Origin of the sequence: Streptomyces sp. 7N604 (assembly GCF_052245475.1) — a bacterium.
Lineage (GTDB): Bacteria > Actinomycetota > Actinomycetes > Streptomycetales > Streptomycetaceae > Streptomyces.
The window spans coordinates 56,622-112,595 of the sequence record NZ_JBQQBX010000028.1 but is presented as its reverse complement, the minus strand read 5'-3'; the positions used below and the strand labels follow the sequence as shown (position 1 = coordinate 112,595).

The window sequence follows — 55,974 nt, the reverse complement described above, 5'->3', positions numbered from 1 at the left end:
CAGCGAGGCCAGCACGATCAGCGGAAGGTAGACCGCCGCGACGTACGAGGGGTGGGTGCTGCCCGCCGTGGCGATCACCAGCAGGCCGACGAGCTGGACCACCGCGACCCCGAGGTTGCCGCCCCCGGCATTGAGCCCCAGTGCCCAGCCCTGATGCCGTTGCGGGAAGAAGCCGGCGATGTTCGTCATCGACGAGGCGAAGGTGCCGCCGCCGACTCCGGCCGTGGCACCGATGGCCATGAACACCCACAGCGGGGTGCCCGGTCGCTGGACGAAGTACAGGGCCAGCAGCGTGGGAACGAGCAGGATGACGGAGCTGAACACGGTCCAGTTGCGGCCGCCGAAGCGGGTGACCGCATAGCTGTAGGGCAGCCGCAGTGCCGCACCCACCAGGGTCGGAGTGACGACCAGCAGGAACTTCTCGCCGGGGCCGAAGCCGAGGCCGATCTCCGGGGACAGGTACAGCACCAGGACCGACCAGATGCTCCAGACCGAGAACCCGATGTGCTCCGAGAAGACCGACAGGACCAGATTGCGCCGCGCGATGTGCTTGCCACCGCGCTCCCAGAACGTCTCGTCCTCCGGGTCCCAGTCCTGGATCCGCCGGCCGGAGTTGCTCCGTACGGTCGTCAAGTCTCTCCTCGGCTTTCACCATGGGGTGAGGGTCGCGGCCGGCGGTCCGCCAGCGGACCGGCGGCGCCGGTGCAGCCGGACGGGTCGCCCAGGACGGCCAGTTCCTCCGTGCCAAGGCGGTCCTTCAGCTCCGGGGCCGCCTCGACGGGGGTGCCGGCCCGTACGGGTGAGAGCAGGCCGGCGTCAGTCCGGGCGACCGGCTCCTCCGGCTGCCCGGTCACACGATCACCGTCGTCAGATCGGTTTCGGCCGCGGACGGCCCCGCCTCCGACGGCACGTTGGCGACGGGTGGCAGAGCCAGGACGGCACGGGCGATCGCGTCGGAATCGCCGAGGATGACCGAGTCCGCTCCCGGGCGGATGCTTGCCGCGGTCACCCAGTGAGCGGACTCGGGTGGGGACGCCGTAGGCGAACCGGCGGGGATGGACACGTCCCCGCCGGTCGAGGACCTGGGAGGGCCGCTCGGTGACGTCGAGCCCACCGGTCTCGTAGGCGGTGCCGCACGAACCGGTAATGCGGTACGGGCGGCACTGGTCCGTGTCCAGCAGGTGACGCAGCAACGGGTCGGCGGTGCGGCGCAGGTCGGGCTCGGGCAGCCGCGCCTCGATCAGGGCGGTCGCCCGTACCGGGGGGCCGGGCACGACCAGGGACTCGGCGACGAAGCCCGGGGCGAAGGTGTCGAACCGCACCTGGGTCTGCGGCCCGATGATCCCCAGGATTCCGGCCTCGATGAGCGCGACCGTCTCTTCGGCGCGCGAGACGGGCGGGCCGGTGGAGAGGAAGGCGTTGAGCGGGGTGTACCAGCCCTCCAGATCGTCCCGGTGCGAATTGCCCTCCAGCCCGGCGTGGTCCACGGCGAGCCGGACCTCGTTGCGCAGATCGCGCAGCACGTCCACGGCCGCCTTGAGGGGCCCGCTGACATTGCCCGCCCTCGCCTCGCGGATGTCGCGGGCCAGGTGCTCCAGCAGCCAGGAACGAAAGTCCTCCCGGCTGGTGAACTCGCGCCCTGCGTAGGGCCGGGCGAGCCGCTCCCAGTCCCACCGGTCCGCGGCCTGGATGCCGTACCTGTCCAGCAGCCGGGCGTGGTCCGGCTCCCGCTCATTGGACAGGTACTCCTCGACGAAGGCTTCCCGCTCGGCGCCGCGGCCCCGGGAATCCAGCAGCGTGCCGTAGTAGACGCTCTCCACTTCGCGAGCGATGAGCGGCCACAGATCCGTGCCGAAGTGGACCCGCTCGCCTTCCTCGGCACGACGGCGCAGCCGGGCGATGGTCCCCGGAGTGAGCAGCCGGGGGACGTACCTGCCGGAGGGGCCCTTCTCGTTCTCGCCACGGGCGTGGTACGGGACGCCGCGGCGCGAGAACGCGTACAGCCGCGGCTCCTGCCCCGAGGGCCGGTAGACGAGCCGGTCCTGGTCGCGGACGAAGGATCCGCCGCGTCCCACGCTGAACAGTGCCAGGTAATCGACGAAGTTCAGGCCCAGGCCGCGCAGCAGCACGGGCTCGCCGGGCCGGATCCCGCTCAGGTCCACGTCCGCGGGGTTGGCCGGGGTGATGTAGGTGAGGTAGTGGATGCGGGCCAGGCTCGCCGTCCGCGCCTCCTGAGGCGTCAGCCGGGCGGGTACGTGTCCTTGGGCCAGCACGATGGCGTCCAGCTGGTTGAGCCGGGTGCCGTCCTCGAGCCGGATGCCCTGCGGGCCGCCGGGGACTCCGTGCGTGTCGGCCATGGCGACGGCTCGCGACCGGTGCTCATGGATGGTGACATGCTCGGGGGCGCCCGCGACGACCCACTGGAAGCAGTCCTTCAGATAGCGGCCGTACAGGGCCCGGGTGGGGTAGGAGTCGGGCCCCAGGTTCTCGGCCTCGGCCAGGGTCGCGTCGTCGTAGTCGCCCTGCCCGCCCAGCAGGCCGAGGCCCTTGGCCCATTCGTACAGGCTCGTTCCTGGCTCGACGGGACCCTCGATCCGCACGCTGCTGTCGGTGTAGATGGTGATCTGCGATGCCACGGTGTTCATCAGGAGGTGGCGGGACTGCTCGGTGCGCCAGACACTTCCGGCTCCGGGGGCGAACGGGTCGACGACATGCACGGTCACGGTGGAACGCGACGGCGTTCTCCGCTCGTTGGCACACAGCCGTTCCAGCACCGAAAGGCCGCGGGGGCCGGCGCCGACGATGCAGACCTCGGCGTGACTGCTCATCACCGGCCCCGGTTTCCCGCCCCCAGCAGCCGGGCCAGCTCCAGCCGCTTGATCTTCGTCGTCGCGGTCTGCGGCAGGTCGTCCAGCTTCCACTGGACGGGCTCGGCCATCGCGGGCAGACCCGCCGCCGCGGACCTCCAGGCCGTCAGGTCCAGGGGCTTGTCGTCCCGGGTGCAGACCACCGGGAGGGGCGTGCCGTTCTCGTCCGGGATGATGATGACCTCGACGAGTTCCGGCAGGCGGGCGAACAGCGTGTCCTCGATCTCCAGGGTGCTGTCGATCCCGGGGATCTCGTCGACCTCGCGGTCCAGCAGGTGCAGACAGCCCCATTTCGTGCGGTAGCCCAGGTCGCCCATGCGCCACCAGCCGTCGTTGACCTGCTTCTCCCAGCGCGCGTGCTCGCCGAGATACGTGACGATCCGTCCGTCGCTGCGGACCTCGATGTATCCCGGTGACGACTTGGTGGGCGGATTGCCGTCGCGGCTCACCACACGTACGCCCGTCATGCCGGGGAAGGGAGAGCCGACACACCGGCCGTCCGCCTCCGTGCCCCGCTTCTTGCTGTACGCGCGCCCGGCGATCGGGCCCACCTCGCTCTGCCCGTACAGCTGGAAGAACAGCGGGAACTTCCGCTTGGTCGCGCCCAGCATGCGGTGCACGGTCCGCGGGTGGAGGGCGTCGAAGGTGCTGCTGAAGAACTTCACGTTCGCCAGCGGCCTGCGCGGGTCGTCCGCCAGGACCTCCCAGTGCATGAACGTGTTGGGGTGGGCTTCGATGAAGCCGGGGGAGACGTGCGTGAAGACATCGCCGACGCTGCCCGGGTCGTCGTCCCGGAGGACGATGAGCGGGTGCCCCTGGAGCACCGAGATCGGCATGATGGTGAACATCCGCGAGTGCACGAACGAGATGTGCATCGCCACCGGCTCGCTGCGCCTGACCTTCAGGGCCATCACGGTTCCCTGCGGGCGGTAGCGCGCCTCGAAGGTACGCCCGGTGTGCACGGCCAGCTTCGGTGTGCCGGTGGTCCCGGAGGTGTGCGTGATCAGCGTCGGGTGATCCGGGGACATGACGATGGGGTCGACACGCCTGACGCCCGCGAGCGATGCGAGCTCGGTGGCGTCCTGGAAGCTGCCCGAGGTGAGCAGTACGCGCTCCGAGAGGCCGAAGACCTCGGGCGGCAGCTCCTGTTCGAGCTTGTCCTGATCGGTCAGCAGGTAGGGCTGGTCCACCCGGCGCAGCAACTCGGCGACGGTGGCGCCGTCCAGTTTCGGCGACAGCAGTACGGGGACGGCGCCGATCCGGGCCACGGAGCAGGCGAGGAGCGAGATGTCGAAACCGTTGGTCTTGAAGACGACGACGCGCTGCCCCGGACGGACCTTGGCGGCCCACAGGCGGGAGGCGAAGTCGTCGACCAGGTCGGCCACTTCCGTCAGCGTGACGCGGCGTCCGAGCTTCGGCGCGATGTCGAGTTCGTGATCGAGGATCACGGGACTCGCGGGGTGCCTGGCCGCCGCCCGGTCGAAGAGCGTTCCCAGCTGAATGCCCTTGTTTGCTATGCGCTGCAGAAGCATGTGCTGCCCTCTCATTCCATGGCTACGGGAATTCAGCCGTGCGGGGGGGAACTCAGCCGTGCCGGGGGAATTTCAGCCGTTGCGTCACTGGTTTTCGACGATCTTCTTGATGCGCCGCAGCGTCTCTTCCATGTCGTCCTGGAGCTTGACCCGCCAGTCGGCGACGAACCTTTCACGCCCCGCTTCGTCCAGCGATGCGACAATCCTGAGCACACCGTCGGTGGCCGCGGTCATCTTGAAATGGTGGGTCACGAGACTGCCGCCCGGCGCCGGCTCCATGTCGTAGCCCCAGTTGCTGTCCTGCCAGTCCCGGGTGTGGGTGAGGAGCCTCCAGCGGAAGGTGCGGCCGGGGTCCGCGGCGACCACCTTGGCCTCGGTGTACCAGCCGCCACGCGGCACCGGAGCCCACTCGACGACGTCGTCTTCGCGGTAGTTGTGGCCGCGGAAGATCGCGCCCACCTGGGCCGGGGTACCTGACACCCATTGGCCCTCGATGATTTCCCTGCTCCATTCCGGCGTGCGGGGCATATCGCTGACCAAGGCATAGACCTGGTCCGGTGCAGCGGAAATCTTCAATTCGGCTCGGAGATCGAACAGCGGAGTTTGATCGATGATTGATTCTGCCACGGCCAAGATATTGCCAGGGGCCCGCCGGAGCCGGTCAACGGAACGCTCTGTTGTCTGTCAGGTCGTGCGAAGTACGAGTTTCCCGTGCACCTTTCCCTCTTCCAGGCGGCGGTGCGCTTCGGCGGCGGAACTCAGCGGCAGTGTTTCGACGGCACGCGGGCGGAGCCGCCCGTCGGCGAGCAGGCGGTTGATGGTGGCCGCCGCCGTGGCGAGTTCGTCGGCGGTGGCGTTCGAGATGGCGAAGCCGAGGACCGAGCGGTCCTTGAGGTACAGCGGCCCGACCGGCAGGACCGGCCTGGTCCGCATCCCGGCGAGCAGGACGATCCGGCCCCGGGCCGCGAGCAGGTCGACCGCGGTGCCCAGGTCGTTCTCCCCGGAGGTGTCGACGTAGACATCGACCCCTCGCGGGCATGCATCACGGATGCGCTGAGACACGTCGGGCTCGCGGTAGTCGAAGACTTCCGCCGCCCCCAGCGTTCGGCAGGAGGCCGCATCACGCGCGCCGGCGAGGGCGATCACACGGGCGCCGGCCTGAACCGCCATCACGACGAGCGCGCTGCCGACGTTGCCGGCGGCACCCGCGACGACCACGGTCTCGCCCGGCCGAAGCCGCCCGTGCGTGAAAAGGCCGAGGTACGCGGTCGCGGCCGGGTGCGCCACCGCGACCGCGTCATGGGGATCCACCCCTCCGGGCAGACGGTACAACCGGTCGGCCGGCACGACCGCCTGCCCCGCCGCGGCACCCTGACGGCCGTCATGGCCGAGGCTGTTGCACCACACGGGATCGCCGGCAGCGAAGCCGTGGGCGCCCGGCCCTGAGGCGGCGACGGTGCCTACCAGATCCCGGCCGATCACGAACGGGAACGTGAGCGGGGTGCGCCAGGCGCCCGACCGCACAAAGGTGTCCACATGGTTGACGGAGGCGGCAGTGACGTCCACCAGCACGTCGGTCGGTCCGGGCCGCGGGGCCGCCAGCTCGCCGTAGCGGATGACCTCCGGTGAGCCGAGCTGTTCGATGTAAGCAGCAGGCACCATGGTCACGGATTCTGGCAGCGCCGCCCGGCCTCATCCGCCGGCGGCCCGAACTCCGGGCCGGATGTGTCAAGTCCCCTTCCGGGTACGGGTGGTGGGCCGCGGGCGCGTGGCGCAGTCATCCTAGGATGCCGGCCATGGAGTTGGTCATTGTTGATGTCCCGCCGGACCACGCCGGTCGTGCCGCCGACATCGGGAAGCTCATCCGTACACTGCGGCCCGCGCTCACCGCGGAGGGCTTCGCACAGTTCGCGGCGGAGGCGCACGGGCAGGGCCTGGTGTTCACCGCCGCCTACGACGAGGACAGCCGGTGCGTGGGGGTGGCCGCGCACCGCGTGCTGGCGACGAGCCGGGGCCGGTTGCTGTTCGTCGACGATCTGGTCACCGCTCCTGAGGTGCGCTCAGCGGGGGTCGGTGCGCGGCTCATGGAGGAGCTGGAGGAACGGGCCCGCCGCGCCGGCTGCGTACGCATCGAACTCGACTCCGGGGTGACCAACCACGGGGCCCACCGCTTCTACCACGCCCGGCGCATGTCGATCGCCGCACTGCACTTCGCCCGGGAACTCGCCGCCGAGTAGCCGGCGGGACATGACACATAACAGCCGGGGCGGGTGACCCCCGCGGCGCCGAGGCGCAAGGCTGGCCGGACCAGCCGAGCGAGGGAGAATCATGGCGCAGCGAACGACGCACTCGAACAACCTCGACGTCGGGTTTTCTGAGACGGCCAAACACGAGGACACCACGGAACAGCCCATGGAGTTCGAACTCCTGGGCCTGCGTTGGGATCTGCACCCCGGCGTTTTCGCGCCCTTCCACTCGCCGTCCACCGAGGCGTATTCCAGCTGGCTTCCCTACCCCGAGGGCAGCTCTCTGCTGGAAATGGGCTGCGGCGCCGGCGTGACCGCGGTTTACGGCGCACTGAACGGCTGCCGGAGGGTCACCGCGCTCGACATCAGCACGGCGGCCGTGGAGAACACCCGGCGCAACGCCGCCCGTCACGGCGTCGCCAACCGCGTACGCGCCATGGAGAGCGACATGTTCTCGGCACTGAGCCCGGAGGACCGCTTCGACGTGATCTTCTGGAATTCCAACGCGGTCGAGGCGCCGGAGGACTTCACCTACACCCGCGACATCGAGTGGTCCATTCTCGACCGCGGCTATGCCTCCCACCGCACCTATTTCCGTGAAGGGCCGGGGCGCCTGACCGAGGGCGGCCGGCTGTTCCTCGGTTTCAACAGCCGCGGAAACCGCGCGCTCATTGATGGTTTCGCCGAGGAAGAGGGCCTGCGCATCAAGGAAATCAACAGCGCTTCCCGCACCTTCGAGGACCGCACCGTCGAGTTCCGGCTCCTCGAGCTCGTCAAAGCCGGAACCGCGAACACGGTGAGCACGGCCCCGGGCAGCTGACGTGCGCCTGGCCGTGTCGGGCTCGATAGCCACTGACCATGTGATGGCCTTCCCCGGAAAGTTCACCGATCAGCTGATCGCCGGCGAACTCGGCCATGTCTCGCTGTCCTTCCTCGTCGACGACCTGGACGTGCGGCGGGGCGGAGCCGGCGCGAACATCGCCTTTGGCCTGGGACAGCTCGGGCTGGCCCCGGTGCTGGTCGGTGCGGCGGGCCGTGACTTCGCCGAGTACGAGCTGTGGCTGAAGAAGCACGGGGTGAACACCGATCACGTGCACATCAGCCGGCACCGGCCCACCGCGCGGCTCATGTGCCTGACCGACAAGGAGAAGGGCCGGATCGCCACGTTCTACGCGGGTGCGATGCCGGAGGCCCGGGACATCGGCATCGAGCGGGTGGCCGAGCACTGCGGCGGGCTGGATCTGGTGCTCATTGCTCCGGGCGACCCCGAAGCGATGCTGCGGCACACCGCCGCATGCCGTGACCTGGGCATCGCGTTCGCGGCCGATCCGTACGGGCAGCCCGCCCGGCTGGACGGCACACAGGTCCGGGATCTGGTGGCGGGCGCCCGCTGGCTGTTCACCGACGAGTACGAGGCCGCGCTGCTGCTGGAACACACCGGCTGGCGGCACGCCGACGTGCTCGGCCGCGTGGGTGCCTGGATCACCCTCGGACCCGCGGGCGTCCGCATCGACCGGTCAGGCCGGCGCCCCTGCCATGTCCGGGCGGCGACGCCGCACCGGACGGCGGACCGCACCGCAGCGGACGCCACCGGAGCGGGCGACGCCTTCCGTGCGGGCTTCCTGGCCGGGGTCGGTCGGCAGCTGCCCCCGGAGGCGGCGGCTCAGCTCGGCTGCGCGCTGGCCGCCGCCGCGACGGGGGCCGCGGGACCGCAGGGCTACCGGGTCGCCACCGACGCCCTGGTCGCCGGTATTCGGGCCGCCTATGGCTCCGAGGCGGCGCACCGCATCGCCGGCCTCGCCCTTGCCGCGATCTGACGGAAAACGTGCCTCTCCACGTCAGGTGAGGTTGAGGCGGGCGAGTTCCCGGCGCGATCCGATGCCGAGCTTGGGGTAGGCCTTGTACAGGTGGTGCTCGACCGTCCGCGGGCTGAGGAACAGCTGAGCGGCGATCTCGCGGCTGCTGCTGCCCTCGGCCGCCAGCCGCACCACCTGCAGCTCCTGCGGGGTCAGACGGTCGATCAGGTTCGCCGCGGTCGCCTGCCCCATCGTCGCGCCGGATTCGCCGGTCGCCCGCAGTTCGGCCCGGGTCCGCTCGGCCCACGGCTTGGCCCGCAGCCGTTCGAAGACCTCCAGCGCCGACCGCAACGGCATCCTGGCGTCGCTCCGGCGGCGGCCCCGGCGCAGCCACTCGCCGTAGAGCAGTTCCGTACGGGCCCGCTCGAACGGCCTGCCGCCTGACTGGTGCAGCCGGAGCGCCTGCGCGTAGTGCTCCTCCTCACCGCTCAGCAGCGCCCGGCACCGCGCGGCGACCGCCCGGGCCCACGGCTGCTCCCCCGCGTGCGCCCACGCTTCCAGCCGGTGCAGCGGCCGCTCGGCGCGTCCCGGCTGTCCCAGCCGGACCGCGGCCTCGATCTGGTCGCCGACAGCGGCCATGAGCATCGCCGCATGACCTTCGGTGCCGGGCCGGGCGGCCTCCAGCCGGCGCAACGCCGCTTCGTGGCCTCCGAGTCCCAGCTCGAGCAGGCCCAGTGCGCAGTCGCTCGCCGCCCTGCCCGCAGCCGGCGCTTCCTCTGCCAGGCGGCGGCACCGGTCCTCGTCGCCCTCGATCGCGGCGATCCGTGCCGTTACGCCACCCAGCCAGGCGAGGCGCCGGCGCATGCCGGTGTCCCGGGCAATGTCCATCGCCTCGGCGACCGCGGCCTCGGCGTCCCGGTGCAGCCCGGCCCGCTCCTGAGTCTGCGCCAGGGCCTGCAGCACCTGCGGCAGCGCGCCGATCAGCCCCTGCTTGCGGCAGCGCTCCGCTTCACTGGCTGCCAGCTCCAGAGTCGCGGTGTCATCTCCGAGGATCAGGCCGCTGTAGATGGCCCGCATCCGCGCGCCACTTTCCTCAGCGATCGTGGTGCCGCCGCGCGCCTGCGCGAGAAACTCCGCCAGGCGCGGCAGGCCACGGGCGTAGTCGTCGTCGACCAGGTGCGCCAGGCCCTCCGCCATCACGTCGGGGTGCCCCATGGTCTCCAGCCGCTGGGCGGCGGCGCGCACCAGGGCCGGGTCGCCGGAGAGCCATGCGTAGGTCACGCTGGTGCGGAGCATGGCCGCGGCCTGCTCGGGGCCGGTCCGGGCAGCGCGGTCGATCAGCAGGCGGGCGGCCTGACCCTGCTCGCCCAGCTCGAACACCACGGCCGCCCGGACCGGGGCGAGTTCGGCCTGCGTCTTGGGTTCGTCGACAAGGCACTCGGCCTGTTCCACCAGATCCGCGGCCTGGGCGGTCTGACCCGCTGCAAGGGCCACCGCGCCCGCCTCACCCAGCCAGCGCGCCTGGTCCTGCCGGGCGGGGGCGAGCCGAGCGGCGTGCTGATACAGGTGTGCCGCGGCGGCGTACGCGGTGCGGCCCCTGGCCCGCTCGGCCGCCGCCACCAGTTCGGCCGCGACGCATTCGTCCGGTTCCGTCGTCGCCGCAGGGAGGTGCCGTGCCCGGCAGTCGGGGTCGTCGGCCGCCTCGGCCAGCGCCCGGTGGACGGCTACCCGCCGGGCCAGGACCGCCCCCTGGTAGGCGGCGGTCCCGATCAGCGGATGCCGGAAGGTCACGGTGCTCTCCGTCACCTGGATCAGCCCGGCCCGTTCGGCGTCCTCGAGATCATCCAGGCCGACGCCTAACGACTGTGCCGCCCCCAGCAGCAGCGGAAGGTTGCCCCGCCCTTCGGCCGCCGCGATCAGCATCGTCAGTCGCGTCCGCTCGGGAAGCCGGCCGATCTGGGCACGGAACGACGACAGCACCCTGTCGGCCACCGGCAGCGGCATGGACCCGCTGGGATGATCCCGCTGCGCGGCCGCGAACTCGATCAACGCAAGTGGATTCCCGGCGGATTCGGCGATGACCTGATCGCGCAGGACCGGTGCCAGTCCGCTGCCCGCGAGCAGGCGCGTGGCGTCCCCGCGATCCAGCCGGGACGGCCGGAGTTCGGTGAGTCCGGGAGCGGGGAACCCCTCCTCCCGCGTCGCGAACAGCATCGCCACACGCTCCGCGGCGAGCCGCCGGGCCGCGAACAGCAGCGCCTCCGCGCTGGCCTGGTCGAGCCACTGGGCATCGTCGATCAGGCACAGCACCGGGCCTTCCTCGGCCAGGTCCGCGAGCAGGGTGAGCACGGCCAGGCCGGTGAGGAACCGGTCCTGTCCTCGCGTCAGGCCCGAACCCAGCACGGCCCGCAAGGCGTCGGCCTGCGGAACGGGCAGTGCGCCCAGGCGGTGCTGCACCGGCCACAGCAACTGGACCAGGCCGCCGAACGCGAGGTCCGCCTCCGGCTCGATGCCCGTCACCCGCATCACGCGCAGACCCGGCCCGGACGCCGAACGCTCCACCCAGTCCAGCAGGGCCGTCTTGCCGATCCCCGCCTCACCGCGCAGCACCAAGGCGCCGCTGCGGCCGCCTCGCGCCGCGGTGACCAGCCCTTCGAGCTGTGCCTGCTCGGTGGACCTGCCAAACAGCACGAGCCACGACCTTCCGCTTCTCAGTGGCCGCCCCAGTAAGCACGCGGCCAGAAACTACGTACCCCTGAGCAGAAACCTTACCGATTCGACCGGTGCCGCTCCGCTCCTAGCGTCATGACCAGTCAATTCACCCACGGAGGGCACCATGGAAAACCTCTTCGAGCCGCTGACCCTCGGCAGACTGAAGCTGCCCAACCGCATCGTCATGTCCCCGATGACCCGGTCCCGGGCCCCGGAAGGGGTGCAGGGCGATCTGGCGCCCGAGTACTACGCGCAGCGCGCCGCCGCCGGCCTGATCATCACGGAAGGCACCCAGCCCAGCGTGATCGGCCAGGGCTACATCGACACCCCCGGCCTCCACGCGCCCGCGCACGTCGCCGCCTGGCGCCGTGTGACCGATGCCGTCCACGACGACGGCGGCCGGATCTTCGTCCAGCTGATGCACTCCGGCCGGATCGGTCACCCCAGCCTCTATCCGGACGCCGCGCTGCCGGTGGCTCCTTCGGCGATCGCCTCGGGCGAGCAGATCTTCACCCCCGACGGGATGCTGGACCACCCCACCCCCCGCGCCCTGACACTCGAGGACATCGCGCAGACCGTCGAGGACTTCGTCGCCTCCGCGAAGAGCGCGATGGAGGCCGGATTCGACGGGGTCGAACTGCACGGCGCCAACGGCTACCTCATCCACCAGTTCCTCTCCGACAACACCAACCAGCGCTCCGACGCCTACGGCGGCTCCATCGAGAACCGGATCCGGTTCGCCGTCGAGGTCGCCAGGGCCGTCACGGACGCGATCGGCCCGGAGCGGGTCGGCATCCGCATCTCGCCCGCCCACACGGCCAACGGGATCAGCGAGAGCGACTCCAAGGAGCTCTACATCGCCCTGATCCGTGCGCTGGCGCCCTACGGTCTGGCCTACGTGCACGTGATGGAGTTCGGCAGCCGGGAGATCACCAAGCTGGTCCGGGCGGAGTGGCCGGGCACGCTGATCCTGAACCCGCACGCGACCCCGGAGGAGACCTCGGTGACCCCCGAGTCCGCCTCCGCGGTGCTGGACGAGGGACTCGCCGACGCGGTCAGCTTCGCTTCGCTCTGGCTCGCCAACCCCGACCTGCCCGCGCGCATCAAGGCCGGCGGCCCGTACAACGCGCCCGACCCGGCCACCTTCTACGGCGGCGACCACCGCGGCTACACCGACTACCCGACCCTGGACGGCTGATCAGAGCGGACCTGAAGGTGCAGAGCGCGGGGCGGGCCGAGAGCGGCCCGCCCCGCATCGCCTTCCGCAGCTCGCCTTCCGCAGCGGTCACAACTCCACGCGTACGCCGTACTCGCTGACCCAGGCGTTGAACTCGACCAGCCGCTCCATGACGGCTCGTACGCCCCACAGGCCGGCCCGCACGCGGTAGGACTCCAACGGCTTGTCCAGCAGCTTCTGGATGGCCTCCCTGGGCACGATCTGCTGCACTGGCGCGCCGTCGGCCAGCAGGTCCTGCACCTTCTCCCGCAGGGCCCGTACGTAGACCTCGTCCTGTGTGGACGGATAGGACGCCTTCTTGCGCTGCAGCACCGACTCCGGGAGCAGGTCCGCCGTAGCGGCGCGCAGCAGGCTCTTCTCGCGGCCGTCGAAACTCTTCATCGCCCACGGGGTGTTGAAGACGTACTCCACCAGCCGGTGGTCGGTGAACGGCACGCGCACCTCGAGTCCGGCCGCCATGCTGAGCCGGTCCTTGCGGTCCAGCAGGAAGTTCTCCCAGCGGCTGATGTTGAGGTAACTGATCTCGCGCATCCGCGCCTCGTGGCCGGTTTCGCCCTCCAGGCGCGGGACTTCACCCAGCGCGTCGACGTACCGCTTCTCGATGTACTCGGTGAGCCCCAGCCGGTCCCAGAGACCGATCTCCTTGAGCGTGTCCATCCCGCCGAGCTTCGACCACGGGTGGTGCCAAGGGAAGGTGTCGCCCGCCACGGCCTCCGGGTCGTGGAACCAGGTGTAGCCGGCGAAGATCTCGTCCGAGGCCTCGCCCGAGAGCGCGACCGTCACCCGCTCCTTCAGCGCCTTGCACAGCAGATACAGCGAGTGCTCCATATCGCCGGTCGAGACCGGCAGGTCCTGGGCCCGCAGGACGTGGTCGCGCACCGCGGATTCGAGGATGTCCCCGTTCCGCAACTCGACGATGACGTGGTTCACATGGTCCGCGCCGATGTGATCGGCCACCTCGATCGCGAACGGAATGTCCGGGTCGCCCCACAGGGTGTCCGCCTGGAAGCGCTCCTTGTGGCCCTTGAAGTCGATGGAGAAGGCGTCGATGGGGTTCTGCACGCCGTGCTTCCGGAGGATCTTCGCGGCGAGCGCGGTGACCACGCTGGAGTCCAGACCGCCGGAGAGCAGCGTGCCGACCTTGACGTCGGCGAACAGCTGGCGCTCCACGATGTCATCGAGCAGCTCACGGATGCGGGAGACCGTGGTGTCGAGGTCATCGGTGTGCGGACGCGCCTCGAGTTTCCAGTACTCACGAACGCTGTGGCCCTGCCGGTTGAAGCGGACGACGGTGGCCGGAACGACCTCGTGCATCCCGCGGAAGACGGCATGGCCCGGGGTTTTGAGGATCGCGAAGATCTCCGCCAGCCCCTCGGCGTCCACCACGGCCTCGGCCTCGGGGTGGGCGAGGATGGCCTTGGGCTCGGAGCCGAAGAGCACGCCGTCGGGAGTGGGGTAGTAGAAGAGCGGCTTCACGCCCATGCGGTCACGGACCAGGAGCAGTTCCTCCGTGCGCGGGTCCCAGATCGCGAACGCGTACATACCGTTGAGCCGCTCCGCGAACTCCTCGCCCCACTCCAGGTAGGCGTGCAGGACGACCTCGGTGTCGCTGGTCGTGCGGAACTCATGGCCCAGACCGGTGAGTTCCTCCTTCAGCTCCCGGTAGTTGTACACCTCACCGGTGTACGTGATGACCGGAAGGCCCTCCTCCCGCTCCGTGACGGGCATCGGCTGCTTGCCGCCCTCGAGGTCGATGACCGCCAGCCGGCGGTGGCCGAGCACGGCGCGGGGCGACGTCCAGATTCCCCGGGCGTCCGGACCACGGCATGCCATCGTCTCGGTCATGGCCGGCACCGGTTCCGCCTGCTGAGTCAGGTCGCGCGAGTAGCTCACCCAGCCGGTAAGTCCGCACATTTCGCTCGTTCCTCTCGTCGAGGTTCTGCATGACTGCATGACTGAAGGACAGGGGCGGTGAAAGGGGACCCGAGCCCGCTACAGGCCAGATGCTTTCCGGGCCGCGGGCCGGGGAGCAAAGCCCCGGTCCGTACCTCGTCAGGTCTGTCGGCTTCGGTACCGGACGGCGCGGTGGGACCGGAAACTACGTATCCCGGAGCAGAAGCCTTACCGATTCGGCCTGTGCCGCTGCGCCCTTAGCGTCATGGCCAGTTGTCAACTGGCCGAAGGCCCCTGCGGCGAGCCCGGCCCGGCTGCCTTGGAGTACCGATGCATGACACGTCTGCCGGTCCAGGCCCCTCGTATCCCGCCGAAGAGGCCCGGGCCGCGCGCAGCCCGGGCCGGGTTCACGCCCTCTGGCTCGCCCTCCTGGCCGGGCCCCTCTCCTTCGGTATCGCGGGCCCCGCCCTCATCCTCGACGACATGGCGCTGGACCTCGGTGTCTCGGTCGGTTCTGCGACCTGGACGGTGACGGCGTTCGGCTGGGGCATCGCCGTCGGTACGCCGCTGATGGCCGGGCTGCTCAGCCACCGGGGTGCACGCGTCGCGCTGACGGCCTGCGGTCTGCTCGTGCCGGCCGGGGCGGTCCTCGTCGTCACCATTCCCGCACTGCCGTCGCTCGTTCTGGGCAGTGCTCTGCAGGCGCTTGGCACCGCCGGCCTGACCGCGACGGCCATGAGCCTCACGGATTCGGCCCGCAGGATGGGGCTCGTCACCGCCTCGCTCGCCGTGGTCGGCTCGACCGCCCCACTGGTCGGATCACTCGTGACCGACCTTCTCTCCTGGCGATTCGCTCTCGCCCTCCCCGTCCTGAGCGTGCTCGCCGTGCCGGCCGTCCTCCGCCGCGCTCCGCTTGGCGCGATATCCCGGAACCGGTTCGACCCGGTCGGGGCGGCACTCGTGACGGTGCTGGTCACCGCGCTGGTCTTCACCCCCCACCGGCCGGCGGCCGCAGGCGCCTGCTCGATCGTGGCCGCTCTGCTCCTCGGTCTGCACCTGCGCGTCCGGCAGGACGGTTTCGTGCCCGCCGTACTGGTTCGCACGCCCCAGTTCCTGCTCTCCGCGGGGCTCGCCTTCTCCCTGGCGGTGGTCAACTTCGGGCTGATCTACGCGATCCCCGAACAGCTGGCGCGGCACACGGGATGGACACCCAGCGAGATCGGGGTCGCCATGGTGTGGCCGCTGCTGCTCGGAGGCACGCTGTCGTGGTTCGTCGTAGCCGCCTCCGCCCGGACGGACCGCCGTCTGATCACTTCCGTACTCATCGCCATGGGCATCGTGGCTCCCGTGACAGCGGGCTTCAGCGTCTGGTCACTCGTCCTTCTGATCGCCCAGGCCGTCGCCTCGATCGCGGCGGCCTCGGGCCAGGGCGTGTTCGCGGTCCATGCCACCTCGGCCGTCCCCGACGACCACCGTCCGACGGCGATAGGCATGTTCAACCTGTCCTATCTGCTCGGTGTGGCCTTCGGCCCGGCCATCGTGTCGCTGCTGGCGGCCTGACCGGCCCGGCTACGCGGGCGTTAAGTGCGACGGGCGGCGGCCCGGACTGCGGTCGACGGAAGTGTGAGGGCCCGGCTCCTGCCACCCGCGAACGGCTGTCAGTCGCTGCCATCTCGAGAAGTTTCCTCACCGGGTGGCCGTACGGCGGTTCGTCCCGCCCATAATACGGGGTGGCTGGCGCCCGACGTGGTGCGTCGTCCGGCTTTCAACGGCCTGGACCAGCTCTGCGCGACGCCTGCCGCGGGAGGTGCGGACGGTCCCGGCCCACGTGGACCCGCCCGCCAATCTCCCGGCGGAATTAACCAGTTGTTCGCGCGCACGACAGTGACGGCCTGGCTAATGCCGACGTTGTTCACATGGCCTTTGCAACCGGGAGCTTCTGTGATTGACCCGCACGCCGCCCGCGCCACCGCCCTTCCCTGCTTCGTCGCCCTCTCGGTGCTCACCCTCACTGCCTGCGGGACAGCCACCCCCGTCGTCAGCAGCGAGGACGTGAAGACGGCCTCCTCCGCGGAGGACGCGGGTGGCATGGACGCCCTGGTAGCGGCGGCGCAGAAGGAGGGCACGCTCAACGCGATCGCCCTCCCCCGCGACTGGGCGAACTACGGCGCCCTGATCGACGGCTTCACCAACAAGTACGGGATCGAGGTGAAGGTCGCGCAGCCGGACGGCACGAGTCAGGACGAGCTCGAGGCGGTGAAGCTCTACAAGGGTCAGGAGGACGCCCCCGACGTGCTCGACGTCGGCCGCTCCTTCGCCCAGTCCGCGGCCGAGCAGGATCTGCTCGCCCCCTACAAGGTCGCCGGCTACAGCAAGATCCCGCAGGTCCAGAAGGACCCGCTGGCGCGCTGGTACAACAACTACGGCGGTTACATTTCGATCGGCTGTGACGCGGCGCAGGTCGACGTGTGCCCCCAGACCTTCGCCGACCTTCTCAAGCCCGAGTACAGCGGCAAGGTCGCGCTCAACGGCGACCCCACCGAGGCGGGGTCCGCTTTCGCCGGGGTATACGCGGCCGCGCTCGCGAACGAGGGGTCCCTTGACGACATCGAGCCGGGCCTGGACTTCTTCGCCGAACTCAAGAAGGCCGGAAACTTCAACCCCGTGCAGTCGACGCCGGCCACCGTCGAGACGGGCGAGACGCCCATCACCGTCGACTGGGACTACCTCAACACCAGCTACGCCGACGAGTTCCGCGACAAGAACATGGACTGGCAGGTCAACGTCCCCACCGACGGCCTCTACGCGGAGTACTACTCACTGGCGATCAACAAGGACGCCCCGCATCCGGCGGCCGCGCGCCTCTGGCAGGAGTACATCTTCAGCGAGGAGGGCCAGAACCTCCGGCTGGAGGGCTACGCCCGCCCGGTCCTGATGGACGCCATGAAGGAGGACGGGACGCTGCACGAGATCGCGGCCGCCTGGCTGCCGGCCGTCCAGGGCGCGCCGAGATTCCCGACCGAGGAGCAGACCACCAAGGCCAAGGAGGTCGTGGCCGCGGGCTGGGAGAAGGCCGTGGGCGACGACTGACCGGCGGGGCGGCGCCGGGGCGGGGGCCGGCCCGCACGGGCGGTGCCGGCGGCCGGGACAGGACGGTGCCGGGGGCGGTCAGGACGACGGCTGCACCCCGTAGACCGGCTGCGGGGTCTCCGACCGGGCGAGCAGCTCGTACGCGGCCTCTCCCGCCTCCGCGGGGGTCCAGCGGGCGGCCTTGTCCGCGGTGGGGCCGGGGCGCCAGCCCTCCATGACCGTGATGCGGCCCGCCTCCGCCTCGAAGACGCGGCCCGTCACCCCCTCCGAGGCACCGGATCCGAGCCAGACGACCAGCGGCGACACGTTCTCCGGCGCCATGGCGTCGAATCCGCCGTCCCCCGGTGCGGCCATCGTCTCCGCGAACGTCCGCTCGGTCATACGGGTGCGGGCGGCCGGGGCGATCGCGTTGACCTGGACGCCGTACCGCCCCAGCTCCGCGGCCGCGACGAGCGTCAGCCCGACGATCCCGGCCTTGGCTGCCGAGTAGTTGCCCTGGCCGACGCTGCCGAGAAGCCCCGCGCCCGAGCTGGTGTTGACGACCCGGGCCCGCGGCGTACGGCCTGCCTTCGCCTCGGCGCGCCAGTGCGCGGCGGCGTACTTCAGCGGCAGGAAGTGGCCCTTCAGATGCACGCGCATCACGGCGTCCCACTCGTCCTCGCCGAGGTTGACCAGCATCCGGTCCCTGAGGAACCCGGCGTTGTTGACCAGCGTGTCGAGCCGCCCGAAGGCGTCGAGCGCGGTGGCGACGAGCGAGGCGGCGCCGTCGGCGGTGGCGATGTCCCCGCCGTGCGCGACCGCTTCGCCGCCCAGCGCGGCGATGTCGCCGACGACCCCCTGCGCCGGCCCGCCCGAGGCTCCCGAGCCGTCGAGGCCGACCCCCAGGTCGTTGACCACGACCTTCGCTCCCTCGGCGGCGAAGGCGAGCGCGTGGGCGCGCCCGAGACCGCGGCCCGCGCCCGTCACGGCGACGACGCGCCCGCTGCAGATTCCGGTGCGGATTCCGGCCATGTCACTGCTCCCTGTTGACGGTTGCGGCGTCGAGGAAGGCGGGGCGTTCCCCTCCCCCGTGGACGAGAAGGCTCGCGCCGGTGATGTAGGCGGCGCGGTCGGAGGCGAGGAAGACGGCGGCGTCACCGATCTCGGCGGGTTCCGCGAGCCGCCCCAGCGGCACCGTCCGGGCGACGGCCGCGACGCCGTCCTCGTCCCCGTAGTGCAGAGGGGAGGACTCCGTGCGCACCATGCCGAGCACCAGGGTGTTGACCCGTACCGCCGGGGCCCACTCCACGGCCATGGAACGGGCGAGGTGTTCGAGTCCGGCCTTGGCCGCGCCGTAGGCGGCCGTCCCGGGCGAGGGGCGGGACCCGCTGACGCTGCCGACCATGGTGATGGAGCCGGGTGCCCGCTGCCGCCGCATCACGTCGTACGCGGCGAGGGAGGCGGTCAGCGGTGCGGTCAGGTTGAGTTCGAGCACGCGCGCGTGGCGGGCGGCACCGGCGTCGCCGAGCGGCCGGTACGGCGTGCCGCCCGCGTTGTTGACCAGCGCGTCGAGGCGGCCGTGGTCGGCCGCCACGCGCGCGAAGAAGTCCCGTACGGCCTCGCCGTCCCGCAGGTCCACGGACGCGAACTCCGCCGTGCGGCCGGCTTCTTCGACGGCCGTTTCCGGTGGCCTGCGCGCGCAGACGACGACCTCCGCCCCGGCTCTCAGGAAGGCCCGGGCGATCCCGGCGCCCACTCCCCTCGTCCCGCCGGTGACGACGGCGACCCGCCCTTCCAGATCCAGCGTGATGCCCAACGCGCACCTCCCGCGGCCCGCGAACCGCTGCTACCGTCCACCTAACAAATGTTTGGTGGAAAGGTAGCTGATCCGCTCATGGGTGTCTCCACCGCGAGCCCGGAGAAGGGCATCGCCGTCGTCACCGTCGACTTCCCACCCGTCAACGCCCTGCCCGTGCAGGGCTGGTACGACCTGGCGGCTGCCGTGACCGCCTCGGGCCGCGACCACGGGGTGTGCTGCGTGGTGCTCGCCGCGGGCGGCCGCGGCTTCAACGCGGGCGTGGACATCAAGGAGATCCAGCGCGACCGGGGCCATGACGCGCTGATCGGCGCCAACCGCGGGTGTGACGCGGCGTTCTCCGCCGTCTATGACTGCGAGGTGCCGGTCGTCGCGGCCGTGCACGGCCACTGCCTGGGCGGCGGCATCGGCCTCGCCGGAAACGCGGACGCGATCGTGGCGAGTGACGACGCGGTCTTCGGCCTCCCCGAGCTGGACCGCGGCGCACTCGGCGCGGCCACCCACCTCTCGCGGCTGGTCCCGCAGCACCTGATGCGCGCGCTGTACTACACCTCGCGCACCGCGACCGCCGGGGAGCTGCACCGGCACGGCTCGGTGTGGCGGGTCGTGCCGCGCGGCGAACTGCTCGGCGCGGCGCTGGAACTGGCCCGGGAGATCGCCGCCAAGGACGGCTCGCTGCTGCGTCTCGCGAAGGCGGCCATCAACGGCATCGACCCGGTCGACGTCCGCCGCAGCTACCGCTTCGAGCAGGGCTTCACCTTCGAGGCGAACCTCAGCGGAGTGGCGGACCGGGTCCGGAACACCTTCGGCAGCGAGGGGAAGGCGTCTTGAGGGACAAGAGGATGACCGCCGGGGAGGCCGTGGGGCGCCTCGAGAGCGGCATGACCATCGGCATCGGCGGCTGGGGCTCGCGGCGCAAACCGATGGCCCTCGTACGGGCGCTGCTGCGCTCGGACGTCACCGACCTGACCGTGATCTCCTACGGGGGCCCGGACGTCGGACTGCTGGCCGCCGCGGGGCGGATCCGCAGGCTGGTGGCGGCCTTCGCCACCCTCGACTCGATCCCCCTCGAACCGCACTTCCGCGCCGCCCGGCAGCGCGGCGCCTTCGAGCTGACGGAGCTGGACGAGGCGATGGTCATGTGGGGGCTGACCGCGGCCGCGCACCGGGTGCCCTTCATGCCGGTGCGGGCGGGCCTCGGCTCGGACGTGATGCGGGTCAACCCGGAGCTGCGGACGGTCACTTCGCCGTACGAGGACGGCGAGGAGTTCGTTGCCGTGCCCGCTCTGCGGATGGACGCCGCGCTCGTCCACCTGGGCCGGGCCGACGCATACGGCAACGGCCAGTACCTGGGTCCCGACCCGTACTTCGACGACCTCTTCTGCGAGGCCGCGGACAGCGCGTACGTCTCCTGCGAACGCGTCGTCGACAGCGCCGAGCTCACCAAGGCGGGCGGGCCTCAGACCCTGCTCGTCCAGCGCCACGCGGTCACCGGCGTGATCGAGGCTCCGAACGGCGCGCACTTCACCTCCTGCGCCCCCGACTACGACCGCGACGAGCCCTTCCAGAAGGCGTACGCGACGGCTGCCGCCGACTCGACCGCCTGGGCCGCGTTCACCGGCCGCTTTCTGTCCGGCGGCACCGAGAGCGCCTACCAGTCCGCCGTCGCGGCATGGCACGAGGAGCAGCGATGACCCACGACAGTGGCAGCACGACGACGGCCGCTGCGGCAACGAGGGCCGAGTACTGCGTGGTCGCCTGCGCCGAGGCCTGGCGCGGGGACGGTGAGATCCTGGCGAGCCCCATGGGCACGGTGCCCGCCATCGGCGCACGGCTGGCCAGACTCACCTTCGCGCCCGAACTGCTGCTCACCGACGGCGAGGCGATGCTCATGGGCGATGTCCCCGCGATGGGCGGCACGTCCCAGGTCACCGAGGGCTGGCTGCCCTACCGCCGGCATCTGGCGATGGTCACCGGCGGCAGGCGGCACGTGATGATGGGGGCGAGCCAGATCGACCGCCACGGCAACCAGAACATCTCCTGCATCGGCGACTGGTCACGGCCGGCCCGGCAGCTGCTGGGCGTGCGCGGCGCTCCCGTCAACACCCTCAACAACCCGACCAGTTACTGGGTGCCGCGGCACTCGCCCCGGGTCTTCGTCGCGCGGGTCGACATGGTGTGCGGGGTCGGCTACGACCGCGCGGCCGCAGCCGGGCCGTCCGCGACCCGATTCCACGACATCCGGCGGGTCGTCACCGACCTCGCGGTCCTCGACTTCGGGACGCCGGACCGCGGCATGCGCCTCCGGTCCGTACACCCCGGCGTGACGGTGGATCAGGTCCGCGAGGCGACGGGCTTTCCACTCGCGGCGCCGGACGGTGGCGTGCCGGAGACGCGGGAGCCCACGGGCGAGGAGCTGCGGCTGATCCGCGAGGTCATTGACCCCCAGGGGTGGCGCGACCGCGAGGTGCGGGCGTGACCGGCCGGACCACGGACCGCACCGCCGACCGCACCATGGACCACACCGCGCACCACACCGCGGACCGCACCCTGGAGACGGCGTTCACCGAGCTGGCCGGGGTCAGGCACCCCATCGTGCAGACCGGCATGGGATGGGTGGCGGGTCCCCGGCTGGTGTCGGCGACCGCGAACGCGGGTGCCCTGGGCATCCTCGCCTCGGCCACCATGACGCTGGACGGGCTCCGGTCGGCGGTCCGCGAGGTCAAATCCCGTACGGACGCTCCGTTCGGCGTCAATCTGCGGGCGGACGCGGGCGACGCCGCCGACCGCGTCCGCGTCATCACCGAGGAGGGCGTACGGGTCGCTTCGTTCGCCCTCGCGCCCTCCCGCGAGCTGATAGCCCGCCTCAAGGACGCGGGCGTGGTCGTGATCCCCTCCGTCGGCGCCCGCCGCCACGCCGAGAAGGTGGCCTCCTGGGGTGCGGACGCGGTGCTGGTGCAGGGCGGCGAGGGCGGCGGCCACACCGGCGAGGTGGCCACGAGCGTCCTGCTCCCGCAGGTGGTCGACGCCGTGGACATCCCGGTCGTCGCGGCGGGCGGCTTCTTCGACGGCCGCGGTCTGGTCGCCGCGCTCGCCTACGGTGCCGCGGGCGTGGCCATGGGCACCCGCTTCCTGCTGACCTCCGACAGCACCGTCCCGGACGCCGTCAAAGCCGCCTACCTCGCCGCCACCGTCAAGGACGTGACCGTCACCACCAAGGTCGACGGCCTCCCCCACCGGATGCTGCGCAGCGACCTGGTCGACTCCCTCGAGACGTCCGGCCGTTCGGCTGCCCTTCTCCGAGCCCTGCGGCACGCATCCGCGTTCAGGAAGGTCTCCGGGCTGAGCTGGGCCCGTATGGTCCGTGACGGCCTGGCCCTCCGACGCGGCAAGAACCTCACCTGGAGCCAGGTGCTGCTCGCGGCCAATACCCCGATGCTGCTCAAGGCCTCGATGGTGGACGGCCGTACGGACCTCGGGGTGATGGCCGCGGGACAGGTCGCCGGGCTGATCGGCGACCTGCCGTCCTGCGCGGAGCTGGTGGACCGCGTGATGGCCGAGGCGTGCGAGAGGCTCGGCGAGCTCGCCGGCCTCGGAGCTCCTCGATGATCGTCACGTCCGCCTGACCACCGCCCGATCAGAGCCGCTCGATGATCGTCACGTTCGCCTGGCCACCGCCTTCGCACATCGTCTGCAGGCCGTAACGGCCGCCGGTGCGCTCCAGTTCGTGCAGCAGCGTGGTCATCAGCTTGGCGCCGGTGGCGCCCAGCGGGTGGCCGAGGGCGATGGCGCCGCCGTTGACGTTGACCCGGTCCGGGTCGGCGCCGGTCTCCTTCAGCCAGGCCAGCACCACGGAGGCGAAGGCCTCGTTGATCTCCACCAGGTCGATGTCGTCCAGCGTAAGACCGGTCTTCTTGAAAGCGAACGCCGTGGCCGGGATCGGCGCCGTGAGCATCCGGATCGGGTCCTCGCCGCGTACGGAGAGGTGGTGGAAGCGGGCCCGGGGGGTGAGGCCGTGCTCCCGTACGGCCCGCTCGCTCGCGATCAGCACCGCTGCCGCACCGTCCGAGACCTGCGAGGAGACCGCCGCCGTCAGCCGCCCGCCCTCGACGACCGGCTTCAGCCCTGCCATCTTCTCGAGCGACGTGTCGCGACGCGGGCCCTCGTCCGCCGTCACGCCCGCGTACGGCACGAGCTCGCGGTCGAACCGGCCCTCGTCGATGGCCCGCACCGCCCGCTGGTGGGAGCGCAGCGCGTACTTCTCCATGTCCCGGCGCGAGACGCCCCACTTCTCGGCGATCAGCTCGGCGCCGTAGAACTGGTTGACCGGACGGTCGCCGTAGCGGGCCCGCCAGCCCTCGGACCCGGCGAAGGGACCCTCGGTCAGGCCCAGCGGCTCGGCGGCCTGGCGCGAGGCGAAGGCGATGGGCACCTGCGACATGTTCTGCACCCCGCCCGCGACCACCAGGTCCTGGGTGCCCGACAGGACTCCCTGGGCGGCGAAGTGCACGGCCTGCTGCGAGGAGCCGCACTGCCGGTCGACCGTCACGCCCGGCACCTCCTCGGGGAGCCCGGCGGCCAGCCAGCAGGTGCGCGCGATGTCGCCGGCCTGCGGCCCGACCGTGTCCAGGCAGCCGAACACGACGTCCTCGACGGCGGCCGGGTCGGCGCCGGACCGCTCCATCAGTGACCTGAGCACGTGGGCGCCCAGGTCGGCCGGGTGGACGGCGGCGAGCCCGCCCTTCCGGCGGCCGACCGGAGTCCGTACCGCTTCGACGATGTATGCCTCGGCCATGGCTGCTGCTCCTCCGCCGGTCGTCTGATGAAGGTGTCATTCCCGTACGGCGATGCCGTCCAGCACCATCGACAGGTACTGGCGGGCGATCTCCTCGGGGCTGTGCTGCCCGTCCGGCCGGTACCAGGAGACGGCGACCCAGACGGTGTCGCGCACGAAGCGGTAGGTGAGCCGGACGTCCAGGTCGGCGCGGAACGCCTTGGTGGCGACTCCGCGCTCCAGGGTGCCGAGCCACGCCTTCTCGAACTTCCGCTGGGACTCGGCGAGATAGTGGAAGCGGGGCTGGGCGGACAGGTGCCTGGACTCCTTCTGGTAGATCGCGACTGCGGCGCGGTGGCGGTCGATCTCCCGGAAGGACTCGGTGACGAGGGCCTCAAGGGTCTCCCGGGGGCCGAGGTCCGCGGCGAGTACGGCGTCGTACCCGGCCCAGAGCTCGTCCAGGAAGGTGGAGAGGATCTCCTCGAGGATCGACTCCTTCGAATCGAAGTGGTAGTAGAGGCTGCCCGCGAGCATCCCCGCCTGGTCCGCGATCTTGCGGACGGTGGTCGCGTTGTAGCCCTGGGCTGCGAACACCTCGGCCGCGGTGGCCAGGAGTTCCCTGCGCCGATCGGGCGGCGGGGCGCCCTCGGCGGTCTTCTTGCTGTTCTTCGGCACGTGGCTCACAAGGCCATTGTCGTTACGCATGCTGGCTGCTGACGGACACGGTCTCGCCGGTCATGTAGGACGCGTAGTCGCTGGCGAGGAAGACGATGACGTTGGCGACCTCCCAGGGCTCGGCCCAGCGGCCGAACGCCTCGCGCCCGGTGAGCTCCTCCAGCAGCTCCGGGGTGGTCACCTTCGCCAGGTGCGGGTGCATGGCGAGGCTCGGGGACACGGCGTTGACCCGTACCCCGTAGGCCGCGGCCTCGGCGGCGGCGCACCGGGTCAGGGCCATGACTCCGGCCTTGGCGGCGGCGTAGTGGGCCTGGCCGCGCTGGGCGCGCCAGCCGACGACGGAGGCGTTGTTGACGACGACGCCACCGGAATCGGCGGCCCGCATGCGGCGCAGGGCGGCCCGGGTGCAGCGGAAGGTGCCGTTCAGCGTGACGTCGAGGACCTTGTGCCACTGCTCGTCGGTCATCTCGGTGAGATCCGCCGTGCCGCCGAGACCGGCGTTGTTGACCACGACATCGAGGCGGCCGTGGCGCTCCTCGGCGAGCTCGAACAGGGCTCCGACCTGCTGCTCGTCGGTCACGTCGCAGGGCAGCCCGGCGACGCGGCCGGCTCCGAACTCCTCGGCCAGCGCCTCGGCCGTCTCCTTGACGCGGCGCGCGTGGGCGTCGCCGATGACGATGCGGGCGCCCTCCTCCAGGAAGCGGCGGGCTGTCGCCCCGCCGATTCCCGCGCCCGCGGCCGCGGTGATCACCGCCGCACGGCCGGTGAGCAGCCCGTGTCCCGGGACGTACCGCGCCTGTGCCTTGTTGTCGGTCACGACAGCACGCTAACCTACCAAACACTTGTTAGGGAAGCGTGGTGAGGGGCCCGATGGATCTCGACTTCTCCGCCGCGGAGCGGGCCTTCCGGGAAGAGGCCCGCGCCTGGCTCGCCGAGCATGTGCCGGACGACCCTCTGCCCTCCCTGGAGACCGGGGAGGGGTTCGCCGCGCACCGGGCATGGGAGCGCACGCTCTTCGCGGACCGCTGGTCGGTGGTCTCCTGGCCCGAGCGGTACGGCGGCCGGAGCGCCTCGCTCGTCGAGTGGCTGATCTTCGAGGAGGAGTACTACGCGGCGGGAGCGCCGGGCCGGGTCGGCCAGAACGGCATCAGCCTGCTCGCGCCCACCCTCTTGGAGCACGGCACCGAGGAGCAGCGCGCCCGCATCCTGCCGCCGATGGCGAGCGGCGAGGTGATCTGGGCGCAGGCCTGGTCGGAGCCGGAGGCGGGCTCCGACCTCGCCTCGCTCCGCTCCAAGGCGGTGCGGACGGACGGCGGCTGGCGCTTGAGCGGCCAGAAGACCTGGTCGTCGCGCGCGGCCTTCGCGGACCGGGCCTTCGGGCTGTTCGGCAGCGATTCCGACGCGGACCGGCCGCACCGCGGGCTGACGTATCTGATGTTCCCGCTGGACGCGCCGGGTGTGACGGTGCGTCCCATCGGCCGCCTGGACGGTAAGCCCGCCTTCGCCGAGCTGTTCTTCGACGGCGTCTTCGTGCCCGACGCGGACGTCATCGGCGAGCCTGGGCAGGGGTGGCGCGTCGCCATGAGCACGGCGGGGAACGAGCGCGGGCTGACCCTGCGCAGCCCCGGCCGGTTCACGGCGGCCGCGGAACGGCTCGTCGGGCTGTGGCGGGAGCGCGCGGATCCGGCGGACACGGCGCTGCGCGACCGCGTCGCGGAGGCGGTGATCGCCGCCCGCGCGTACCAGCTCTTCGCGTACGCGGGCGCCTCACGCATCGCCTCCGGAGGGTTGATCGGCGCCGAGTCGAGCCTGAACAAGGTCTTCTGGTCCGAGCTGGACGTCGCCCTGCACGAGACCGCCCTCGACCTGCTCGGGGCGTACGGCGAGCTGGCGGGCGAGGCGGAGGAGGCGCCCGCGCAGGGCAGTTGGGCCGAGGGCTACGTCTTTTCGCTCGCCGGGCCGATCTACGCGGGCACGAACGAGATCCAGCGCGACATCATCGCCGAGCGGCTGCTCGGCCTGCCGAAGGGGCGACGGTGAGGTCGTGGTTCATGAGGTCTGTGAGCTTTGTGAGGTTGTGAGCTCGTGAGGTTCCTTCTTGACGAGGGCCAGCGCGACTTCGACCGCGCGCTGGACCGGATGCTGGGCGCGGCGGACGCGCCGGGCGCGGCGCGGGCGTGGGCGACAGGGGATCCTGCGGCGGGGCGGGCGTTGTGGCGGAGGCTCGCGGAGGCCGGGGTCTTCGCGCTGGCCGTGCCCCAGGCGTACGACGGGGTGGGTCCGCTGCCGGTGGAACTGGCGGTCGCCTTCGTGCAGTTGGGGCGGCATGCAGTGCCGGGTCCGGCGGTCGAGACGGTGGCTGCGGCTGTGCTCCTGGGGCGGCTGGCGGAGGCGGGCGGGGCGGCAGGCGGTGCGGCGGGGCCGGCAGACGCGGTGGGGGTCGCGAAGGACTGGCTGCCGCGGATCGCCTCGGGAGACGCGGTGGCGACGCTGTCCGTGCCGGGCGGGTCAGAGGGCTCGGGCGGGGCTGGGAGCTCGGGCGGGTCCGGGGGATCGGGCGGGTCCGGGGGATCGGGCGGGTCCGGGTGCCCTAGTGGCTTCGATGACTTCGGAGGCTTCGGGAGCGGGCCGTACGCACTGGACGCCGACAGCGCCGACGCCGCATTCGCCGCGACCGGCGAGGAGTTGCGGCTGTCGGCCGGACACGGCTCCGTCCAGCCGTCGTTCGATCCGGTGCGGCGACTGGCCCGGCTGCGGGACGGCGGCGCATTGCTGGCGACCGGGCCCGCGGTGCGGGAGGCGGCCGCGCGGGCCGCCGAGTGGGCCGCCTTCGCCACGGCGGCGCAGGCGCTGGGCACCGGGCGTGCGCTGGTCGAGCGGACGGTGGCGTACGCGAAGCAGCGCACACAGTTCGGCACCGCCATCGGGTCATTCCAGGCGGTCAAGCACCAGCTGGCCGACGCGCTGATGGGGCTGGAGTTCGCTCGGCCGCTGCTGTACGGAGCGGCGGTGGCGCTGGCCGCGAGCGCGGGTGGAGAAGGCACGGGCGGTGTGGGCCGGGGCGGTGTGGGCGCGGGCGGTGTGGGCGCGGAGGTCGCCGCGGCGAAGGCGGCCGCGGGCGAGGCCGCGTACGCCGCCGCCAGGACCGCGCTCCAGCTGCACGGCGCGATCGGATACACCGCGGACTACGACCTCTCGCTCTGGATCCGCAAGGCACGCGCCCTGCGCGCCGCCTGGGGAACGCCGTCGGAGTGCCGCACTCGCGTGCTGGCCGGGTAATCGACCGGATCGAGCGATCTTTGACCGAGGAGAGCACCTGGCCCCGCGGGACCGGTTCGACGCACGACGGCGGGACCGGCGGTCCGCGGACCGGTCGGACGGCTGACTCCGCGCCGGAGGCCGCCCGCCGCCACCGCGCTGCCCGCACCACCCGGAGCTGCCGGACGGGGAGTCCATACCGGTGGACGACGCCAACGCAGCCTGGCCTGCCGCGTGAACGGCATCTCCAGCGCTACTGTTCGTATCGAAACAGCGGCTCGGAAGACGAGGTGCGGTCCGTGTCCCCTGCACTGTCGCAAGGCCTGGCGGAGCAAGCCCGCGCGCTCGCCGAGGGCGAGGTGTCCTCACGCGCGCTGGTCGAGCGGTCCCTCGCTGCCATCGAGGCCGCTCAGCCCCTGCTCAACCCCTTCCGCAGGATCCGCGCCGAGGCCGCGCTCGCGGAAGCCGACGCAGCGGACCGGAAGTTGGCCGCGGGCGAGCGAGCACCGCTGCTCGGCGTACCCGTCGCGGTCAAGGACGACATGGACGTGGCGGGCGAGCCGACGGCGTTCGGGTGCCCCGGCGAGTTCCCGGTCAAGGAAGCGGACTGCGAGGCCGTACGGCGCCTCCGCAACGCCGGGGCCGTCGTCGTCGGGAAGACCAACACACCCGAGCTCGGCCAGTGGCCTTTCACCGAGGGACAGGCCTTCGGCGACACCCGTAACCCGTGGAACACGGACCACACGCCCGGCGGCTCCTCGGGCGGAGCCGCGGCCGCCGTGGCCGCCGGGCTCGTGCCCGCCGCGCTGGGTTCCGACGGCGCGGGCTCCGTCCGGATTCCCGCCGCATGGACGCACCTGGTCGGCATCAAGCCGCAGCGCGGCCGGATCTCGACGTGGCCCGACGAGGAGGCGTTCAACGGGATCACGGGGATCGGCCCCCTGGCCCGTACGGTCGCGGATGCCGCGCTGCTGCTCGACGCGGCGAGCGGCAGCCACCCCGGCGACCTGCACAGGCCGCCGCCGCAAGCGATGCTCCCCGCCGCCGCCCGCGAGCCGGGCAGACTGCGTATCGCGCTGTCGCTGCGCCCCGCCTTCACGGGCACACCGAAGTCGCTCCACCCGGCGGTCCGCTCGGCCGTCACCGGGGTCGCCGAGCGGCTGGCCGCCCTCGGCCACGAGGTGGTGGAGGCGGACCCGAAGTACGGTCCGGTGGGCCTGACCTTCGTGCCGCGCGCGACGGCCGGGGTCCGCGACTGGTGCGCCCGTGTGCCGGACCGGACACTGCTGGACCCGCGGACCAGGAGCGCCGCGCGGCTCGGACGGCTGCTGTGCGGCGGCCCGCTCCGCCTCGCCCGGTCCGCCGAGGCGCGGCTCCACGCGCGCGTGGGCGAGATCTTCCGCCGCGTCGACGTCGTCCTCACCCCGACCACGGCCACCCCTCCACCACGGATCGGCGCGATGATCGCGCTGTCCGGCTGGCGCACCGACCGGGCGATGATCGCCGCCTGCCCGTACGCCTGGCCGTGGAACGTCCTCGGCTGGCCGGGCATCAGCGTGCCCGCGGGCTTCGCGGACGGCGGCCTCCCGCTCGGCGCACAGCTGCTGGGCCCCGCGAACAGCGAGCCGCTGCTGATCTCCCTGGCCGCGCAGCTGGAATCGGACCAGCGGTGGTACGAGCGGTGGCCGAGCCTCGAGGGCCTGAGCCTGGAGGACGGGGAGACGGACAAGGACGCGGCGATCGCCTGAGCGCATGGCGCCGGGCGATGCCCGGGCGCACGGCCCGCCCCCACCGCCCGCCGCCCGTCCGGGCCGGGCCGGGCCGCGCCGCGCCGGACGGATGGACGTGCGGGCGGGCGGGCAGGCGGGCAGGCGGGAATCTTCCTGACGGCAGGGCGTTGTCTCCAGGCGTGAGCACCGAATTGTCGACGACCCGATTCTCCGTCCTGGACCGCTCCCGCACCCGGCAGGGCGAGGAGCCTCCGGAGGCGCTGCGCGAAACCGTGCGGTTCGCGCAGCAGGCCGAGGCCCTGGGCTACCACCGGTTCTGGGTGTCGGAGCACCACGGCGTCCCCGGAGTGGCCGGTTCCGCACCGACCGTGCTCGCCGCGGCCATCGCCGCCGCGACCTCCCGTATCCGCGTCGGCACGGGCGGCGTCATGCTGCCCAACCACCAGCCCCTCGTCGTCGCCGAGCAGTTCGGGGTGCTCGAGTCCCTCTTCCCCGGCCGCATCGACATGGGCCTGGGCCGTTCCGTCGGATTCACCGACGGGATACGGCGAGCGCTCGGCCGGGAGCAGGACGCCGCCGAGGACTTCGGGGCGCAGCTCGAGGAGCTGCTCGGCTACTTCACCGACGAGCGGACCACCGGGCCGCGGGTGCACGCACGGCCGGCGGAAGGTCTCCGCATTCCCGCGTTCGTGCTGGCCACGGGGGCGGGGGCGGAGCACGCAGCCGCGTTCGGGCTGCCGCTCGTGATCGCGGCGGCACGCGGCGAGGAGCGGATGCTGCGCGCGATCGACCGCTATCGCGAGCTGTTCCGGCCCACGGAATGGGGGCAGGAGCCGTACGTCGTCGTCTCGGGCACGGTCGCGGTGGCCGGGAGCACCGAGGAGGCCCGGCGGCTGCTGCTGCCTGAGGCCTGGTCGGCCGCCTGGTCCCGCACCCACGGCGAGTTCCCGCCGCTGATGCCTCCCGAGGAGATCGCTCCCCTCGAGATGACCGAGCGCGAGCGTTCGCTCTTCGAGGAGTCCCAGCGCGGGCACATCTCCGGCACCGAGCCGCAGGTGTCCGAGGCCCTGGAGAAGCTCATCGCGCGCACGGCGGCCGACGAGGTGCTGGTGACCACGAGCACGTACGACCGCGAGCTGCAGCTGGAGTCGTACCACCGGCTGGCGCGGGTGACCGGGGTGCTGGGGACGAGCACCCCGGGGACCCAGGGGACGAACACCTAGGGCCAGCCTGTTCGCCCCCTGGCGGTGAGATGCCGTCGCGCCGCGGACGCGCGATGGTCAGCGCCCGGACGTGCGGACCGCGCGGAGCCATTCCCGGTTCATGGCCGCGATGCTCGGCAGCGGGATGCCCTTCGGGCACGCGGTGGCGCACTCGCCCGTGTTCGTGCAGCCGCCGAAGCCCTCGGCGTCCATCGTCGCGACCATCTCCAGCACCCGGCTCTCCCGCTCGGGTCCGCCCTGCGGCAGGGAGTTCAGATGCACCACCTTCGCCGAGGTGAACAGCATCGCCGAGCCGTTGGGGCAGGCTGCGACGCACGCCCCGCACCCGATGCACTCGGCGTGCTCGAAAGCCGTGTCCGCGTCGTCCTTCGGTACCGCCGTGGCGTGGGCCTCGGGCGCGCTGCCCGTCGGCGCGGTGATGTAGCCGCCGGAGCCGATGACCCGGTCGAAGGCGGACCGGTCGACGACAAGGTCCTTCACGACAGGGAACGCGGCCGCCCGCCACGGCTCGATGTCGATCGTGTCGCCGTCGGCGAAGTGCCGCATGTGCAGCTGGCAGGTGGTGGTCCGCTCAGGCCCGTGGGCGCGGCCGTTGATGACCATGCCGCAGGCGCCGCAGATGCCCTCGCGGCAGTCGTGGTCGAAGGCCACGGGCTCCTCGCCGCGCAGGATCAGCTCCTCGTTCAGCGTGTCGAGCATCTCGAGGAAGGACATGTCCGGGGAGATGCCCTCGACCTCGTACGGGGTCATGGCACCCGGATCGTCCGGGCCGGACTGGCGCCAGATGCGCAGGGTGAGCCTCATGCGTAGCTCCGCTGGGTGGGGTGGACGTACTCGAAGACCAGGTCTTCCTTGTGCAGCACGGGGGCCACGCCCGTGCCGGTGAACTCCCAGGCCGCGGCGTACGAGAACGCCTCGTCTTCGCGCGCCGCCTCACCGCCCGCGGTCCGGCTCTCCTCGCGGAAGTGCCCGCCGCAGGACTCGGTGCGGTGCAGGGCGTCGAGGCACATCAGCTCGGCCAGCTCCAGGTAGTCGGCGACGCGGTTCGCCTTCTCCAGCGACTGGTTGAGCTGCTCACCGGTGCCGGGCACCCTGACGCAGCGCCAGAACTCCTCGCGCAGCGCGGGGATGCGGTCGAGCGCCTTCCGCAGGCCCGTCTCCGTACGGGCCATGCCGCATTCGTCCCAGAGCAGTTCGCCGAGCTCGCGGTGGAACGACTCGGGCGTACGGTCGCCGTTCACCGACAGCAGGAGATGAAGCCGGTCCTCGGTCTCGGCGACCGCCTCGGCGGCGGCCGGATGGTCCCGCGGCACCGGCTCGTGCGTCGCGTGCCGCGCCAGGTAGTCGTTGAGCACCGGCGGCAGCACGAAGTAGCCGTCGGCCAGGCCCTGCATGAGCGCGCTGGCACCCAGCCGGTTGGCGCCGTGGTCGGAGAAGTTGGCCTCCCCGATCGCGAACAGGCCGGGGATGGTGGTCTGCAGGTCGTAGTCCACCCACAGACCGCCCATGGTGTAGTGGATCGCGGGGTAGATGCGCATCGGCACCTGGTACGGGTCCTCCGCGGTGATCCGCTCGTACATCTCGAAGAGGTTGCCGTACTTCTCCTCGACCGCCTTCCTGCCCATACGGGCGATGGCGTCGGCGAAGTCGAGGTAGACGCCCTGGCCCCCGGGCCCGACGCCACGCCCCTCGTCGCAGACCTTCTTCGCCGCGCGGGAGGCAATGTCGCGGGGCACGAGGTTGCCGAAGGACGGGTAGACGCGCTCCAGGTAGTAGTCGCGCTCGTCCTCGGGGATCTCGTTCGGCGGGCGCCGGTCGCCACGGGCCTTCGGCACCCAGATGCGGCCGTCGTTGCGCAGCGACTCGCTCATCAGCGTCAGCTTGGACTGGTGGTCGCCGGAGCGCGGGATGCAGGTGGGGTGGATCTGGGTGAAGCAGGGGTTGGCGAAGTACGCGCCGCGCCGGTGCGCCCGCCAGATCGCCGTCGCGTTGGAGTTCTTGGCGTTGGTCGACAGATGGAAGACGTTGCCGTAACCGCCGGTCGCGAGCACGACGGCGTCGGCGACATACGTCGAGACCTCGCCCGTGATCAGGTCGCGGGCGACGATGCCGCGCGCCCGCCCGTCGATGACGATCAGGTCGAGCATCTCGGTGCGCGGGTGCATCTCGACGTTGCCCGCGGCGATCTGCCGGGACAGCGCCTGGTACGCGCCGAGCAGCAGCTGCTGCCCGGTCTGCCCGCGGGCGTAGAAGGTGCGGGAGACCTGGACGCCGCCGAAGGAGCGGGTGTCGAGCAGGCCGCCGTACTCGCGGGCGAAGGGCACGCCCTGGGCCACGCACTGGTCGATGATCTCCACCGAGACCTGGGCGAGGCGGTGCACATTGGACTCGCGGGCGCGGAAGTCACCGCCCTTGACGGTGTCGTAGAAGAGCCGCCGGACCGAGTCGCCGTCATTGCGGTAGTTCTTGGCGGCGTTGATGCCGCCCTGCGCGGCGATGGAGTGGGCGCGGCGCGGCGAGTCCTGGTAGCAGAACTGCACGACGCGGTAGCCCTGTTCGGCGAGCGTGGCACCGGCGGCACCGCCCGCCAGGCCGGTTCCGACGACGATGACGGTGTACTTGCGGCGGTTGGCCGGATTGACCAGGCTCGCTTCGAACCGGCGCTGGTCCCAGCGCTGTTCGATGGGTCCGCCCGGGGCCTTGGTGTCGGCGATCGGATCGCCGGTGGTGTACGAGGAGTATGACGTCATGTCAGCTCACCAACCCGGTCATCACCGCGACCGGCACGCTCAGGAAACCGATGGTCAGGATCAGGGCCAGCGCAGCGGCCGCCGCCTTCAGGACGCGGTCGCGGCGCGCGCTGTTCGCGCCGAGGGTCTGCGCGGCGCTCCAGAAGCCGTGGTGGATGTGCAGGCACAGCGCGAGCATCGCCACGATGTAGATCCCGCCGCCGTACCAGGTCGAGAAGGACGCGACGAGGTTCTCGTACGGGTGGTGGGCCTCGGCCCGCGGGTTCACGGTCAGGGTCGTCAGGTCCAGGATGTGCCAGACGACGAACAGGCCGAGGATGACACCGCCCCAGCGCATGGTCCGGGTCGCGTAGCTCGCACGCCGCCGCTTGTGCGCGTAGCTCCTCGGGCGGGCGGCGATGTCGCGGCGGCTGAGCTGGTACGCGGCCACACCGTGCAGCACGACGGACGCCGCGAGTACGGACCTGACGATCCAGAGGAACCAGCTCTGGTGGAGGGCGGGCGCGCCGATGGTGCGCAGCCAGGCCGAGTAGCCGTTGAACTCCTCGGCCCCGAAGAAGATCTTGAGGTTGCCGAGCATGTGGACGACCAGGTAGAGCAGCATGACCACGCCCGTGGTGGCCATGACCGCCTTCTTCCCGACGGTCGACTGCCACAGCAGGCGGAGGATGGACGGCCGGGCCGTCCGGGTCGCGAGTGCCATGGCTCTCGAAGGTAGGCGCCTCCCCGTCGACAGGTCCAAGACATGGTTCGGCTCGATTCGATAGGGATTGCCTATCCATCGCCTATGCTCGGCCGCGTGCAGTTCCAGCAGCTTCTCTACTTCGTCACCGTGGCCGAGACCCGGCACTTCACCCGCGCCGCCGAGCGGGTGCACGTCGCCCAGCCGTCGCTGTCACAGCAGATCAGAGCGCTGGAGCGGGAGCTGGGAGCGGAGCTGTTCAGCCGCGCCCGGGGCAATATCACGCTCACCGACGCGGGTGAGGCGCTGCTGCCCCTCGCTCGCAGAATCCTGGCCGACGCCGAGACCGCCCGCTACGAAGTGCAGGAGCTGGTCCAGCTGCGGAGCGGCCGGGTGCGCCTGGGCGCGACCCCGAGCCTGTGCACCGGCCTCCTGCCCGACATGCTGCGCGCCTTTCACGACCTGCACCCGGGGATCCGGCTGCTGCTGGAGGAGAGCGGCTCGCACGATCTCGTACGCGACCTGGCCCGCGGCGGGCTCGACCTGGCCCTGGTGGTGCTGCCGCTGCCCAGCCCCTCCCCCGCCCTGACCACGACGGAGCTGCTGCGCGAGGACCTGGTCGTGGTCTCCTCCACGGCGGTCCCGCCACCGGGCGACGGCGCTCCCGTGCGGACGGCCGATCTGCGCGACCAGCCGATGGTGATGTTCCGGCACGGCTACGACCTGCGGGATCTGACCGTGGCCGCGTGCCGGGCGGCCGGCTTCGAGCCGTCCTTCACCGTGGAGGGCGGCGAGATGGACGCCGTACTGGGCTTCGTACGGGCCGGGCTCGGCCTCGCCGTGCTGCCGAGCACGGTCGCCGGATTGGCCGGCCCCGGACTGCGCAGCACCCCTTTCGCGCCACCGGGCCTGCAGCGCACGATCGCGCTCGCCCACCGCACGGACGTGGCCCCGCCGCGCGCCGCCCGCGAGCTGCGGCGCGTCCTGCTCGTCCATTTGCGGGAGGCAGCGGCCCGGGGCACGCTTCCAGAAGGCACGGAGCTGACCGTCCCCGCGTAAAAACCGCCGGATCCGTGGACGCCGGGCGGTTAGGCTTACGAGCTCCGAACGGCGGCCGGGGGCCCTCTTGAGGGCGCGTCTCCCGATCGCTTAGGTGGTACGGAGCACTCGGCCCGACCGGCAGAGTGCGCCAAGGTCCCTTCGACGGGAGGTTCCGGCCGTGCTTCACGAACATCGGGCGCAAGGCGCCCAGGCGTTGACCCAGGCGGAGGCCCAGACACATATCCACGGCATCTGTTTCAAGACGGGACCGCCCCGCCACGTCGGTGTTGAACTGGAGTTCCTCGTCCGGGATCTGCACGATCCCTCCCTCCCCGTCGACCCCGACCGGCACTCCGCCGCCGTCGGCGACCTGCGAGCCCTTGAGCTCCGGTCGCCGCTCACCTTCGAGCCCGGCGGCCAGCTCGAGCTCAGCCCGCCTCCGGCCGGCTCCCTCACCGCCTGTGTGGAGGGCGCCGCGGCCGAACTCGAGCTCGTACGCGCCGCGCTCCGCGCCCACGGCCTCGCTCTCGCGGGCCACGGCTGCGACCCGGCCCGTCCCCCGCGCCGCGTACTCGACCAGCCCCGGTACGCCGCCATGGAGGCGTACTTCGACCGCCGTGGACCTGCCGGCCGGTCCATGATGTGCTCCTCGGCCTCCGTCCAGGTGTGCGTGGACGCCGGTCACGAGGAGCCGGGCCCGCTCGGCTACGGGCGGCGCTGGAGGCTCGCCCATCTGCTCGGCGCCGTCCTGGTCGCCGCCTTCGCCAACTCCCCGCTGCGGGAGGGGCGGCTCACCGGCTGGCGATCCACCCGGCAGGCGGTATGGGCCGAGCTCGACCCGGGCCGGTCCCAGGCACCGCCCGACGGCTTCAGCCCACGAGCGGACTGGGCCGCGTACGTCCTCGAGGCGCCGGTGATGTGTATCCGCCGCCGGGACGGACCCTGGACCGTCCCCGCGGGCCTCACCTTCCGGGACTGGATAAGCAGCGGGCTCCCGCGCCCGCCCACCCTCGACGACCTCGACTACCACATCACCACCCTCTTCCCGCCCGTCCGCCCGCGCGGCCACCTGGAGCTGCGCATGATCGACGCCCAGCCCGGGGACGACGGCTGGGTCGTCCCACTGGCCGTCACCGCCGCCCTGTTCGACGACCCGGAGGCATCCGAGGCCGTCTACCGGGCCGTCAAACCGCTCGCCGAGACCGCCGGCTTCAGTCCTCCGCCCCGCAACCCGCTGTGGCGGGCCGCCGCCCGGGACGCCCTCACCGATCCCGAACTGCACGCCGCCGCCGTCACCGGCTTCACCGCGGCCCAGGAGGCACTGCCCCGGCTCGGAGCCTCCGCCTCCGTCCAGGCCGCCGTCGCCGAGTTCACCGACCGCTACGTCCTGCGCGGACGATGTCCCGCCGACGATCTGCTCGAACCCCGATCAGGGAAGGAAGACCCCTCATGACCGCCACAGGTCCCGTGCCCAGCGAGGGTGCCGAAGCGCTTCGGCAGCGCGCCGCGGACGCCCTGCTCGCCGCCCGGGAACGCACCGCAGTCCTCACCACCTGTGTCGAGGAGCCCGACCTCACCGCCCAGCACTCGCCCCTGATGTCGCCCCTGGTCTGGGACCTCGCGCACATCGGCAACCAGGAGGAGCTGTGGCTGCTGCGGGCCGTCGGCGGCGCCGAGGCGCTGCGCCCCGACATCGACAAGGTCTACGACGCCTTCGAGCACCCGCGCGCCGAGCGCCCCTCCCTCCCCCTGCTGCCGCCCGCCGAGGCCCGCACCTATGTCGCGGACGTACGCAGCCGGGTGCTCGACGTCCTCGAGCGCACTCCGCTGAACGGCGGCGGCCCGCTGATCGACGCCGGCTTCGCCTTCGGGATGATCGCGCAGCACGAGCAGCAGCACGACGAGACGATGCTCATCACCCACCAGCTGCGGCGCGGGCCCGCGGCGCTGAGCGCTCCCCCGCCGCCCCCGGCACCTGCGGGGGCTGCCGCGCTCGCGTCCGAAGTCCTCGTACCGGCAGGCCCGTTCACGATGGGCACCTCGACGGAGCCGTGGGCGCTGGACAACGAGCGCCCCGCCCATACCCGTGACGTGCCCGCGTTCTTCATCGACACCGTCCCGGTCAGCAACGGCGCCTACGCGCGCTTCATCGGGGACGGCGGATACGACGACCCGCGCTGGTGGGCGACGGAAGGCTGGGCGTACATCCGTGAACACGGCCTCGCCGCCCCGCTGTTCTGGCACCGCGACGGCGGCGGGCCGTGGCTGCGCCGCCGGTTCGGGGTGACGGAGCCCGTACCGGAGGCGGAGCCCGTGCTGCACATCAGCTGGTACGAGGCCGACGCGTACGCCCGCTGGGCCGGACGCCGGCTGCCCACGGAGACCGAGTGGGAGAAGGCGGCCCGCCACGACCCGGCCACCGGCCGCTCCCGGCGCTACCCGTGGGGCGACGCCGACCCCGCCCCCGTCCACGCCAACCTGGGGCAGCGCCACCTGCAGCCCGCTCCGGTCGGCAGCTATCCGGAGGGCGCGTCGCCGTTGGGTGTACGGCAGCTGATGGGCGATGTGTGGGAGTGGACGTCGAGTGACTTCCTGCCCTACCCGGGCTTCGCGGCCTTTCCGTACCGGGAGTACTCCGAGGTCTTCTTCGGCAGTGCGCACAAGGTGCTGCGGGGTGGGAGCTTCGCCGTCGACCCGGTCGCCTGCCGTGGCACCTTCCGCAACTGGGATCTGCCGATACGGCGCCAGATCTTCTCCGGCTTCCGCACGGCCCGCGACGCGACCCCGGAGGCGGCGTGATGACCACGGCCGGTTTGCGGGCCCGGGGGTGTTGCTGATGTGTCGACACATCGCCTATCTCGGACCGGAGGTCCAGATCGGAGAACTGGTGGTCGAGCCCGAGCACGGGCTCTACCGCCAGTCGTGGGCCCCCCGCCGCCAACGCCACGGCACCGTCAACGCCGACGGCTTCGGCATCGGCTGGTACGCCGAAGCCGACCCCGTCCCCGCCCGCTACCGCCGCCTCGGCCCCATCTGGGCCGACACCTCCTTCACCGACCTCGCCCGGGTCGTACGGACCACCGCCCTGCTCGCCGCCGTGCGCGACGCCACCGAGGCCGGCCCCGACGGGGAGGCCGCGGCCGCGCCGTTCGCCTCCGGCCCCTGGCTGTTCAGCCACAACGGCGCTCTCCAGGGCTGGCCCGACTCGGTGGCCCCGCTCACCGCGACGCTCCCGCCCGCCGACCTGCTGACCCTCGAAGCGCGCACCGACTCCGCGTTCGTCTGGGCCCTGGTCCGGCACCGGCTGCGCACCGGTGACGACCCGGGCCAGGCCCTGGCGGACGCCGTCACCGCACTCGCCGAGGCCGCCCCCGGGTCACGCCTCAACCTCCTCCTCACCGACGGGAGGTCGGTCGCTGCCACGGCCTGGGGCGACACGCTGTGGTATCTCGCGGACCGCGAGCGCCGCGCCGTCGCCGTCGCGTCCGAGCCGTACGACGACGACACCCGCTGGACCGAAGTCCCCGACCGCACCCTTCTCACCGCCACCCGCACCGACGTACTCCTGACCCCTCTCAAGGAGCCCTGCACGTGAGCCCCTTCAGCGTCACCCGCACCCTGCCCGAGGACGCCACGGCCGCCGCCCTGCGGTCCGACGTTCTGAACGGGCTCAGCAACGACCCCAAACAGCTGCCGCCCAAGTGGTTCTACGACGCGCGCGGCAGCGAGCTCTTCGAGGAGATCACCAGGCTGCCGGAGTACTACCCGACGCGAGCCGAGCGGGAGATCCTCATCGAGCGCGCCCCCGACATCGCCGCCGCCACCCGCGCCCGTACGCTCGTCGAACTCGGCTCCGGGTCCTCGGAGAAGACCCGGCACCTCCTCGACGCGCTCACCGGTCTCCGGGCCTACGTGCCCGTGGACGTCAGCGAGTCCGCGCTCACCCTGGCCGGCGAGGCCCTGCTCGCCGACCGCCAAGAGCTGTCCGTGCACGCCCTGGTGGCGGACTTCCAGAAGGGGCTGGCCCTGCCCGATACACCGGGGCCGCGCCTCGTCGCCTTTCTCGGCGGGACCATCGGCAACCTGCTGCCCGCCGAGCGCGCCGAATTCCTCGGCTCCGTCAGCGCTCTGCTGTCGCCGGGCGACGCGCTGCTCCTGGGCACCGACCTGGTCAAGGACGAGGGCACGCTGGTGGCCGCGTACGACGACTCGGCCGGAGTCACCGCGGCCTTCAACAAGAACGTGCTGGCCGTCCTGGACCGCGAGCTGGGTGCCGACTTCGACCCCGACGACTTCGATCACGTGGCGGTCTGGGACCCCGAGCAGGAGTGGATCGAGATGCGGCTGCGCGCCCGCAGCGCGCTGACCGCCAAGATCCCGGCGCTGGACCTGGCGGTCACCTTCGCGGAGGGTGAGGAGCTGCGGACCGAGATCTCCGCCAAGTTCCGCGAGGAGAGCGTACGTTCCGAACTGGCGGCCGCGGGGCTCGCCCTGCGCCACTGGTGGACGGACGGCGAGGGCCGGTTCGCCCTGTCGCTGGCGTTCCCCGCCGAGGTCGAGCGGGCCTGAGCTGGTCGAGCGGCCCTGAGCTGCCGCCCCCTCAGGGCGTCAGATAGGAGTGGAAGACACCCTGAGGGTCGTACTCCGCTCTGACCTTGCGCAGCCGTTCCCAGTCCACGGGCGCGTACGACCGCTGGGCGCGGGAGGCGTCGGCTGTGAGGTCTGCCTCGGCGATGTAGTGCCCGGTCCCGAAGGGCTCCACCGCGCGCATCGCGTCACGGAGCCAGCGGAAGTTGGCGTCGTCCCCTGCCGGTTCGTCCCAGATCGCGTAGGGGACGACGTAGCTCTGGCCGAGCGCGGAGAAGGCCATGTCCGCCGTGAGGTCCTCGTCCCGTCCCACCGGCGCGACGGGAGCCAGGACGAGGGACTTGTCGGACGGGGCAGCCGTCATCATGCTGCCGAGCCTCGTCAGCAGCGTCCCGTAGTCGGCGTCCGACCAGAGGGTGTCGGCCGCGTAGCGGTGTCCTGCCAGGAAGACCGTACCGGCGTTGCTGTAGAGGGCGTCGAGCGGGGACGGCTCGGCGGTCTGCCGAGCCAGGGCACTTCCGGCGAACGGGCAGTCCCGGAGCGGCTCGAGTGCCAGGACCGCCTCCTGCTCAGTGCCCGCGAAGGCGGTTGCCGCGACGATGACCACCTTGGGCCTCGGCACCTCCGCCGTCAGGGAGGGGTCGGCCGTGCCCAGGACGAAGGACAGCTCGACGTTCGGGGGCAGCCGGTGTGCCGCCTCGGCGGCCCAGCGGGCCGCCTGTTCGGTGTACGTCAGCGGGAGGACGTACGACGTCGTCATGACCGAGGAGGGGCGCGGGTACAGACGGAGGCGGAAGGCGGTGACCACGGCGAAGAATCCGGGTCCGGCGCCGCGCGAGGCCCAGAACAGGTCCGGGTTCTCCTCCGCATCGCACCGGACCGCCTCCCCGTCCGCCGTCACGGCCTCGATCCCCCGCACACTCGCGCACGCCGGTCCCCAGAGGCCGGAGTTCCATCCGAGGCCGCCGCTGAGGAGATAGCCGCCCAGGGCGACGGAGGGGCAGTGGCCCGCGGGGAAGGCGAGGTCACGGCGCGCGAGTTCGAGGGCGAGTTCGCTGCCGATGACACCGGGCTGCACGGTCGCGGTCGCGGAAGCGCTGTCGATGTCCCAGCCGCGAAGTGCTGAGAGATCGAGCAGCATCCCTCCGTCCCGGAGCGGTGAGCCGCACCAGCTGTGCCCGCCCGCCCGTACGGCGACGCGCAGCCCGTGGGAGCGGGCCAGCCCAACGGCTGCCGGAACGTCCCGCTCGGAGGCGGCCCTGACGATCACATCCGGGTACCGCTCGGGTCTGACCTCGTTCCACAGCACACCCGCCCAGGCACGGTCGTAGGCGGCATCGCCCCGCCACAGGACCACGCCTTCGATGCCCGGGGCCCGCGTGTGTCCGCTCATGACTGCCTCCTCGCCGTCGCTGTGCTCCGCCTCAGGGTTTGCGGAGGAGGGCGGTGGGTCGTACGCACCACCGCGGCGATGGTGTGCAGTTCCGATGCGCACACCATGCGGGGAGCGATACGGGTCGAACCCGATGTCACTCTGGGCCACGAAGCGGTCGGCACGTTCACGCGCTGGGCTCCGCCGTGGAGGGGCTGCAGGAAGGCGAACGCGTGGCGGTCGGCGGGGTGACCCCGTGCTTCCAGTGCGAGTTGTGCCAGCGCGGCTTTTCCTCCCAGTGCCGCGGAAAGCTGCTGGGAGGCGCCAGATTCACCGTCCAGGGAGGGAACATGGCCGAGTTGTCCGACCAGCCCGGCCACAGCCCGGCCACTCATCACGGCCACTCATCAACGCGGCCACTAATCATGGGTGGTCAGGCCGAACAAGACGAGGAGAAGCCCGTAGCACAGCAACACGACGGCGACACCCGCCATGTGGAAGCGGAGACTTCGCGGCCCGCTCGGCGCCAGCCATCGGTCGAACGCCCGGGTCACCACCGGCATCAAGAGCCAGGTCAGGATGGCGACGCTGCAGACGTTGCTGATGAAGAGTCCGAAAAAATCAGGTACCCCGAACTTGCCGAGCTCAAATCCGACCGTCAGATTCAGGACCATGACCGTGGGATAGAGGGCCAGCACAACGGTCATGGCCTGCTTCCAGTTGGGCGGAATGCCTTCCTTGGTCCCTTCCTCGAAGCGGAACCATCCGCTGAACGCCGAGCCGACCTTGCGCACGTCGAAGGAGGCGAAGTAGTTGCGGCCCTCTTCCAGAAGCTTTTCCCGCCTGCCCGACCGGAGCCACGCGTCGAGATGCTCCCGCGTATCGAATCGGAACGCGACGACCCAGTTGTCCTGGACCCCCTGGACGGGCCGGAACATCTCGGACCCCATGAAGCCGGGGAACTCCCGCTGCGCCTCCAGGACTTTCTCCTGCCACCGCTCGAAGTCCTCCTGCCGCTCGGGCAGCACCTCATGAGAGATCACCGCTGTGACGGCGGCCTCCTCGGCCGGGGCCCCACCGGCGAGAACCTCCTGCGTCGGTTCCTCCTCGAGCAACGGGCGTTCCTCGTCGAGGAGTTCGCGGCGCGTGGTGGAGTCCAGCCAGGCGGTCAGCTGGTCCAGATGCGAGAAGCGGAAGACGACGACCCACTCGTTCTCGTCGCCGGCACCGGGGGGATACAGCTCGGTGCCCTCGAAACCGTCGAAACGCTGCACGACGCGGTTCGTCTTCTCCTGCCAGCTCTGGTACTCGTCATCGAAGCCAGGACGAACCTTCTGCGAGGTCACCACCGTTGCGGTGGCCCCGCGGGCATTGCGGCTTGCAGTCCGGTTCACACGACCAGCCTAGCGCCGGAGGCATTTATGGTGCAAATTGGTGCATAAAGGTCAATTCCCCAGCAGATCGTGCAGACGGGAGACACGGAGATGGGACACAAGGAATTCCTGGCAGAGGCAGCACGACTGGCCACCGAGTCAGTGGAGAAAGGCTGGGGCGGGCCGTTCGGCTCGGTCATCACGCACGACGGCGAGATCATCGCCCGCGGCCAGAATCGCGTGCTGCTCACCGCCGATCCGACCGCGCACGGCGAAGTCGAAGCCATCCGCAAGGCGGTTCAGCTCCTCAACCCCGAGGCACCCACCGTCTCCGAGGAGCATCAGAACGAATACACCCTGGAGTTGATACCTCGGCCCGAGGGCTCTCCCGACATCGTTCCCGAGCGCGCCCGCATGCTGCAGGGGTGCTCGATCTACACCAGCGGCGCGCCCTGCCCGATGTGCATGAGCGCGATCTACTGGTCGCGGATGGACGCCGTGTACTACAGCTGCGACTGGGACGCGACCGAGAACATCGGCTTCAGCGACGCCTTCCAGTACGAGGACTTCCAGAAGCCCCCGAGCGAGCGCAGCATCACTGTCGAGCAGATGCACCCCGAGCTGGGAGGCCGGGCCTACGAGGCGTGGGAGCACAAGAAGGACAGGCACCCGTACTGACGGGCCGTCAGCTCATCTCCGGTCCGCGCCCGCGGCCGCCTAACGCACCGGGCTCCCGTCGACGATGATCTCGGCCTTGGTGTCGTAGAAGGACAGATGGTCCTTGATGAGGGCGACTTCCGGCAGCGGGTCAGGGTAGGCCCACACCACGTCTGCCCTGACCCGGCCGTCGCCCTCCCGGTACGACCAGTACGAGGCATCGCCCTTGTACGGGCAGTGGGTGTGCGTCCCGGTCGGCTCCAGGAGGTGCAGAGCCACATCCTCCGGCGGAAGGTAGTAGCGGACCGGCAGCCCGGTCTCGTGGACCAGCACGGGGCGGTGGGACTCGGCGACGACCTGGCCGGCGATCTCCACCCTGACGTGCTGCGAGCCGGGAACCGCTTCAACGGTGTGCATCGCGCTGGGCACGGGGTGCTCCTTCACTCGGGTGGGGCCCCGGCAGCCGTCCGCCACCGGGCCTTACCCCGTGCAACGCCTCCCGCGGAACCCTGATTCCTGCCCGGCCGCCGATGCCCGCAGGTTCGCCGGTTCCCGCCCGTTCGGCACCGCCCACCGCCGCGCGGGCGGCGCGGGCCAGCGCGGCCCGGTCGGCGTGCGACCCCGGCGCGATGGGCGGCAGGACGGTCACCTCGGCGACGAGACCGCGTGCGGCGACGACCCGGCGCAGCGAGGCGAGCAGCGTGTCCTCACCCACGAAGGCCGCCACGGCGGCGGAACGCTGCCCCCACGGCCCGTCCAGGCGGTAGCGGATCCGGACCGGCTGGACGGGCGCACCGGCGTCGAGAGCGGCCTGAAAGACGGCGTTCCTGAAGTGGCCGTGCTCCTGGCCGCACCAGGTGCTTCCCTCGGGGAAGGCGACGACGGTCGAGCCCGCGCGCAGCGCCGCGGCCATCTCCGCGACGGTTCCCGGCAGGGCCCTGAGCCGGTCGCGTTCGAGGAAGATCGTGGCGCCCTTGGCGGCCAGCGGGCCGAGGACCGGATACGCGGCGACCTCGCTCTTGGCGAGATTCCGCCCGGGCCTGACGGAGGCGACCAGCGGCACGTCCAGCCAGGAGACGTGGTTGGCCACGACGAGAACACCGCCCGGGAGGACCCGTGCCCCCTCGCCGCCCGTGACCCGTACCCGTACGCCGAAGGCCTGGACCACGGCCCGGCACCAGCGTGCCGCGAGCCGGTCCCGGCGGGCCGGGGAGCACCGCCGGGCCAGGGGTGACAGCACGATTCCGCAGAGCAGCACGCCGAGCGCCGCGAGACACCGGACCGCGCGGTGCGGCCCGGCCACGGATGGCGCGGGCTCTGCCAGGCAGTCCTGGGGCGTGCACGGCGCGCTGGGCAGCCAGGCGCTCACGGCCACGCCCACCGGCCCGGAAGCCGCATGCCCGCTGACCGGACTGCCGGCGGGACTTCTGGCAGAGCTGCTCATGGGGCGGGGACCAGGGACAGGAAGTGCCGCAGGTAGCGCGGGTCGGTGCGGCGCAGCGAGAGCAGCACGTACAGGTCGGCCACCCCGAAGTCGGGGTCGTGCGCGGGCTCGCCGCACACCCAGGCGCCCAGCCGCAGATAGCCGCGGAGCAGCGGCGGGAGCGGGGTACGAGCGGAGCGGGCGACCCCGGTGGGGTACCACGGCAGGTGCGGGATGACGCGGTACTCCTCGGGCGAGAGGTGCTTGGCCGAGACGGTGTCCCAGACCCCGGCGGCCAGTGCCCCGCCGTCGGCGAGCGAGACCGAGCAGCAGCCGGCGAGCCAGTTGTGCCCGGCCTGAGTGAGGTAGCGGGCGATGCCGGCCCACATCAGCGAGATGACGGCGCCGTCGCGGTGGTCCGGGTGCACACAGGAGCGCCCGACCTCCACGAGGTCGTCGCGGATCCCGGCCAAGTTGGCGATGTCGAACTCGGTCTCGGAGTAGAGCCGTCCGGCCACGGCCGCGCGGCCCGGCGGCAGCAGCCGGTACGTGCCAACGACAGCGCCCGTGTTGTCCTCGCGTACGAGCAGGTGGTCGCAGTAGGCGTCGAAGGAGTCGACGTCCAGGCCGGGCTCCGAGCCGGCCAGCAGTGCGCCCATCTCACCGGCGAAGACTTCGTGGCGCAGGCGCTGGGCGGCGCGCACGTCCTGCTCGTCGCGGGCGAGCGAGACGGAGTACCGGGGGCTGGTCTCGGCGGTACGGGGCGCGGGTGCAAGTGGTGGTGAAGTGGTCATGCGTCCTTCATGACCGTGCCGGCTGGCCTCGACGTGACCGTTTCGGGTTGGGCGGATGTGCGATGGCTTAATGGCTGGGGCACGGTGGACGGAGAAGGGGGAACGACCCCCGTCAGGACCGACCCCCGTCAGCAGGGAGACCGCCATGACCGCTCACACCTACCGGGTCACCGAAATCGTCGGGTCGTCGCACGAGGGTGTCGACGCCGCGATCCGCAACGGGCTCAAGCGCGCCGCCCAGACCGTGCGGTATCTCGACTGGTTCGAGGTGACGCAGATCCGCGGCAACATCGCGGACCAGGAGATCGAGCACTTCCAGGTGGGGCTGAAGGTCGGCTTCCGGATCGAGGACACCGAGGGTCAGGACTCCTGAGGCCCGCCGCGCGATCCGGCGGCGGGAATACGTCCGTTCGGGGTGTTCATCGCCCGAGCGGCGCAACACGTCGGGCATATAAAGAGGAAAGCGGGCAAGCTGGATAAAGGGCGGCCAGCCACCCCGCCCTTCGCTACGTCCCTCAGGGGAGGACTCACGTGCCCGTAAGCCTTGACCAGCTGCGCCGTTGCTCGGTCGCCGTGGATCTCGGTGCCTGCCGTACCAGGGTGTATCTCAAGGACACCGGACTGGTCGTCGACGAGCCCAGCGTGGCCGCCGTGAACACGCGCACTGGGGCGCTGCTCGCGGTCGGCGAACTGGCCGAGAAGATGACGGGCCGCACTCCCGAACACATCCGCGTGGTCCGCCCGGTCTCCGGCGGCACGGTCGTCGACATCGACATGGCACAGCGGATGCTGCGTCAGCTCATCGGCAACAAGCTCCGCAAGGCGTGGCGCCGCAAGCCCACACTGCGTATCGCGGCCTGCACCCCGCACGACAGCGAGCCGCTGACGCAGCGGGCGGCGGTGGAGACGCTCACCGCGCTGGGCGCCCGGCGGGTGGAGCTGGCCGACACGCTCATCTGCGCGGCGGTGGGCTGCGGACTGCCCGTCGAGCAGCCCGAGGCGACGATGATCGTGGTGTGCGGCGCGGCGACCACGCAGGTGGCAGTGCTCTCGCTGGGCTCGATCGTCGCCGCGGAGACCATCCCGGTCGGCGGCAACTCCATCGACCACGCTGTGGTCGAACACCTCCGCAACGAGCACGAGTTGATGTTGCCGAGCCCCGCGGTGCGCCCGCTGCACCTGGTGCTGGACGCGGCAGACGAGAACACGGGCCGGGCCGAGGTGCACGGCAGAGACGTCACCACGGGCCTCGCCCGGTCGGTGATCGTGGACACCGCGGGCGTACGGCGGGCCATCGGCACCCCGCTGACCGGGGTGCTCGACGGCATCCGCTCGGTGCTCCGCCGCTGCCCGCCGGACCTGGTCGCCGACCTGTCCGACCGCGGCATCATGCTGGCCGGGGGCAGCGCGCTGCTGCCGGGACTCGACACCATGCTCAGCCGGGCGACCGGCATGCCCGCCAACACCGCTGACCGGCCCGACACCTGTGCGGTACGGGGTCTCGGCGCGATGCTGGAGGGCAAGGTGCGGCCGCTGCACCTGGACCCGCTCGCGGGCTGATCCCGCCCGGCCCTGCCCCGGGCGGTACCAGCGTCCCGGACTCAGCTGCGGCCCGCGCGCTCCTGGGCGTCCCGCAGCGCGGCCGACGGGGTGGCCCAGCGGGCCCGTACGACCGGGAAGCCCGCTCGCTCGCAGGCGTCGCACACGAGCTCGTCGTCGTCCACGAAGACCCGGATCTCCCGGTCGCGGGCCAGCCAGCGCAGGATTCCCGGCTTCACGAGCCGGGCCGGTCTGCGGTCGTCATTGCGCCGCATGAACAACCGGCCCAGCGGCAGCCCGTGTTGCGCCAGCCACGCCAGCGTGTCGCGCCGGCACCGCTCGGGCCGGCCCGTCACGTACACCACCTCGCACTCCTCGGCGTTGCTCAGCGCGAGCACCACGCCCTCGGTGAGCGGCGGGTCGTGAACAGCCGCCGCGAAGAAGGCGTCCCAGTCGCGCGGTCGCCGCTCCAGGAAGTGCTGCCGGTGTCCCGCGTCGGAGAGAGTCCCGTCCAGGTCGAAGACGGCGATCGGCCTGGCACCCGCCCTTCCCGGGGCGGTCGGAGCGGTCATGACGCGTCCACCAGGGACAGCGCGTGCAACCGCTCCGGCGGCCCGGGGCGGGCGTAGTACCAGCCCTGGGCGGTGTCGCAGCCGAGGGTCCGCAGGTGCTCGGCCTGGGCGCCGGTCTCCACTCCCTCCACGGTGACCGCGAGGTCGAGGGTGTGGGCGAGCGACACCACGCCTTCCACGATCTTGATGTCGACCGGGTCGGCCGGGTCGTGCTGCATGCCCCGGGTGAAGGACCGGTCGAGCTTGAGCGTGCTCAGCGGCATGCGGCGCAGGTTGGACAGGTTGGAGTAGCCGGTGCCGAAGTCGTCGAGGGCGATGTCGACCCCGAGGTCGGCGAGTTGCCGCAGCGGTTTCAGCAGCGTCTCGTCGGCGCCGATGAGCGCGCTCTCGGTCACTTCGAGGCACAGGGCGGTGGGTTCGAGCCCGGCTTCCTTCAGCACCTCCACGGTGTCGCGGACGAGGCCCGGGTGGCGCAGCTGGAAGGGCGAGAGGTTCACGTTGACCCGCAGCGGTCCGTGACCGCCCTCGAACGTCCAGTGCCGGGCCTGGCGCACGGCCTCGCTCAGCACCCAGCGGCCGAGCGGGACGATCAGCCCGGTGTTCTCGGCGAGCGGGATGAACTGGTCGGGGCCGAGCACCCCGCGCAGCGGGTGGCACCAGCGCACCAGCGCCTCCGCCCCGTGCACGGTGCCGTCGCTGAGCCGTACGAGCGGCTGGTACTCGATGAAGAACTCGCCGCGCTCCAGGGCCGTGGGAAGGCTGTTGGTCAGCCCGTACCTGGTGATGGCCAGCACCTCGGCCTCGGGGTCGGCGTGCTCGTAGCGGTTGCCGCCCGCGGCCTTGGCCCGGTACATCGTGATGTCGGCGCTGCGCAGCACCTCCGCCGGGCCGAGTTCCCCCGCCGGCCCGTCGACGATTCCGATGCTGCCCCGGACAGACAGGTCGCGGCCCTCGAGATGTACCGGTTCGGCGAGCACGTCGAGGATCCTGTGGGCGAGGTCGGTCACGTCCTCCTGCGTCTCCGGGTCCATGATCAGGGCCACGAACTCGTCGCCGCCGATCCGCGCGATCAGCTGGTCGGGAGCCGTGACGCAGGTCTGCAGCCGGTCGGCGACCTCGACCAGCAGCCGGTCGCCGACTTCGTGGCCGAGGCTGTCGTTGACCACCTTGAAGCCGTCGAGGTCGAGGTAGCAGAGCCCGAAGCGCGCCACGCCGTCGCGGGCGGCGAGCGCCGCCCTGAGCCGCTCGAAGAACAGCGTGCGGTTCGGCAGCCCGGTGAGCGCGTCGTGGGTCGCCTCGTACCGCAACCGCGCGTTCAGCAGCCGCCGTTCCGTGATGTCCTCCATCAGGGCGAGCATGTACTGCGGCTCGCCCGCCGGGTCGCGCAGCAGCGAGACCGTGAGGTTGGTCCACAGCACGGTGCCGTTGGTGCGGTAGTACGGCTTCTCGACCCGGTAGTGGTCCCGCTCGCCGCGGGCCAGTTCGCCCTGGAGGTTCCAGACGCCGGGCGTGTCGTCGGGGTGCGCCCAGTCGGTGACCTTCCTGCTGCGCACATGGTGCTCGAGACCGCCGAACATCTGCGTCAGCGCGTCGTTGACGTCGACGATGTTGCCGTCCATGTCCGCGATCCCGATGCCGACCGCGGCACCCTCGAAGACCGCCCGGAACAGCGCCTCGCTGGCGTGCAGCGCCTTCTCCGCCTCGGCCTGCGCGGACAGTGCGGCCCGGGACACCGCCTCCTGCTCGGCGAGGGTCCGCTCGCGCAGCGCCTGGGCGAAGCCTGCGGCGATGGCGTGCTGCAGCCGCGCGCAGCGGGCGCGGCTCTCCTCGACCGGGAACTTCTCGTCCGGCGAGCAGTACAGCACCAGATACGAGTCCACGACGCCGAGCGAGCGCGGCAGGGCTCCCGGGTCGGTGCAGTGGGCGGTGACGAGCGCGGTCCCGATGGCAAGCGCCGGGGTCGGGTCGAAGGGCCGGGCCCTGAGCGCCTCGCTGAGCGTGCGGGCGAGCGGGATCAGGTACTCCTCGAACTCCGCGCGGTTCATGGACGTTGCAGTGGCCGGGTAGATCGCCCGGCTCCATATTCTCGCGAAGCGGCGCAGCCGGTCCTCGGGCCCGTCCCGCGGGCCTTCTCTGTCCGGCTGCCCGGATTCGTCAGGGCCTCTGGTCACGCTTTGCGCCCCACTCCCGCGAAGCCGGTGAAGACCACCGGGTCCTCCTGCTCGGGCGGGGTGTCCGGGCGCCAGTGCGGCATGGACACCAGCCCCGGCTCGACGTACTCGAAGCCGTCGAAGAACCGGTCGACCTGTGCCCGCGGTCGCATGATGAGCGGCGAACTGGCCCTGCGGTACACCCCTTCGACCCTGTCGCCCTGCTCGGTGGACATCGGCCCGCCCTCGGTCGACGCGTGGGTCAGGACCAGCAGGCTGCCCGGGGCGAGCCCGTCGCGCAGCCCGGCGACCGCTCCCCAGGGGTCCTCCTCCTCGACGACGAAGTGCAGTACCGCGACGAGCAGCAGCGCCACGGGCCGGTCGAGGTCGAGCAGGCGAGCCACCTCGGGGCTGTCCAGGATCTCCTTCGGATTGCGCAGATCGGCCGCGGCTATACCGGCGTTGTCGTTGCCCTCGAGCACCGCCCGGCTGTGCGCTACGGCGACGGGGTCGTTGTCGACGTAGACCACGCGGGCGCCGGGGCTGGCGGACTGGGCCACCTCGTGGACGTTGCCGAAGGTGGGTATGCCCGAGCCTATGTCGAGGAATTGAGTGATGCCGTGGTCCACGGCGTAGCGTACGGCGCGCCGCATGAACGCCCGGTTCGCTTGCATGATCTTGGGCAGGCCCGGCATGATCTCGATCGCCTTGCGCGCGGCTTCGCGGTCGACCTCGAAGTTGTGCGAGCCGCCCAGGTAGTAGTCGTAGATCCGGGACACACTCGGCACAGAAAGGTCGATTCCCTGGGGGGCCCAGGAGGGACGATCCATCAATGGTCTCCAGCTCGTCTGCCATGGGTTGGTCCGGCTATGTGCATGCCGGTGTCTGAGCTGAGGCTACTGATCGCCCGTGAGCAGGGGAACACCAAACGGAAATCTCCGGTCCGTTCCCGTCAATAACCACGGGCATGTGCGCCCGCGCGCACCAGGGGGCGGGCGGTTTTCCGTTCCCGCCCCCTTTGCACACGGGAGTTACCGATGGTAGCGCTCACAGGGGGTCAATGCATCCGCAAAGGCGGACCGGCCAGTGAAGCTTGCATGACGGCCCAGTATGGCGAAGAACACGCACCCGAAGTAGCCCTGGACCGCCCGCCGTTCCAAACCCGGCGCGCTGGAGTTCCACCCCTCAGGGGGAATTGACGGCCGACCTGGTCTGAATGCCGCATCCGCTGTGCACGATCTCCGGCGTGAGCGCATGGCACCGAGTGGGGGTCGTCGCCGCGAGCGCAGGGCTCGGGGTGGCCGCGGCGGGGGCGGCGGTGGTGATGGCGCAGGGATCCGCCGCAGCGTGGGACGGGCCGGACGTACGGGTGACCGCGTCCGCCGGAGACGTGGTGGCCGTGCTCGAGTGGTGTCCGGGGAGCATGCCGGATATTTTCGCGTCCGCGGGTCCGGGCGGCGTCGTCGCGTGGGTGACGTGCCCGAAGCCACCGCGGCCCACGCCGCCGCCCGTGACGCCGAAGCCGCCAACTCCCGCTCCCCCGCCTCCTGCACCGCCGCCGGCCCCACCGCCGCCTCCGCCACAGCCACCGTCGGCCCAGCCGCCCGCGCGGCCCACACCGCCCGCACCGCCCGCGCGGCACGCACCACCTGCGCCGCCTCAACGGGCGCCCGCGCCCCCGGGCCCGCGACCCACGTCCGCCGCGCCACCATCCGCCGCGCCCTCCCCCGCCCAGTCTCTGCCGAGGGCGTACGCGAAGCCGGCCCGCGACGAACCGGAGGACAGCACCTCTGTGGTGACCACGACTCTGCTGATCACCGCGCCCGCCGTGCTCGCAGCGGCAGCGCTGCGGCCCCGCTCGCGCCGCTCCTGACGCCCCGTCGACTCGACTCCCCGGAGGACTCCCGTGTCCGGATGGCTGATGCTCTCCCTCGCGATGGCCGCCGCCTGCGCCGTCGTCCTCACGATCGTGCTGCTCAACCAGCGCCGCGTCGGCGAGGACGACGACCCCTCGGAGACGCCGGACGTCCTCGAGTACATGACGATGATGATCGGCGTGGTCTACGCGATCGTGCTCGGACTCGCCATCGCGGGAGTCTGGGAGGCGCGCGGGGCCGCGGAGGACGCCGTACGGTCCGAGGCGCAGGCGCTGCACGAGGTCAGCGAGCGCGTCGGCCCCTACCCCGCGGCGGCACGGGACCGGATCCGCGGGGACGTCGACGCGTACGTCAGGCATGTGGTCACCCGCGAGTGGCCGTACATGACCGAGCACGAGGCGCTCACCGACCGCGGGGCCGCACTGCTCGACCGGCTGCGGCGGGATGTCTCGGGCCATGTGCCGCGCACCGAGCTCGAGAGCCAGATCTACCAGCCCGTGGTGGACCAGGTCGCCGCGGCCGACAGCGCCCGCGCGGCGCGGGCGGAGAGTGCGGAGGCCACGATGCCGGGCGTGGTGTGGTTCGGTCTGACCGCCGGGGCCGCGGCCACCGTCGGGATGATCTTCACGCTGCAGATCCGCCGCTCGGGGCGCGAGCTGCTGATGGCGGGCCTGTTCAGCGCGTTGATCGCGTTCCTGCTCTTCCTGATCTGGCAGTTCGACGCGCCGCTCGGGCGGGAAGGCCGCGACTCCGCGACGCCCTTCCTCGCCCTCTTCCCGGGTGCGACAGGTAGTGGCTGACGCGGGCGGGCCAGCCTCGGCGGTCGTCCCGTGGCGCCCCGTCCCCGCTACCAGGACGTCTCGCGGATCTCTGCCCGGTCGTCGCCCTCCGTCGTCGCCATGATCTCCGACTTGTGCCGGTCACCTGAGAACGTCACGGTCAGCGTGGTCGGCTCGCTCTGGGACGTGCGCACGGTGAAGCCCTGGGTCGGGACCGCGGAGACCAGGCAGACACTGGTGTCGCCGAACCGGACGGTCGCCTGTCCCCCGGCCGACTCGATGGTCTGCACCCCTGAACCGCCCTCGCTGCAGCCCGCCCCGGAACCCGTGGTCTCGCCACCGGCCGGCTCCTCGGTCTTCGGGGGCGTCGTACGGGCGGGCCGGGACGTCGTGGGCGTTGCCGTGGGGGTCGGGGTCGGGGAGGGCTTGCGGCTCGGGGCGCGGCTGGTCGCGGAAGGGCTCGGCTTCGGCGATTTGCTGGGCTTGCGGGTCTGCTCCGAGGGCGAGGAGAACACGGTGGGCGCCGAGCGCGCCACGGGCGGGGTCGGCTTGGTCGAACCCACCACGAAATGCACCGTGAGTATCACCGCCGTGACGCTGACGGCAGTGCAGGAGAGCCATATGAGCAGGTAGCGCAGGGACCGAGACACGACACCATACTGGCGGACCGGCTACCGTGCTGGCCCATGGCATCCGTGCTTCTCGTCGAGGACGACCCTGTGATACGCAGCGCACTGATCGAAGTGCTCTCCGCGCACGGTCATGTGGTGTACAGCGCCTCACAGGGGTTCGAGGCGCTGCGCGAGGTGACCCAGCGCCCGCCCGACGTCGTCGTGCTCGACCTCGGACTGCCGGATCTGGACGGGACGGACGTGCTGCGGATGCTGCGGGGCATCTCGCAGGTGCCGGTCGTGGTCGCCACCGCCAGGGACGACGACGCGGAAGTGATCAAACTCCTCAATGCGGGTGCCGACGACTACATCGTCAAGCCGTTCTCCGGCGGGCAGCTGGCCGCCCGCCTCGGGGCGGTGCTGCGGCGTACGGCGGCGGGCGCGGCGGCGCAGTACGCGGGATCGCCGGGCGCGGAGCCGGCGAACGGGCAGCAGAACGGGGCGATACCCGCGGTCCCGCGGACCATCCAGGTCGGGGAGCTGCTGGTCGACCCCGCGGCCAGGACCGCGCAGCTGGCCGGGCGGGAACTGCGGCTGACCCGGCGCGAGTTCGATCTCCTGGCCTATCTCGCGGCCCACGCCGACCAGGTGGTCTCCCGCCGGCGGATCCTCGCCGACGTATGGCGCCAGCCGTATGTGGAGGACCAGACCATCGACGTCCATCTCTCGGCACTCCGCCGCAAACTGGGCGAAAAGGCCGCGCAGCCGCGCTATCTGCACACCGTGCGCGGCATCGGCATCAAGCTGGTGGCACCGCGATGAGACGCGCTCTCGCGGGGGTCGCGCTCGCGGTGACCTCCATGGTGGCGCTGTCCTTTCTGATACCGCTCGCCCTTCTTGTCCAGTCCGAGGCGCGGAGCCGCGCGACGACGGAGGCCGAGCAGCGGGCCGCGGCACTGGCGCCCGTACTGGCCCTGACCACCCGCCCTTCCGACGTCCAGCAGGCCGTCTCGGGACTGGACCCCGGGAACCGTCTCGGCGTACACCTGCCGGACGGTGACGTCATCGGCGCGGAGCACGCGCCCGCGCACGGCCTGGAGCGGGCGGAGCGGGACCGCGAGACGCTCGCGCTGTCCACCCCGTCGGGCCGGGTCTACCTCCAGCCCGTGATCCTCCCCGAGAACCGGGTGGCCGTGGTCGAGTCGTTCGTGCCGCGCGAGGACCTCGACCGGGGCGTGGCCCTGTCGTGGGTCGTGATGTCGCTGCTGGCCCTGGGGCTCGTGGCCGGATCCGTCGTGGTCGCGGACCGGCTCGGGGCACGGGTCGTACGGTCCTCCCGGAGCCTGTCACGGGCCTCGAACGCGCTGGGGGCCGGCGATCTGGAGGTACGGGTCGACCCCGCGGGGCCGCCCGAACTCCAGGAGGCGGGCCGGGCGTTCAACTCGATGGCCGACCGGGTCGTACAGCTGCTGGCGATGGAGCGCGAGCTGGTCGCCGACCTTTCGCACCGGCTGCGGACGCCGCTGACGGCGCTTCATCTGGAGGCGGAGCGGATGGGTTCGGCGCCGGGCGCCGAGCGGCTCAACGCCGCGGTCACCAACCTGGAGACCGAGCTCGACTCGATCATCTCGGCGGCGCGGACACCGCTCGCCGTGGGACCGCTGGGCGGTGCGGCCGACGAGCGGAAAGAGCCCGGCCGTGTGGCCGCGCCGGCGGCGGGACCCGAGGAGCGGTCCGAGGTCTCGGAGGTTGTCAGGGGCCGGGTGGAGTTCTGGTCCGTACTGGCCGCGCAGCAGGGCAGGGACTGCCGGCTGCTGGCCACCTCGGAGCCGACGGCGGTCCGGCTGCCGCACGACGATCTCGCGGCCGTCGTCGATGCGCTGATCGGCAATGTCTTCCAGCACACGGCGCAGGGCACGGCGTTCACGGTGCGCGTGGAGCGCACCGCCCAGGCCGTGGTGCTCGCGGTGGACGATGCGGGGCCCGGCATCGAGGACCCGGGCCGCGCGCTGGCCCGGGGCGTGAGCGTCGGCGGCTCGACGGGCCTGGGCCTGGACATCGCCCACCGCGCGGCGCGTGCCACGCGCGGTGCGGTACGGATCACGCGCGGCCCGATGGGCGGTGCGCAGGTGCGGGTGACGCTGGGGCTTGACGCGGAGACGAAGCGGGGCCCCGCCCGGGCGGCCCTGCGCGCCCGCCGTGCCGCTCACCGCTCGGTCCAACGCGGCTAGTCAGTCGTCCCCCAGACGGTCGCCCCCCGGTGCAGCGGGCATTCTCCTCCGCGTGCCGCAGGTCAGTTCTTTCCGCCGCGAGGACGAGAAGCCCCGCGGCGCAGCCCGGCGGTGCCGAGACCAGCGCAACCGGCAAGAATCGGATTCGCCCGAGGCTCGGAGAGCCTCAGCGACTGGTGCCGAAGTCCTGGGTCCACCACGGGCCGCCGTCGCCCTCGTGGATGCCTATGCCGATCTCGCGGAAGGAGCAGTTGAGTATGTTCGCCCGGTGTCCTGAGCTGTTCATCCAGGAGTTCATGACCTCTTCGGGGCTCTGCTGCCCCTGGGCTATGTTCTCGCCGAGGGCCGACCAGACGTAGCCCTCCCGCTCCACGCGGTCGCTGATCTCCGAGCCGTCGGGGCCGGTGTGCGAGAGGACACCGGAGTCGGCCATGACGTCGGTGTACTTCTGCGCGGCGGCGTTCAGCTTCGAGTTGGCGGTGACCGGACTGCAGCCTGTCTTCGACCGCTCCTGATTGACCAGTTCGACGATCCGCGCAGCATCGCCGGTGGCTGCGTCCGGGGCCTCCCGCGCGTCCGGGACGCGGTCCTCCGTGGCGCTGCGGGTGGCCGAGGGCTTCTCGGCTGCCCGCGTCCGAGGGGTCTGCGTCGCCGTACGCCGCGGGGTCGGCGTGGCGGAGGCCTTCGCACGCTTCCAGGACGGGCTCT

At 71.7% G+C, this 55,974-nt stretch carries 51 protein-coding genes and 2 pseudogenes (2 of these 53 running past the window's edge); 26 read left to right on the top strand and 27 right to left on the bottom strand.

Translation table 11 applies throughout. The features are described from left to right. The 6 genes and pseudogenes from ACTWP8_RS28440 to ACTWP8_RS28415 all read right to left on the bottom strand — a co-directional run. A protein-coding gene (locus tag ACTWP8_RS28440; protein WP_443324953.1) for a nitrate/nitrite transporter crosses the window boundary here: on the bottom strand, positions 1–633 show its 5' portion. Its footprint begins 771 nt before the window's first position; 633 of the gene's 1,404 nt are visible here — the first part of the coding sequence; its start codon is at positions 631–633; its stop codon lies beyond the left edge, outside the window. After that, complete coding sequence (locus ACTWP8_RS28435) at positions 630–854, bottom strand: hypothetical protein (protein ID WP_443324952.1); 225 nt, start codon at positions 852–854, stop codon at positions 630–632. Before ACTWP8_RS28435 ends, ACTWP8_RS28440 begins: the two co-directional genes overlap by 4 nt. After that, positions 851–2,828 (bottom strand): annotated as a pseudogene (locus tag ACTWP8_RS28430) (FAD/NAD(P)-binding protein). Before ACTWP8_RS28430 ends, ACTWP8_RS28435 begins: the two are co-directional and overlap by 4 nt. Then, positions 2,828–4,399 (bottom strand): class I adenylate-forming enzyme family protein, encoded by a 1,572-nt coding sequence (locus tag ACTWP8_RS28425; RefSeq protein WP_443324951.1) that lies wholly within the window; start codon positions 4,397–4,399, stop codon positions 2,828–2,830. Before ACTWP8_RS28425 ends, ACTWP8_RS28430 begins: the two are co-directional and overlap by 1 nt. Before the next feature lie 84 nt (positions 4,400–4,483). Further along, a complete protein-coding gene (locus tag ACTWP8_RS28420; RefSeq protein WP_443324950.1) occupies positions 4,484–5,026 on the bottom strand; it encodes an SRPBCC family protein in 543 nt (180 codons plus the stop codon). A gap of 57 nt (positions 5,027–5,083) precedes the next feature. Further along, entirely contained in the window at positions 5,084–6,058 is a 975-nt protein-coding gene (locus tag ACTWP8_RS28415) for an NADPH:quinone reductase (protein ID WP_443324968.1), read from the bottom strand. 137 nt (positions 6,059–6,195) lie between these two features. On the opposite strand from ACTWP8_RS28415, the gene ACTWP8_RS28410 reads away from it, so the two are divergent. The 3 genes from ACTWP8_RS28410 to ACTWP8_RS28400 all read left to right on the top strand — a co-directional run bounded on the left by ACTWP8_RS28410 (position 6,196) and on the right by ACTWP8_RS28400 (position 8,462). Beyond that, on the top strand, positions 6,196–6,636 hold the full coding sequence (locus ACTWP8_RS28410; RefSeq protein ID WP_443324949.1) for a GNAT family N-acetyltransferase: 441 nt from the start codon (positions 6,196–6,198) through the stop codon (positions 6,634–6,636). 91 nt (positions 6,637–6,727) lie between these two features. Continuing rightward, on the top strand, positions 6,728–7,465 hold the full coding sequence (locus ACTWP8_RS28405) for a methyltransferase domain-containing protein (protein ID WP_443324948.1): 738 nt from the start codon (positions 6,728–6,730) through the stop codon (positions 7,463–7,465). A 1-nt stretch (position 7,466) separates the two neighbouring features. Then, positions 7,467–8,462 (top strand): PfkB family carbohydrate kinase, encoded by a 996-nt coding sequence (locus ACTWP8_RS28400; protein ID WP_443324947.1) that lies wholly within the window; start codon positions 7,467–7,469, stop codon positions 8,460–8,462. Positions 8,463–8,483: 21 nt separating this feature from the next. Here ACTWP8_RS28400 and ACTWP8_RS28395 read toward each other — a convergent pair whose 3' ends face one another. Further along, on the bottom strand, positions 8,484–11,132 hold the full coding sequence (locus tag ACTWP8_RS28395; RefSeq protein WP_443324946.1) for an ATP-binding protein: 2,649 nt from the start codon (positions 11,130–11,132) through the stop codon (positions 8,484–8,486). A gap of 145 nt (positions 11,133–11,277) precedes the next feature. Between ACTWP8_RS28395 and ACTWP8_RS28390 the strand changes: the two genes are divergently transcribed. Beyond that, a complete protein-coding gene (locus ACTWP8_RS28390) occupies positions 11,278–12,351 on the top strand; it encodes an alkene reductase (protein WP_443324945.1) in 1,074 nt (357 codons plus the stop codon). An 87-nt stretch (positions 12,352–12,438) separates the two neighbouring features. Here ACTWP8_RS28390 and asnB read toward each other — a convergent pair whose 3' ends face one another. Then, the gene (gene asnB, locus ACTWP8_RS28385) at positions 12,439–14,304 is read right to left on the bottom strand and encodes an asparagine synthase (glutamine-hydrolyzing) (RefSeq protein ID WP_443324944.1); all 1,866 of its coding nucleotides are present in this window, start codon (positions 14,302–14,304) and stop codon (positions 12,439–12,441) included. A gap of 309 nt (positions 14,305–14,613) precedes the next feature. On the opposite strand from asnB, the gene ACTWP8_RS28380 reads away from it, so the two are divergent. Next, positions 14,614–15,843, top strand: a complete 1,230-nt coding sequence (locus ACTWP8_RS28380; RefSeq protein ID WP_443324943.1) for an MFS transporter — start codon at positions 14,614–14,616, stop codon at positions 15,841–15,843. A 381-nt stretch (positions 15,844–16,224) separates the two neighbouring features. Beyond that, positions 16,225–17,373: an ABC transporter substrate-binding protein gene (locus ACTWP8_RS28375; RefSeq protein ID WP_443324942.1), complete on the top strand. Its 1,149-nt coding sequence runs from the start codon at positions 16,225–16,227 to the stop codon at positions 17,371–17,373. A 78-nt stretch (positions 17,374–17,451) separates the two neighbouring features. Here the strand turns inward: ACTWP8_RS28375 and ACTWP8_RS28370 are convergent, their stop codons facing one another. Together ACTWP8_RS28370 and ACTWP8_RS28365 are read right to left on the bottom strand one after the other, a co-directional pair. Beyond that, positions 17,452–18,384 carry an SDR family oxidoreductase gene (locus ACTWP8_RS28370; protein WP_443324941.1) on the bottom strand — a complete coding sequence of 311 codons (933 nt, stop codon included), beginning with the start codon at positions 18,382–18,384 and terminating at the stop codon, positions 17,452–17,454. Position 18,385: 1 nt separating this feature from the next. Then, positions 18,386–19,168: an SDR family oxidoreductase gene (locus ACTWP8_RS28365; RefSeq protein WP_443324940.1), complete on the bottom strand. Its 783-nt coding sequence runs from the start codon at positions 19,166–19,168 to the stop codon at positions 18,386–18,388. Between the two features lie 78 nt (positions 19,169–19,246). Between ACTWP8_RS28365 and ACTWP8_RS28360 the strand changes: the two genes are divergently transcribed. From ACTWP8_RS28360 to ACTWP8_RS28345, 4 genes are read left to right on the top strand one after another with little or no spacing between them, the layout of a single operon-like run. Then, complete coding sequence (locus tag ACTWP8_RS28360; RefSeq protein ID WP_443324939.1) at positions 19,247–19,999, top strand: enoyl-CoA hydratase family protein; 753 nt, start codon at positions 19,247–19,249, stop codon at positions 19,997–19,999. 11 nt (positions 20,000–20,010) lie between these two features. Further along, positions 20,011–20,862, top strand: coding sequence for a CoA transferase subunit A (locus ACTWP8_RS28355; RefSeq protein ID WP_443324938.1), 852 nt, complete (start codon positions 20,011–20,013; stop codon positions 20,860–20,862). Next, positions 20,859–21,647 carry a CoA-transferase subunit beta gene (locus ACTWP8_RS28350; RefSeq protein ID WP_443324937.1) on the top strand — a complete coding sequence of 263 codons (789 nt, stop codon included), beginning with the start codon at positions 20,859–20,861 and terminating at the stop codon, positions 21,645–21,647. The genes ACTWP8_RS28355 and ACTWP8_RS28350 overlap by 4 nt, the downstream gene beginning before the upstream one ends. Before the next feature lie 35 nt (positions 21,648–21,682). Next, entirely contained in the window at positions 21,683–22,777 is a 1,095-nt protein-coding gene (locus ACTWP8_RS28345) for an NAD(P)H-dependent flavin oxidoreductase (RefSeq protein ID WP_443324967.1), read from the top strand. Positions 22,778–22,805: 28 nt separating this feature from the next. Here the strand turns inward: ACTWP8_RS28345 and ACTWP8_RS28340 are convergent, their stop codons facing one another. The 3 genes from ACTWP8_RS28340 to ACTWP8_RS28330 are packed head-to-tail and all read right to left on the bottom strand — an operon-like array spanning position 22,806 to position 25,434. Beyond that, complete coding sequence (locus ACTWP8_RS28340; protein WP_443324936.1) at positions 22,806–23,963, bottom strand: acetyl-CoA C-acetyltransferase; 1,158 nt, start codon at positions 23,961–23,963, stop codon at positions 22,806–22,808. A gap of 36 nt (positions 23,964–23,999) precedes the next feature. Next, a complete protein-coding gene (locus ACTWP8_RS28335) occupies positions 24,000–24,617 on the bottom strand; it encodes a TetR/AcrR family transcriptional regulator (protein ID WP_443324966.1) in 618 nt (205 codons plus the stop codon). Between the two features lie 22 nt (positions 24,618–24,639). Continuing rightward, positions 24,640–25,434: an SDR family oxidoreductase gene (locus ACTWP8_RS28330; protein WP_443324935.1), complete on the bottom strand. Its 795-nt coding sequence runs from the start codon at positions 25,432–25,434 to the stop codon at positions 24,640–24,642. A gap of 53 nt (positions 25,435–25,487) precedes the next feature. Here ACTWP8_RS28330 and ACTWP8_RS28325 point away from each other — a divergent pair, with 53 nt between their 5' ends. The 4 genes from ACTWP8_RS28325 to ACTWP8_RS28310 all read left to right on the top strand — a co-directional run bounded on the left by ACTWP8_RS28325 (position 25,488) and on the right by ACTWP8_RS28310 (position 30,828). Continuing rightward, complete coding sequence (locus ACTWP8_RS28325) at positions 25,488–26,657, top strand: acyl-CoA dehydrogenase family protein (RefSeq protein ID WP_443324934.1); 1,170 nt, start codon at positions 25,488–25,490, stop codon at positions 26,655–26,657. A 45-nt stretch (positions 26,658–26,702) separates the two neighbouring features. Continuing rightward, a complete protein-coding gene (locus ACTWP8_RS28320) occupies positions 26,703–27,896 on the top strand; it encodes an acyl-CoA dehydrogenase family protein (RefSeq protein ID WP_443324933.1) in 1,194 nt (397 codons plus the stop codon). A 278-nt stretch (positions 27,897–28,174) separates the two neighbouring features. Continuing rightward, positions 28,175–29,623: an amidase gene (locus ACTWP8_RS28315; RefSeq protein ID WP_443324932.1), complete on the top strand. Its 1,449-nt coding sequence runs from the start codon at positions 28,175–28,177 to the stop codon at positions 29,621–29,623. Positions 29,624–29,784: 161 nt separating this feature from the next. Continuing rightward, positions 29,785–30,828 (top strand): LLM class flavin-dependent oxidoreductase, encoded by a 1,044-nt coding sequence (locus ACTWP8_RS28310; RefSeq protein ID WP_443324931.1) that lies wholly within the window; start codon positions 29,785–29,787, stop codon positions 30,826–30,828. Positions 30,829–30,885: 57 nt separating this feature from the next. Here ACTWP8_RS28310 and ACTWP8_RS28305 read toward each other — a convergent pair whose 3' ends face one another. The 3 genes from ACTWP8_RS28305 to ACTWP8_RS28295 are packed head-to-tail and all read right to left on the bottom strand — an operon-like array spanning position 30,886 to position 34,281. After that, positions 30,886–31,632 carry a succinate dehydrogenase/fumarate reductase iron-sulfur subunit gene (locus ACTWP8_RS28305; protein WP_443324930.1) on the bottom strand — a complete coding sequence of 249 codons (747 nt, stop codon included), beginning with the start codon at positions 31,630–31,632 and terminating at the stop codon, positions 30,886–30,888. Further along, complete coding sequence (locus ACTWP8_RS28300) at positions 31,629–33,578, bottom strand: fumarate reductase/succinate dehydrogenase flavoprotein subunit (RefSeq protein WP_443324929.1); 1,950 nt, start codon at positions 33,576–33,578, stop codon at positions 31,629–31,631. The genes ACTWP8_RS28305 and ACTWP8_RS28300 overlap by 4 nt, the downstream gene beginning before the upstream one ends. 1 nt (position 33,579) lies before the next feature. Beyond that, complete coding sequence (locus ACTWP8_RS28295) at positions 33,580–34,281, bottom strand: succinate dehydrogenase cytochrome b subunit (RefSeq protein WP_443324928.1); 702 nt, start codon at positions 34,279–34,281, stop codon at positions 33,580–33,582. A gap of 96 nt (positions 34,282–34,377) precedes the next feature. On the opposite strand from ACTWP8_RS28295, the gene ACTWP8_RS28290 reads away from it, so the two are divergent. From ACTWP8_RS28290 to egtD, 5 genes are all read left to right on the top strand, one after another. After that, on the top strand, positions 34,378–35,319 hold the full coding sequence (locus ACTWP8_RS28290) for a LysR family transcriptional regulator (RefSeq protein WP_443324927.1): 942 nt from the start codon (positions 34,378–34,380) through the stop codon (positions 35,317–35,319). A gap of 160 nt (positions 35,320–35,479) precedes the next feature. Further along, positions 35,480–36,754 (top strand): ergothioneine biosynthesis glutamate--cysteine ligase EgtA, encoded by a 1,275-nt coding sequence (gene egtA / locus ACTWP8_RS28285; RefSeq protein WP_443324926.1) that lies wholly within the window; start codon positions 35,480–35,482, stop codon positions 36,752–36,754. Beyond that, the gene (gene egtB, locus ACTWP8_RS28280; protein ID WP_443324925.1) at positions 36,751–38,100 is read left to right on the top strand and encodes an ergothioneine biosynthesis protein EgtB; all 1,350 of its coding nucleotides are present in this window, start codon (positions 36,751–36,753) and stop codon (positions 38,098–38,100) included. The genes egtA and egtB overlap by 4 nt, the downstream gene beginning before the upstream one ends. A gap of 37 nt (positions 38,101–38,137) precedes the next feature. Beyond that, a complete protein-coding gene (gene egtC / locus ACTWP8_RS28275) occupies positions 38,138–38,896 on the top strand; it encodes an ergothioneine biosynthesis protein EgtC (protein WP_443324924.1) in 759 nt (252 codons plus the stop codon). After that, positions 38,893–39,870, top strand: a complete 978-nt coding sequence (egtD, locus tag ACTWP8_RS28270) for an L-histidine N(alpha)-methyltransferase (protein WP_443324923.1) — start codon at positions 38,893–38,895, stop codon at positions 39,868–39,870. The genes egtC and egtD overlap by 4 nt, the downstream gene beginning before the upstream one ends. A gap of 31 nt (positions 39,871–39,901) precedes the next feature. On the opposite strand, the gene ACTWP8_RS28265 is transcribed toward egtD, so the two are convergent. Further along, positions 39,902–41,281 (bottom strand): FAD-binding oxidoreductase, encoded by a 1,380-nt coding sequence (locus tag ACTWP8_RS28265; protein WP_443324922.1) that lies wholly within the window; start codon positions 41,279–41,281, stop codon positions 39,902–39,904. On the opposite strand from ACTWP8_RS28265, the pseudogene ACTWP8_RS28260 reads away from it, so the two are divergent. Continuing rightward, positions 41,270–41,607 (top strand): annotated as a pseudogene (locus ACTWP8_RS28260) (alcohol dehydrogenase catalytic domain-containing protein); the annotation flags it as partial. The gene ACTWP8_RS28265 and the pseudogene ACTWP8_RS28260 overlap by 12 nt on opposite strands. A gap of 72 nt (positions 41,608–41,679) precedes the next feature. On the opposite strand, the gene ACTWP8_RS28255 reads toward ACTWP8_RS28260, so the two are convergent. Next, positions 41,680–42,654, bottom strand: a complete 975-nt coding sequence (locus ACTWP8_RS28255; RefSeq protein ID WP_443324921.1) for an antibiotic biosynthesis monooxygenase — start codon at positions 42,652–42,654, stop codon at positions 41,680–41,682. Positions 42,655–42,744: 90 nt separating this feature from the next. Here ACTWP8_RS28255 and ACTWP8_RS28250 point away from each other — a divergent pair, with 90 nt between their 5' ends. Continuing rightward, a complete protein-coding gene (locus tag ACTWP8_RS28250; RefSeq protein WP_443324920.1) occupies positions 42,745–43,311 on the top strand; it encodes a nucleoside deaminase in 567 nt (188 codons plus the stop codon). Between the two features lie 39 nt (positions 43,312–43,350). Here the strand turns inward: ACTWP8_RS28250 and ACTWP8_RS28245 are convergent, their stop codons facing one another. The 3 genes from ACTWP8_RS28245 to ACTWP8_RS28235 all read right to left on the bottom strand — a co-directional run bounded on the left by ACTWP8_RS28245 (position 43,351) and on the right by ACTWP8_RS28235 (position 45,507). After that, entirely contained in the window at positions 43,351–43,707 is a 357-nt protein-coding gene (locus ACTWP8_RS28245; RefSeq protein WP_443324965.1) for a DUF427 domain-containing protein, read from the bottom strand. Continuing rightward, positions 43,694–44,659, bottom strand: a complete 966-nt coding sequence (locus ACTWP8_RS28240; RefSeq protein WP_443324919.1) for a lysophospholipid acyltransferase family protein — start codon at positions 44,657–44,659, stop codon at positions 43,694–43,696. The genes ACTWP8_RS28245 and ACTWP8_RS28240 overlap by 14 nt, the downstream gene beginning before the upstream one ends. 71 nt (positions 44,660–44,730) lie before the next feature. After that, a complete protein-coding gene (locus ACTWP8_RS28235) occupies positions 44,731–45,507 on the bottom strand; it encodes a GNAT family N-acetyltransferase (protein ID WP_443324918.1) in 777 nt (258 codons plus the stop codon). A 145-nt stretch (positions 45,508–45,652) separates the two neighbouring features. Here ACTWP8_RS28235 and ACTWP8_RS28230 point away from each other — a divergent pair, with 145 nt between their 5' ends. Together ACTWP8_RS28230 and ACTWP8_RS28225 are read left to right on the top strand one after the other, a co-directional pair. Continuing rightward, positions 45,653–45,880, top strand: coding sequence for a dodecin (locus tag ACTWP8_RS28230; protein WP_443324917.1), 228 nt, complete (start codon positions 45,653–45,655; stop codon positions 45,878–45,880). A gap of 158 nt (positions 45,881–46,038) precedes the next feature. Next, positions 46,039–47,067: a rod shape-determining protein gene (locus tag ACTWP8_RS28225; RefSeq protein WP_443324916.1), complete on the top strand. Its 1,029-nt coding sequence runs from the start codon at positions 46,039–46,041 to the stop codon at positions 47,065–47,067. A 41-nt stretch (positions 47,068–47,108) separates the two neighbouring features. Here the strand turns inward: ACTWP8_RS28225 and ACTWP8_RS28220 are convergent, their stop codons facing one another. The 4 genes from ACTWP8_RS28220 to ACTWP8_RS28205 all read right to left on the bottom strand — a co-directional run bounded on the left by ACTWP8_RS28220 (position 47,109) and on the right by ACTWP8_RS28205 (position 51,586). Then, entirely contained in the window at positions 47,109–47,618 is a 510-nt protein-coding gene (locus ACTWP8_RS28220; RefSeq protein WP_443324915.1) for a phosphatase domain-containing protein, read from the bottom strand. Next, a complete protein-coding gene (locus tag ACTWP8_RS28215; RefSeq protein ID WP_443324914.1) occupies positions 47,615–49,789 on the bottom strand; it encodes a putative bifunctional diguanylate cyclase/phosphodiesterase in 2,175 nt (724 codons plus the stop codon). The genes ACTWP8_RS28220 and ACTWP8_RS28215 overlap by 4 nt, the downstream gene beginning before the upstream one ends. After that, the gene (locus ACTWP8_RS28210; protein ID WP_443314919.1) at positions 49,786–50,598 is read right to left on the bottom strand and encodes an SAM-dependent methyltransferase; all 813 of its coding nucleotides are present in this window, start codon (positions 50,596–50,598) and stop codon (positions 49,786–49,788) included. Before ACTWP8_RS28210 ends, ACTWP8_RS28215 begins: the two co-directional genes overlap by 4 nt. Before the next feature lie 829 nt (positions 50,599–51,427). Then, complete coding sequence (locus ACTWP8_RS28205) at positions 51,428–51,586, bottom strand: hypothetical protein (protein ID WP_443324913.1); 159 nt, start codon at positions 51,584–51,586, stop codon at positions 51,428–51,430. Positions 51,587–51,674: 88 nt separating this feature from the next. Here ACTWP8_RS28205 and ACTWP8_RS28200 point away from each other — a divergent pair, with 88 nt between their 5' ends. Then, positions 51,675–52,445: a bestrophin-like domain gene (locus tag ACTWP8_RS28200; protein ID WP_443324912.1), complete on the top strand. Its 771-nt coding sequence runs from the start codon at positions 51,675–51,677 to the stop codon at positions 52,443–52,445. Between the two features lie 47 nt (positions 52,446–52,492). Here ACTWP8_RS28200 and ACTWP8_RS28195 read toward each other — a convergent pair whose 3' ends face one another. Next, complete coding sequence (locus tag ACTWP8_RS28195; protein WP_443324911.1) at positions 52,493–53,074, bottom strand: hypothetical protein; 582 nt, start codon at positions 53,072–53,074, stop codon at positions 52,493–52,495. Between the two features lie 36 nt (positions 53,075–53,110). On the opposite strand from ACTWP8_RS28195, the gene ACTWP8_RS28190 reads away from it, so the two are divergent. Beyond that, positions 53,111–53,857 (top strand): response regulator transcription factor, encoded by a 747-nt coding sequence (locus ACTWP8_RS28190; protein ID WP_443324910.1) that lies wholly within the window; start codon positions 53,111–53,113, stop codon positions 53,855–53,857. Continuing rightward, positions 53,854–55,266 carry a sensor histidine kinase gene (locus tag ACTWP8_RS28185; RefSeq protein WP_443324909.1) on the top strand — a complete coding sequence of 471 codons (1,413 nt, stop codon included), beginning with the start codon at positions 53,854–53,856 and terminating at the stop codon, positions 55,264–55,266. Before ACTWP8_RS28190 ends, ACTWP8_RS28185 begins: the two co-directional genes overlap by 4 nt. 166 nt (positions 55,267–55,432) lie before the next feature. Here ACTWP8_RS28185 and ACTWP8_RS28180 read toward each other — a convergent pair whose 3' ends face one another. Further along, on the bottom strand, positions 55,433–55,974 hold the 3' portion of the coding sequence (locus ACTWP8_RS28180; RefSeq protein WP_443324908.1) for a CAP domain-containing protein. Its footprint extends 262 nt past the window's final position; the window shows 542 of its 804 coding nt (coding positions 263–804); its start codon lies beyond the right edge, outside the window; the stop codon is at positions 55,433–55,435.

What these genes read in the sequence shown, in the direction of transcription:
- ACTWP8_RS28300 (WP_443324929.1), bottom strand. Translation starts at nt 33,578, where the DNA reads ATGACGTCATACTCCTCGTACACCACCGGCGATCCGATCGCCGACACC.
- ACTWP8_RS28235 (WP_443324918.1), bottom strand. Translation starts at nt 45,507, where the DNA reads ATGACCACTTCACCACCACTTGCACCCGCGCCCCGTACCGCCGAGACC.
- ACTWP8_RS28425 (WP_443324951.1), bottom strand. Translation starts at nt 4,399, where the DNA reads ATGCTTCTGCAGCGCATAGCAAACAAGGGCATTCAGCTGGGAACGCTC.
- ACTWP8_RS28305 (WP_443324930.1), bottom strand. Translation starts at nt 31,632, where the DNA reads ATGAGGCTCACCCTGCGCATCTGGCGCCAGTCCGGCCCGGACGATCCG.
- ACTWP8_RS28360 (WP_443324939.1), top strand. Translation starts at nt 19,247, where the DNA reads ATGGGTGTCTCCACCGCGAGCCCGGAGAAGGGCATCGCCGTCGTCACC.
- ACTWP8_RS28350 (WP_443324937.1), top strand. Translation starts at nt 20,859, where the DNA reads ATGACCCACGACAGTGGCAGCACGACGACGGCCGCTGCGGCAACGAGG.
- ACTWP8_RS28390 (WP_443324945.1), top strand. Translation starts at nt 11,278, where the DNA reads ATGGAAAACCTCTTCGAGCCGCTGACCCTCGGCAGACTGAAGCTGCCC.
- egtB (WP_443324925.1), top strand. Translation starts at nt 36,751, where the DNA reads ATGACCGCCACAGGTCCCGTGCCCAGCGAGGGTGCCGAAGCGCTTCGG.
- ACTWP8_RS28220 (WP_443324915.1), bottom strand. Translation starts at nt 47,618, where the DNA reads ATGACCGCTCCGACCGCCCCGGGAAGGGCGGGTGCCAGGCCGATCGCC.
- ACTWP8_RS28340 (WP_443324936.1), bottom strand. Translation starts at nt 23,963, where the DNA reads ATGGCCGAGGCATACATCGTCGAAGCGGTACGGACTCCGGTCGGCCGC.
- ACTWP8_RS28295 (WP_443324928.1), bottom strand. Translation starts at nt 34,281, where the DNA reads ATGGCACTCGCGACCCGGACGGCCCGGCCGTCCATCCTCCGCCTGCTG.
- ACTWP8_RS28355 (WP_443324938.1), top strand. Translation starts at nt 20,011, where the DNA reads ATGACCGCCGGGGAGGCCGTGGGGCGCCTCGAGAGCGGCATGACCATC.
- ACTWP8_RS28185 (WP_443324909.1), top strand. Translation starts at nt 53,854, where the DNA reads ATGAGACGCGCTCTCGCGGGGGTCGCGCTCGCGGTGACCTCCATGGTG.
- ACTWP8_RS28250 (WP_443324920.1), top strand. Translation starts at nt 42,745, where the DNA reads ATGGGACACAAGGAATTCCTGGCAGAGGCAGCACGACTGGCCACCGAG.
- ACTWP8_RS28245 (WP_443324965.1), bottom strand. Translation starts at nt 43,707, where the DNA reads ATGCACACCGTTGAAGCGGTTCCCGGCTCGCAGCACGTCAGGGTGGAG.
- asnB (WP_443324944.1), bottom strand. Translation starts at nt 14,304, where the DNA reads ATGTGCGGACTTACCGGCTGGGTGAGCTACTCGCGCGACCTGACTCAG.
- ACTWP8_RS28345 (WP_443324967.1), top strand. Translation starts at nt 21,683, where the DNA reads ATGGACCACACCGCGCACCACACCGCGGACCGCACCCTGGAGACGGCG.
- ACTWP8_RS28325 (WP_443324934.1), top strand. Translation starts at nt 25,488, where the DNA reads ATGGATCTCGACTTCTCCGCCGCGGAGCGGGCCTTCCGGGAAGAGGCC.
- ACTWP8_RS28405 (WP_443324948.1), top strand. Translation starts at nt 6,728, where the DNA reads ATGGCGCAGCGAACGACGCACTCGAACAACCTCGACGTCGGGTTTTCT.
- ACTWP8_RS28210 (WP_443314919.1), bottom strand. Translation starts at nt 50,598, where the DNA reads ATGGATCGTCCCTCCTGGGCCCCCCAGGGAATCGACCTTTCTGTGCCG.
- ACTWP8_RS28265 (WP_443324922.1), bottom strand. Translation starts at nt 41,281, where the DNA reads ATGAGCGGACACACGCGGGCCCCGGGCATCGAAGGCGTGGTCCTGTGG.
- ACTWP8_RS28410 (WP_443324949.1), top strand. Translation starts at nt 6,196, where the DNA reads ATGGAGTTGGTCATTGTTGATGTCCCGCCGGACCACGCCGGTCGTGCC.
- egtC (WP_443324924.1), top strand. Translation starts at nt 38,138, where the DNA reads ATGTGTCGACACATCGCCTATCTCGGACCGGAGGTCCAGATCGGAGAA.
- ACTWP8_RS28230 (WP_443324917.1), top strand. Translation starts at nt 45,653, where the DNA reads ATGACCGCTCACACCTACCGGGTCACCGAAATCGTCGGGTCGTCGCAC.
- ACTWP8_RS28190 (WP_443324910.1), top strand. Translation starts at nt 53,111, where the DNA reads ATGGCATCCGTGCTTCTCGTCGAGGACGACCCTGTGATACGCAGCGCA.
- ACTWP8_RS28380 (WP_443324943.1), top strand. Translation starts at nt 14,614, where the DNA reads ATGCATGACACGTCTGCCGGTCCAGGCCCCTCGTATCCCGCCGAAGAG.
- ACTWP8_RS28370 (WP_443324941.1), bottom strand. Translation starts at nt 18,384, where the DNA reads ATGGCCGGAATCCGCACCGGAATCTGCAGCGGGCGCGTCGTCGCCGTG.